The sequence below is a fragment of the Ornithinicoccus sp. genome (assembly GCF_057176825.1).
Genome location: NZ_CM169976.1, coordinates 2,871,559 through 2,928,001 on the forward strand (window position 1 = coordinate 2,871,559; position 56,443 = coordinate 2,928,001).

The following is a 56,443-nucleotide window of genomic DNA, read 5'->3' on the forward strand; positions in this document are numbered from 1 at the left end:
CGCCCATGTCGGCGAGCAGCTCGACCTTCAGGCCGGTGACCGTGCCGTCCTTGCGGGCGGCCAGCGTCAGCTTCTGCCACTGGTCGCGACCGTGGTGGGCCGCCAGGAGCGACTCGCTGCGGGTCTCGGTCCACTTGCAGGGCTTGCCGGTGTGCCGGGCTGCCAGGAAGGTCAGGATCTCCTCGGGGGTCACCTGCAACTTGCCGCCGAACCCGCCGCCCACGTCCGGGGCAATGACCCGGACCTTGGACTCGGGGACGCCGAGCGTCAGGGCCAGCATCAGCCGCAGGATGTGCGGCACCTGGGTGGCCGACCACATGACGAACTGCTCGCCGGTGGGGTCCACCACGGTGGAGCGCGGCTCCATGAACGCGGGGATGAGTCGCTGCTGGCGGTACTCCCGCTCGATGAGGACCTCGGCGTCGCGGATGGCCTCCTCGACGTCGCCGCCGGTCCCGGCCTCGGCCGAGTCGAAGGTCCAGGTGGCGCTGAGGTTCGTGCCCAGGTCGGGGTGTGCCAGGGTCTCGTCGGCGGCGGCAGCCTTCAGCTCCAGCGCGGCGGGAAGATCCTCGTAGTCCACGTCGACCAGCTCGGCGGCGTCCCGGGCGGCGGCGGCGCTGCGGGCGATGACGACCGCCACCACCTCGCCGGCGAAGGCAACCCGGTCGACGGCCATGGCCGGGTGCGGGGGCGCCTTCTGGTCCTCGGTGATCGGCCAGGCGCAGGGTAGCGACCCCTGGAGGTCCTTGACGTCCTGGCCGGTGAGCACCGCGACCACGTTCGGGGCGGCTGCCGCCTCCGAGGTGTCGATGGCGGTGATGGTGGCGTGGGCGAACGGGCTGCGCACCATGCTCAGGTGCAGCATGCCGGGCAGTTGGGTGTTGTCGGTCCACCGTGTCCGGCCGGTGATGAGCCGCTCGTCCTCCTTGCGCCGGCGGGACTTGCCGACCTCCAGCTCGGGGCCGGCCGTCGTCGGCTCCTCGGTGATCGTCATGACGACACCGCCTCGGACTGACCGGACGCCTGTTGCACGGCCTTGACGATGTTGTGGTAGCCCGTGCACCGGCACAGGTTCCCCTCCATCCCGACCCGGATCTCCTCCTCGGAGGGCTGGGCGTTCTCCTGCAGCAGGCTGGTGGCCTGCATGATCATGCCCGGCGTGCAGAACCCGCACTGCAGCGCGTGACACTCGCGGAACGCCTCCTGGACCGGATGCAGCTGACCGTCCCCGGCCAGTCCCTCGATGGTGGTCACCTCGCGCCCGTCCGCCTGGACGGCGAGCACGTTGCAGGACTTGACGCTCTGGCCGTCCAGGTGGACGGTGCAGGCCCCGCAGTTGCTGGTGTCGCACCCGATGACGGTGCCGGTCTTGCCGAGGGTCTCGCGCAGATACTGCACCAGGAGCGTGCGCGGTTCGACGTCGTCGGAATAGGTCGTGCCGTCGACCTTGACGGTGATACGGGCCATAGAAGTCACTCCATCGTGTGGGGACAGTGAACCTGCCACGGGACGTGCTTCTGATCCTGTCCAAGGAACCGGGCCGTGACAAGGGTCACACTCGGATCGTCGGCCCACGCCACAGCTCATACCGCAGGTGCGGACATACCCATGCTGATGGAACACGCACTCGCGGGTCAGGTGAGGCTTTCCTCACTCGGCGCGGCGACGGGGTCGTGGTGGTGGATCGGGCCCACGGCGTGGGTGAGTCGCTCCCCCGCGCCGCCCCACCGCAGCGCGATGACCTCCGCCGCGATGCTCACCGCCGTCTCCTCTGGCGTGCGTGCTCCCAGGTCCAGCCCGATCGGGCTGGAGAGCCTGGCCAGGTGGGACTCGTCCACGCCGGAAGCGCGCAACCGGGAGAGTCGGTCCTCGTGGGTGCGCCGGGAACCCATCGCCCCGATGTAGGCCACGGGCGGGCCGGCGAGCGCGGCCTCCAGCAGTGGGACGTCGAACTTCGGGTCGTGGGTCAGCACGCAGATCACCGTGCGCTCGTCGATCCGGTCGGCGGCGACCTCCTCGGCCAGGTAGCGGTGCGGCCAGGTCACGACGACCTCGTCCGCATCCGGAAACCGGGAGCGGGTCGCGAAGACGGGACGGGCATCGCAGACCGTGACGTGGTAGCCGAGGAAGGACCCGATCCGGGCGACGGCGGCGGCGAAGTCGATGGCACCGAAGACCAGCATCCTCGGCTTCGGGGCGTAACTGGCGACGAAGACCCGCATCCCCTCCCCCCGCCGCTCCCCATCCGGGCCGTAGACCAGCGTTGCGGTGCGACCGTTGGCCAGCAGGCCGCGGGCGTCATCCCGGACGGCGGCGTCGGCCCGGTCACTGCCCAGGGTGCCGGGGTCGGCCCCCTCGGTCGCGCCCTCGGGGCGCACCACCAGGCGGCGCCCCAGCCACGTCTCGTCGGGGTGGGCGACCACGGTGGCGACCGCCACGGGCCGGCCCTCCTCGATGTCGCCCGCAACGGCGCCGAGCTGGGGGAAGGTCTCGCGGGACACCTCCTCCACGAAGACGTCGAGGATCCCCCCGCAGGTCAGGCCCACCGCGAACGCGTCGTCGTCGCTGACGCCGTACCGCTGCAGGATCGGACCCCGGCCCTCGAGCACCTCCTGGGACAGCTCGTAGACCGCACCCTCCACGCACCCTCCGGACACCGACCCGACGGCCTCCCCTCCCGGGCCCACCAGCATCGAGGCGCCCGGCGGGCGGGGCGCCGAGCGCCACGTCCCGACCACCGTGCCCATGCCGACGCGCTCGCCAGCCTCCCACCAGTCCACCAGTTCGTGCAGCACCTCACGCACGCCCGACCACCTCCACCAGCTCCTCGAACGCAGCCATCGAGTGACCGGCCACGAAGTCGTCACAGTGCGGCAACGCCGCCACGATCCCCTGCTGCACCGGCGCGTAGCCGGGCCGACCGCGGTGCGGGTTGGCCCAGACGACCCGGTGCGCCAGGGCGTGCAGCCGCCTCATCTGCTCGGCCAACAGCTCGGTCCCGTCCCGTTCCCAGCCGTCGGAGAGGACGACGACGACCGCGCGCCGGGCCATCCCACGGCGTCCCCACCGGTCCAGGAACGCCGCGAGGGCCTCGCCGAGCCTGGTGCCGCCGGACCAGTCCGGCACCGTCTCCCCGGCCCGCAGCAGCGCCCGGTCCGGGTCCCGCTCCCGCAGGGCGTGGGTGACCCGGGTTAGCCGGGTGCCCATCGTGAACACCTCGGTGGCGCGCGGGGCGGCCTGCACCACGGCGTGTGCCAGCCGCAGCAGCGAGTCGGCGTAGGCGGACATCGACCCGGACACGTCGACGAGCAGCACCACCTGGCGCGGCCGGGTGTCCCTCCTGCGGTAGCGCACCGGTCCCGGCTCCCCCATCCGTCGGAGCTGGGCGCGCAGGGTGGCCGGTCCGTCGATCTGGCCGCGGTGGGAGCGGGTATGCCGTCGGGCGGGCCTGGTGGGAGGGTCCGGCCGCAGGGTGGCGAACAGTCGGCGCAGCTCGGCCCGGTCCTCCGGTGACAACCCCGCGACGTCCCGGTGGCGCAGCACCTCCGTGGGGCTGGCGACGGCGCGCACGACGTCCTCCCCGTCCCTGGCACCGCCGTTGCCCCCGTCACCCAGGTCCGCCCGTACGGTCTGCAGGCGGGGGACCTCCTGCTGGGTGACGGCGTTCATGGACGTGCCACCGAACCAGCCGGTGAAGACCCTGTCGAACGGTTCGACATCAGCCGGCGAGGCAGTGAGCGTGGCCCTGCCGGCCCAGTAGAGTGCCGCGCGGTCGGCGATGCCCACCTCGGCTCCTGCCCTCAGGAAGGTGCGTTCCCGGTCGGCGGTGACCGGCAGCCCGGCGGCGCGCAGCGCCCGGGCGAACCCGAGCAGGATCTCCTCGCCGCTCCAGCTCATCAGCGGGTCAGCATCCGGTCCAGCGCGCGCCGGACCCGGTCGGTGTCCTCGCGGTACTTCACGGCCGTGCCCAGGGTCGTCGCGGCCACCTCAGGGTCCAGGGTGCTCGCGCCGAGCGCCTGCAACGCCCGTGCCCAGTCGAGTGTCTCGGCGACACCGGGTGGCTTGATCAGGTCCTCCTCGTGGCGCAACCGCTGCACCAGCGCCACGACCTCCCCGGCCAGGTCCTCGGCGACCTCCGGCGCCCGTGTCCGCACGATCTCCAGCTCCCGCTCCAGGCCGGGGTGGTCGATCCAGTGGTAGAGGCAGCGGCGCTTGAGCGCGTCATGTAGCTCCCTGGTGCGGTTGGACGTCAACACCACCAGGGGCGGGGTCTGCGCGGTGACGGTGCCGACCTCGGGGATGGTCACCTGCCAGGTGGACAGCACCTCCAGCAGGAACGCCTCGAACTCGTCGTCGGCCCGGTCGATCTCGTCCACCAGCAGCACGCAGGGGCTCTCCCGCAGCGCCCGCAGCACGGGGCGTGCCAGCAGGAACCGCTCGTCGAACAGCTCGGCCTCGAGCTCGGCCGTGTCCCGCGAGGGGCCTCCCGAGGCGGCCAGTGCTTCGACGGTGCGCAGGTGCAGAATCTGCCGCGGGAAGTCCCAGTCGTAGAGGGCCTGCGTGGCATCGATCCCCTCGTAGCACTGCAGCCGGATCAACGGCACCGTCAGCACCTCGGCGAGCGCCTCGGCCAGTGCGGTCTTGCCGGTCCCCGGCTCCCCCTCCAGGAGCACGGGCCGGGACAGTTGATGGGCCAGGAACGTCACCGTGCTCAGGCCGTCGTCGGCCAGGTAGCCCGTGCTGCCCAGGGCCTTGCGCACGCTGGCGGCGTCGCTGAACATCTCCGCGGCTCGCATGGCCCGAGCATGCCCGAGGTCCGCCGGGGTGTCGACATCGGCACCGGTCGCCAGCGCGCCGACCTCCACCACCGTGGGTCGGTGTGCCCGCAGGTAGTCGCGGGCTCCGCGGTCGCCGTCCGCCGCCTCTAGGACACCCGCCCAGTGCTGCCTGCCCAGCACCACCGGGTGGCCGGGGACACCGTCGTATGCCGCACGGACCAGGGCGGTCTCGGGGCGCGGTGCGACGGTGGTCGCGGCGAGGATCCGGCGCACCACCTCGGGTCCGACGTCGGGCAGGTCGACGAGGTGCACGAGTGCCGCCGAAACCCCGGTGCCCCCCGGGTCGTCCTCCCCGAGCCGGGTCAGGCCGGCCCGGAGGGAGGACCCCATGCCCTGCTCCCACTCCGGGCACAGGACGGTCCTCACCCCGGGCAGCCCGGCCGCGTCCAATCGGGCCTGCACCTCCTCCCCCTGGGCCCCGACCACGACGAGCACCTCGGTGCACCCTCCGGCGAGGAGCGACCGGCAGGCCGCCTCGGCATAACTCGTCCCGTCCGCCCCCTCGAGGAGGGCCTTGGGCGTGCCCATCCGTCTCCCGGCGCCCGCCGCCAGGACGAGCCCCTGCACCTGCGCGCGCGACGGCATACCCATCGGCCCATTCTCGCCCACCGGGCTGACACCCGGGGTGTCCCCGCGTTAGCGTGCTGCGATGAGACGCCGGCCCCACGAGAACGTCGCCACCGTGCTGGTGGCTCCGGCGGCGCTGCTCGACCTCGAGCTGGACCTCATGGCCGTCGACCTGCGCCTGTGGCCGATCGAGTCGGCCCCGATCTGTGTCGACGGACCGCGCACCGCGTTCCAGGTCCGGCACCGGCTGCTGGAGAAGCACCGTGGCGAGTGGGACTGTGCCGCGGACTGGACCCCCGTGTGGATCGGGTTCGGGGACAGCTGGCGCGACGGGGACGAGCCGCTCCCGTGGGCCGCGCACGTCGCCCTGTGGCACGTGCTGGACTCCCGCGCCGACGCGGTGCGCTTCCACCGTCGCCTGGAGGGGGTCGCCACGATGCCCCGGCCGGAGGAGTCGTTCCCGGCTCCCGGGCAGTCCACCCGGCGCAGCCGGTGAGCCCGGTCGCGGAGGTCTTGCTCAGTAGGCCTTGCTGACCGTGGACATCCGGAAGTCGGGAATCCGCAGCGCCGGGGCGTAGGAGCAGGTGAACCAGTCGTTCCACTCCCGACACAGCGTGTGCTCGGACCGGCCCGCCTCACTGGCCCTGCCCAACAGGCTGATCGGCGACTCGTTGAAGCGGAAGTTGTTCACCGCAGCGGTGACCCGCCCTTCCTCGATGAGGTAGACGCCGTCCCGGGTGAGTCCGGTCAGCAGCAGCGTCTGGGGGTCGACCTCGCGGATGTACCACAGGCAGGTCAGCAGCAGCCCGCGTTCGGTGCCGGCGATCAGCGCGTCCAGGTCCGCGGTGCCACCGGCGTCGATCACCAGGTTCTCGGTCGGGAACGGCAGACCGCCCTCGCCGCCGGAGCGGGCCAGTCCGGCGCGGGTGCGCACCAGGTTGGTGAGCACGCCGTCGCGCAGCCAGTCGACCCGGCCCACCGGGACCCCGTTGTCGAACACCGAGGCGAGACCGGGAGCAGAGCTGGGCAGGGCGGCGAACGGTGCCTGCTGGAACTGGGAGTGCTCGGGGTCGGAGTACATCGTCACGGGCAGGCTGCTGAGCCGCTCCCCGATCCGGGTGCTGCCCCGCTCCGCGCCGGCGAAGACGTTCTGCCCCTGCTCGGCGTCCCGGGCCCCCATCGACCAGTAGGCATAGACCAGCAGGTCCACGACCGCACCCGGCGGCAGGATGGTCTCGTACTCCCCCGCGGGCAGGTCCACGCGGGTGCTGCCCCAGCCCAGGCGCCGTTCCAGCTCGTCGTGCATCGCGGCCACGTCGACGTCGGTGAAGTCCGTGGTCTGGGCGCCCACCCAGGCGGAGTTCACCAGGTCCGGTGCCTTGGCGTTGATCTCCAGGCGACCCATCGGCTCCACGGCCCGCCGGCGCAGGCCGGCGCTGTTGGCGAGCCAGGTCGTGGTGCGCCGGTACTCGGCGAACCCGAACAGCAGGTGGCCGCCCTGCTCGGCACGCTCGAAGGCGGCGCCGAGGTCCCGGGCCAGTGCCGCGAAGTCCTCCGGGCCGATCCGGTATGCCGCATGGTCGAAGTCGGCGTCGACGACACCGTCGGCGAGGGGTTGGGCCTCCTCGTCGGCGGGCGCCCCGGGGGCGGCCGCGTCGGCCTGGCGGACCAGCGCGATGAGGTCCTCGACGTCCCCCAGCGGACCGCCGACCGAGGCGGCGGAGATGCCGTCGGCGACGTCCGCGGTGCTGATCACGGTGGCCGTGCGCTGGGTCATCGACCCGTTGGTGGTGAGCGCGTTGGCGGCCCATCGGAGATTCACCTCGTGCGACTCCCGCACCAGGACGGTGCAGTCCCGGGCGGTCGAGGTGGCCAGGGCCTGCTCGATCCAGGTGCTGACGGTGGCCTCGCTCATCAGTGGTCACCCTCCGTGGTGTTGAGCACGTTGACGTCCCGGAACCGGGCTGCGGGGCACCCGTGACTCACCGGGGCGCCCTGACCGGGCTGGCCCTTGCCGCAGTTCAGCGACCCGGCCAGCAGGTAGGTCTCGGGACCGCCCACGGCGTCCATCGATCCCCAGAAATCCGTCGTGGTGGCCTGGTAGGCGACGTCCTTGACCTGCCCCGCGAGACGGCCGTCCCTGATCCGGAAGAACCGCTGCCCGGTGAACTGGAAGTTGTAGCGCTGCATGTCGATCGACCACGACTTGTTGCCGACGATGTAGATCCCGTCGTCGACCCCGGCGATCAACCCGTCCACGTCGGGCCCCTGCGGGTCCGCGGCCAGCGACACGTTCGGCATACGTTGCAGCGGGATGTGCCCGGCAGAGTCCGCGTACGCGCAGCCGTTGGACCGGCCGAAGCCCTTCTCCTGGGCCATCTGCCGGTTGAGCTGGTAGCCGACCAGCACCCCGTCCTTGATGATGTCGAACGTCTGGGCCGCGACCCCCTCGTCGTCGAACCCGACCGTCGCCAGCCCGTGCTCGGTGACCCGGTCTCCGGTGACGTTCATGTGCGCCGAGCCGTACTGCAGGGTGCCGAGCTGGTCGAAGGTGGCGAACGAGGTGCCGGCGTACGCAGCCTCGTAGCCGAGTGCCCGGTCCAGTTCCGTGCCGTGCGCGACCGACTCGTGGATGGTGAGCCAGAGGTTGGTCGGCTCGATCACCAGGTCGTAGCGGCCGGCCTCGATCGAGGGTGCCTTCGCGTGCTCGGCGAGCAGCTCGGGCAGCTGGGCGATCTCCCCGTCGAAGTCCCAGCCGGTGCCGGTGAGGTACTCCCAGCCCCGACCCGCGGGCGGGGCGACGGTGTTCATCGTGGAGAACCCCCCGTCGCCGATGTGGGCCGCCTGGAAGTCGGGATCGATCCGCACCCGTTGCTGGGTGGTGGAGGTGCCGGTGAGGTCGGCGTAGAAGGTGTTCTCCTTGACCGCCAGCAACCGCGCGGTCGCGTGGTGGACCGCGTCGGCGGCCAGCAGCCGCTCGGACAGTTCGACCAGCCGGGCGAACCGCTCGGCCTCGGGCACCTCGAACGGGTCGACCTCGTAGGACGGACACCCAGGTCTGGTCGGCATGCACCGGCTCGGGCGCGAGGGCCACGGGGCTGCTGACCAGCGGCCGGGCGACCGCGGCCATCGCGACCGCCTGCTCGGCCAGCCGGGCCGCCTCCTCCGTCGTCAGGGCCACGCCGGCCGCGAAGCCCCAGGACCCCTCGTGGATGACCCGGACGCTGAGCCCCAGCTCGGCGGAGTCTGAACTCGCCTCCAGCCGGGCATCGCGCAGCATGCGGTGCAGCCGCTGGGTGCGCACGACGCGCAGGTCGGCATGGCTGGCGCCGAGGGCACCTGCCCTGCCCAACGCCGCGTCGGCGAGCTCCCGGAGTGGGAGCGCGGTGAAGATCGGGTCGATGTCAGGCACGCACCGAGCCTACGTGGCCCCGACGGCGCGCCTGCTCTGCCCACGCCCGACGCCCCACAGGATCGCGCCGACGATGGCCAGGATGCCCCCGAGGAAGGCGCCGGCCACGGCTAGGCCGAAGCCCAGGAAACCACCGATCGCCCCCTGCACGTCGAAGGCGGCGCCGACGAGGGTCGGCCCGCCCTCGCAGCGCACCTCGTGCTCCCCGTCCTGCTGCGCCGTGAAGGTGGCCACGGCGGAGTACATCGATCCCTCGTGCTCCCCGCGCAGTTGGCGGCCCTCGGTGAGGGTCAGTTCCGCACCGTCGGGCCCGACGACGGAGCAGGCGGCCTCATCGGCACCGGCCACCTGGTAGATAGTGCGCCGGTCGTCGGCCTCCAGGGTGATGGTGGTGTCTCCGGTGAAACTGTCGGCACCATCCAGGACGCCCCGCACCGCCTGGAACGAGCTCGACCAGGTGAAGACGGCGATAACCGTCGAGACCGCCAGGATGACCGCGCCGATCCAGAACGTGATCGCCCCAGCCCTGCGCTTGCCGCTTCCCGGGAAGCGGCGTGGGGTAGGGCGTCATGCGGGCAGCACGTAGAAGTACATCAGGAGGTAGTGCAGCGCTGCCGCCAGGACCACCAGCGCGTGCCACACCTCGTGGAAGCCGAACACCCCGGGACGCGGGTTGGGCCTCTCGAGGACGAAGATGACGAACCCGATGCTGTAGACGATGCCGCCCGCAGCCGTCAGCGCGAGGGCCCCCACGGGCAACGCGCCGTCCGCCCCGATCAGCAGCACCGTCATCCACCCCAGCGTGATGTAGAGCGTGTTGGTGACCCACTTGGGCAGCGCGCGGAAGACGGACCGCAGCACCATTCCGACGATCGCGATGGCCCAGACCGCACCGAACACGGTCCAGCCGTAGGTGTTGCGGAAGACCACCAGCACCAACGGGGTGACGGTCCCGGCGATCAGCAGGAACACCGAGGTGTAGTCCAGGGTGCGCAACACCTCGTTGAACGCTGGGCCACGGTCCAGCCCGTGGTGCAGCGCGCTGGCCACGAACAGGGTGATGAGCGACAGGCCGTAGATGCTGAAACCGACGATCTTCCACGGGTCGCCCTGCTCAGCGGCCTGGGAGATCAGCAGGGCCGACCCGACCAGGGCAAAACAGGCCCCGAACATGTGGGAGATCGTGTTGAACCGTTCGTCGGTCACATGGACGCTGCCGTCCTTGCTGAGTGTGGTGTGCTCCACCAGGCTCCTCTCCCGGGATGAGGCCCCCAGCGTACCGGCGGGTAGGTCCCCGACCGGTCACCAGACCTGCCGGAGCACCCCGATCGCCTGGTCCAGGTCCAGCCCCTTGGCACGCGCGACCTTGACGTATGCCGACGCCGCCGCCGAGACCTCGCCGGCACCCGTGGCGTCGACCGGCTCCCGCAGGACGGTGCCGTGCCGCCCGCGGGTCTCGACGTGCCCCTCCGACTCCAGCTGGCGGTAGGCCTTGGCGACCGTGTTGGCCGCGATCCCGAGGTCCCCGGCCAGGGTGCGGACGGGAGGGAGCCTAGTGCCGGCTACCAGGTCGCCGGCAGCGACGCCCGACACGACCTGGTCCACGATCTGCTGGAACACGGGCGTGCTCGCCGTGCTGTCGATCCGGATCTGGTGAGGCATCCCCCGATTGTGCCCGCCCCGACGAAATGCCGTTGCCCAGGGCGCCGACCGGCCCCTAGCATCGCCGTGATCGCTGTCCCATACCCGCGAGGTTCCCGTGCTCCTCTGAGGTCGTCCCTCACCCTTCCTGCGCCGCCCCGCGATCGCCGCGACGGTGCGCGCGCCCCGACGACCTCCGGAGGCACTCATGTGTCCGACCACCTCCCACTCCTCGGCCCGTGCGGCCTCCATCGCCGTCACCGGCCTGAGCTTCGCCTGGCCCCGCGGCGACATCGTCTTCGACGAGCTCGACCTGGTCGTGCCTCCCGGACGCTCCGGGCTGATCGGCACCAACGGCTCCGGCAAGTCGACCCTACTGCGGCTGATCGCGGGCGAGCTGCCCGCGCAGGGCGGGCACGTCACCACCTCCGGTGACGTGGGCTACCTGCCGCAGGACATGACGCTGCGGGTCGCCCAACCGGTCACCGAGTTCCTCGGCATCGACCGGACCCTGAAGGCCATCGCGGCAGTGACCGGTGGCGATGCGTCCGCGGCACACTTCGAGACGATCGGCGAGGACTGGGACGTCGAGGAACGCGCCGCCGCACAGCTGGCCCAGCTCGGGCTGCCGGACGACGTGCTGCACCGCCGGCTCGGCGACCTGTCGGGCGGTGAGACCGTGCAGCTCGCCCTGGCGCGGCTGCTGCTGAGGCAGCCGGGCGTCCTGCTCCTCGACGAGCCCACCAACAACCTGGACCGCCGGGCGCGGGAGCGGCTCTACCAGGCCGTCGCCGGGTACCGGGGTGCGCTGCTCGTCGTGAGCCACGACCGGGAGCTCCTGGAGCACGTCGATCAGATCGGCGACCTCCGGGACGGATCCGTGACCTGGTACGGCGGCGGCTTCACCGCCTACACCAGGCAGGTGGACGCCGAGCAGGAGGCCGCGGCCCAGGCGGTGCGCACCGCCAGGGCCGACGTGCGACGGCAGCAGCGGGAGCTGGTCGCGTCACAGACCACGCTGGACCGGCGCAAGCGGTATGCCGCGAAGATGTATGAGAACACCCGGGAGCCACGGGCCGTGATGAAGCTGCGCAAGCGGACGGCCCAGGTGTCGGCGGCGCGCCTGACCGAGCAGCACCAGGGTGACGTCGCACGCGCCCGGGAGCACCTGGAGCAGGCCGAGGCGCGGGTGCGTGAGGATGCCCAGATCCGGGTCGATCTGCCGGACTCGGCGCTGCCGGCCGGTCGCGACGTGCTCCTGCTCACCGGTGTCGTGCTGCGCCACGGCCTCCGTGTCCCCGACCTACACCTGCGCGGACCGGAGCGGGTGTCCCTCACCGGGCCCAACGGCTCCGGCAAGACGACCCTCCTCCAGACGGTCACCGGCGCCCTGGATCCCCGGGAGGGGACGGTCGACCTGCGGGTCCCCGCGCGGATGCTGCCGCAACGGCTCGACGTGCTGGACGACGGTATGTCGCTGGTGGCCAACCTGGGTCGGTTCGCACCCCGCGCCGATCCCAACACGCTGCGCGCCGCCCTGGCCCGGTTCCGGATCAGGGGCGGCGACGCGGACCGCGCGGTCGGCACCCTGTCCGGCGGCGAACGGTTCCGGGCCACGCTGGCCGCGCTCCTGCTGGCCGAGCCCACCCCGCAGTTGCTGATCCTCGACGAGCCGACCAACAACCTGGACCTGCTCAGCGTGGACCAACTCGTCTCGGCACTTTCCGCCTACCGGGGGGCGCTGCTGGTGGCCAGCCACGACGAGCGGTTCCTCGCCGAGATCGGGATCAGCCGGACCCTCGACCTCGGCGAGGAGCCACCCTCGTGACCCTCCGGGGTCACTCCCCGATCAGGCCACCGTCCCGGCGGTAGGCGACCGCGATGCCGGGCCGGGGGATCGAGGAGCCGCCGTCGGGCCAGTGCGACCCGGGGTTGTCGAACGAGGCGCCGTCGACCTCACCGGGGTGCTGCACCGCGACCAGCACCAGCCGGTCCTGCACGATCGGCCCGCAGGTCTCCCCGCCCCGGGGCACCGCGAGGAACTGGCGCACCCAGCCCCGGTGCTCGCCGGCGACGGGCACGCCATACAGCGCGTCGTTGGTGCCGAGCGTGCCGGGCTGGCCGTCGGTGCTGATCCAGAGGTTGCCGTGCTGGTCGAAGGCCACGTTGTCGGGGCAGGAGATCGCCGACACCTGGCTCTTGTCGAACCCGGCGAAGTAGGTGCTCGGGTCCTCCGGGTCACCGCACAGCAGCAGCACCTTCCAGGTGAACGCGGTGGCCGCCGCGTCGTCGCCCGCCTCGGAGAGCTCCATGACGTGGCCGTGCTTGTTGTTGCCCCGCGGGTTCGCCTCGTCTGCCTGCTCGTTGGTGCGGGCCGTGTTGTTGGTCAGCGCCATGTAGACCTTGCCGGTCACCGGGCTCGGCTCGACGTCCTCGGGCCGGTCCATCTTGGTGGCCCCGACGAGGTCCCCGGCCTGCCGGGTGAAGAGCAGCACCTCCTGCGCCGACATCCCGGGGACGAACGAGCGGGGGCCGCTGACGCAGCTTGATCCACTCCCCGGTCCCGTCGAACTCACCGTCCGAGGGCAGCGTGCCCGTCCCGTCGATCTCCTCCGGCGGGGAGTCCCCGGTGAACCGTGCGACATACAGCGTCGCCGTTGTCCAGCAGGGTGGAGTTGTGCGCGGCGTCGCCCTCCCGGTACCGGTCCCGCGAGACGTACTTGTAGAGATAGTCGAAGCGCTCGTCGTCGCCCATGTAGGCCACCGCGTGCCCGTCGGCGCTGATCGCGATGGTGGCGGCCTCGTGCTTGAACCTGCCGAGCGCGGTCCGCTTCTTCGGCGTCGACGTGGGGTCGAAGGGGTCGACCTCCACGATCCAGCCGAACCGGTTCACCTCGTTCGGCTCCTGGCCCAGGTCGAACCGCGGGTCGTGCCGCTCCCACTTGCGCTCGGTGGCACCGCCGGGCAGGCCGTAGCGGGCCAGTCGCTCGCGGGCCACCGGGTCGGTCACCTGGTCGGCGTTGGCGAAGTACTGGTTGAAGTTCTCCTCCGCGGTGAGCCAGGTGCCCCACGGCGTGATGCCCCCCGCGCAGTTGTTCAGGGTGCCCAGGACGGTCCTGCCCCTGGGGTCGGCGCTGGTCTGGACGTGCCGGGACCCGGCCACCGGGCCGGTGAGCTGGAACTCGCTGTGCGCGTGGAAGCGCCGGTTCAGGCCGTGGTCCAGGACCGGCTCCAACCCGACGTCGTGGCCACCGCGGCGGCCGCTCGGGCGCACCGCCACCACGGTCAGGCCGTGCGCCGCCCACCCGATCTCCACCTGCTCCAGGGTCGGGTTGTCGGGGTCGTAGTCCGGCAGCATCATCGGCTCGGTGGTGTATTCGTGGTTCACCACGAGCACGGTGACGTCCTGCCCGGCGTGCCGACCCACGAGGATCCCGGTGTGGTCGTTGTTGAAGCCGAACTGGCGCTGCTGGGCCGCGGCACTCTGGTTGTGGGGGTCAAACGCGGGGGCGTCGGACCACAACGGGTCGCCCCAGGCGATGACCACCTCACTGAGGTACCCCTCGGGGACGGTGATCGCGTCGTTGGTCTGCTGCGCGATCGGCGCGAAACGCAGGCCGACCGGGCCGGCGCCCCGCGGCGGGACCCGTCCCCCGGCACCCGCCAGGGGAGCAGCGGCAGCGGGCTGACGCCCACCCCCGAGCACGCCACTCCCGGCGACCAGGGCGACGACCGCGCCGGCCTTCAGCAGGGAGCGCCGGCTGAACGCCTCCTGCGCGATGTCACCGAAGTAGGGGTTCCCGGACCTGTTGGGGACGTCGTGGAAGCACGCGTCTCCGCAGCGGTAGCGGCACGTCATCCGGGATCGGCCGGTGCCGTGACCACCGACGGGGGTCAGTGGCAATCGGGCGCGGTTCGCGGGCGGCACAGACATGGGGGATCTCCTTCGGGAAGCGGTGGCTGCCGCCACGCTAGGGAGCGTCCGTTTCCCTCGGCACCAATCCTGCGTGAACATCCGGGCTCACTCAGGTGGCGATCCGTTGGCCCAAATCTCTGCGGGAATCCAAGTGTGCTGGTGGCGATTTAGCGACCGTCAGCATGTCCCTATTCCGCCCGTGACCGGTGACCCTCCCCGCGCTCAGATGACCCCGAGCGCGAGCATCGCGTCGGCCACCCGGATGAAGGCGGCGGCATTGGCACCGAGGACGTAGTCCCCGGGAGCGCCGTACTCGTCCGCGGTCTCGGCGCACCGCTCGTGGATCCCCCGCATGATCTCCGACAACCGCGCCTCGGTGTGCTCGAAGGTCCAGGAGTCCCGGGAGGCGTTCTGCTGCATCTCCAGCGCGGAGGTGGCCACGCCGCCGGCGTTGACCGCCTTCCCGGGGCCGAACAGCACACCGGCCTCCTGGAACACCCCGACTGCTCCCGGGGTCGCGGGCATATTGGCCCCCTCGCCCACCGCGAGGCAGCCGCCGGCGACCAGGGACCGGGCCCCCTGCTCGTCCAGCTCGTTCTGCGTCGCGCAGGGCAGCGCCACCTGGCAGGGCACGTCCCAGATGGAGCCGTCGGACACGTGGACCGCCCCGCGCTCCTCCGCGTAGTCGCTGATCCGGCCGCGCCGCACCTCCTTGATCTCCTTGACCAGCTCGACGTCGATACCCTGCTCCTCGACGACGTAGCCGCCGGAGTCCGAACAGGCCACGACCGTCCCGCCCAGCTCGTGCACCTTCTCCATCGCGTAGATCGCGACGTTGCCCGAGCCGGACACCACGACCTTCTTGCCGTCGAAGGACCCGTTCACGGTGCTCAGCATCTCGTCGACGAAGTACACCGTGCCGTAGCCGGTGGCCTCCTTGCGGACCATCGACCCGCCCCATCCGAGCCCCTTCCCGGTCAGCACCGCCGACTCGTAGCGGTTGGTGATCCGCTTGTACTGCCCGAAGAGGTACCCCAACTCACGGGCGCCGACGCCGGTGTCACCGGCCGGGACGTCGGTGTACTCACCGATGTGCCGGTACAGCTCGGTCATGAATGACTGACAGAACCGCATCACCTCCTGATCCGAGCGCCCCTTGGGGTCGAAGTCCGAGCCGCCCTTGCCGCCGCCGATGGGCAGGCCGGTCAGGGCGTTCTTGAAAATCTGCTCGAAGCCGAGGAACTTCACGGTGCCCAGCAGCACGCTGGGGTGGAACCGTAGACCCCCCTTGTAGGGCCCGAGCACGGAGTTGAACTCGACCCGGAACCCCCGGTTGATCTGCACCTGGCCCGCGTCGTCGACCCACGGCACCCGGAAGATCACCTGGCGCTCCGGCTCGCAGATCCGCTCGATCACCCGGGCATCGCGGTATGCCGGGTGCTTGGCGACGACCGGCCCGAGACTGCCCAGCACCTCCAGGACGGCCTGGTGGAACTCTTCCTCGGCGGGGTTGCGCTGGAGCACCTGGTCATAGATGGCCTCCAGGCCGGGGTCGATTCGGGGCATGCGAGGTCCTCCCGTGGCGGTGGCGGAAGGACAAGAGTATCCGGCCTAACGCATGGCTATGCAGCCAGCCCGCCGCGGTCCCCGGGTCCTCCCCCGCCCCGGACGGGGACGGCAGGTCCTCCGCGGGGACCGGTTCGTCCGGCTCGACCCGCGGGGCGCTCCCGTATGCCGAGGCGGGCGAGGGGTGGTAGGTGTAACTCCCGCGCGGCTCCCCCGCGGCATGCTCCTGCTGAGTCATCGATGGCCTCTCTCGACGGCGCGACCGGATCGCGCGGTTGGGTTGCGTTCCCTCACAGGAGAACCAACCGGCCACCGTGATACCTCACCGCACCGAATCACCCGGGCCGTAGGCGTCGACCCACACGTTCACCGCGGCGAGCGCCCCGTTGTCCCCGGTGTCCCAGGTGGCGTCGGAGCCGTCGACCACGATGACCGACCGCTCGCCCACGACGCTGGCTCCGGCACGGTCCACGCGGAGCGCGGTGAGCTCGCTGATGCCGAGAGCCCTGTCGTCGGGGTGGGCGGCGGCGGCCCCGTAGAGCCGTCCCCACCGGTAGTCGTAGGTCAGGACGGGCTCCAGGCTGACGCCCTCCAGCACGCCCAGACCCTCGACCACGTCGTTGCCGTCGGCCCGGAACGCCGCGATCGCATCGGCCTCGTAGTCCGCGCCCGGGTCCGGGTTGGCCACGTAGTGCTCGCCCAGGACGGCCGTGGCGGCCCCGTCGGTGAGGACGGGCACCGGGCCCCAGGACCGCCTTGCGCACGGCGTCCCGGTAGGAGGGGTCGGAGACGGACGCCGCCATCAGCGACTGGTCCCCGCCAACGAAGACGACCCCGGCGGCCCGCGCCAGCGTATGCGCGGGCAGCGGGTCCTCCCCCTGGACCAGCACCAGCACCGGGCCGTCCCAGCCTGCCGTGGTCAGCCGGTCGCCGTAGCCGTGAGCCGCGGAGCGAGCGGCTTCACTGTCGGCATAGCCGGCGGCCACGACCACGACTGGCGCCGTGGCGGCGACGGGACGGAGTGGGACGGTTCACCGAAGACCTCCTGGGACGGGCCCGGTGAATCTAACGCCGCCACCCTCCCCACGCAACGGCAGGAGCGGCCGGCAGCGGCTCACCACCCGGGCGCGACCCCGTGCCGCTCGTTGAAGCGGACCGCCCCGCGGTAGGCGTCGACCAGGCCGAACACCCAGACAGCGAAGACCAGCGGCAGCAGGAAGACCCAGAACGTGAGGACCACCAGCACCCCAACCACACTCACGCTCAGCAGGTGGGCGAACAGGATCAGGATGCCCTTGACCGTCTGGCCGTTCACGATGGTCCCCAACCCGGGGACGAAGAAGGAGCACAGCACCGACAGCACCGGGTTGCGCGGCGTCACCACCCTGTCGAACCCTTGGTGCTGCTGCTCCCACGGTGGCGGTGGAGGGAGCGGAGACGCATAAGGGCCAGCCGGCTGTGGCTGCGGGCGCGGCTGCCAGGCCCGGCCCAGGTCGGCCGCCGTGACCGAGGGTCCGTAGGAGCCGGGCGCGATGTGCTTGCCGACGTACTCCCCGGGCTCCGGCGGCTGGCTGCTCATGTGCCCAAGGTACTCCGGCAGCGTCTCAGGCCGACTCCCGGACAACCAGGTGCGTGGGCAGCACCTCCGGCTCGACCTGCTCCCCCCGCATCGCCCGCAGCAGCAGGTCCACGGCCCGGGCGGCCATGCCCTGGATCGGGTTCACCACCGTGGTCAGCGCCGGGCGGCTCAACGTCGCCGCCGGAGAGTCGTCGTACCCCACGACCGCCACATCGTCGGGGACACTGCGCCCGGAGGCCAGCAGCTCCCCGATGGCCGGGACCGCCATCAGGTCCGAGGCGACGAAGACGCCGTCCACGGCCGGCTCCCGGTCCAGCAGGCGCCGCATCGCCGCGGCGCCCCCCTCCGCGGTGAACTCCCCGGACTCGACCAGGTCGGCGGGCAGCCCGGCGTCCCGGAGCACCTCCTGCCACCCGATCAACCGGTCCCGCCCGGCGCTCATGTCCTGCGGCCCGCAGATGGTGCCGAGGGTGCGGGCACCGCGGGCGACCAGGTGCTCGGCCGCCAACCGCGCGCCCGCAGCGTTGTCCACGTCCACGTACGGCATGGTGGCGGCCTCGGCATACGGACGGCCCAGGAAGACGGACGGCAACTGGGTCTGCTCCAGCACCCGCCACAGGTTGTCGTCCTGGTGGTGGCTGACCACGATCGCGCCGTCGGTGTGGCCACCGCGCAGGTAGCGCTCCATCCGGCCGTCGTCGTCGGCCACCTCCCCCATCACCAGGACAACCTGCAGCGGGGTGCTGGCCAGGGCCTGTGTCACCCCGCGCAGGGTCCCGGAGAAGAACGGGTCGGAGAAGACCCGCTCGTCGGCCTCGGGGACCACGACGGCGATGGAGTCGGCTGCCCGCTTCACCAGCGACCGGGCCGCCCGGTTGGGTCGGTAGCCGAGCGCGTCCACGGCGGCGTGCACCGCCACCCGCGCGGCCTGTCGCACCCGGGGGTCGGCGTTGATCACCCGCGAGGCGGTCGCCCGCGACACTCCGGCCCGCGTGGCCACGTCCTCCAACGTCGGGGCACTCTTGGCACCCATCCCGGTCTCCCTTCGCCCGGCGCCCTCACGGCAGCCGGTTTGATCCTGCCACCCCGGCGTACCACCGGGCACTCGCCTTCGGGGTCCGCTGCAGGGTGTCGTAGTCCACCCGCACGATCCCGAACCGCTTGTCGTAGCCGTAGGCCCACTCGAAGTTGTCCAGCAGCGACCACACGAAGTAGCCCCGCACGTCGGCGCCGCGGCCCACGGCCTCGTGCACCGCGGCCAGGTGTTCCTGCAGGTAGGCGAGGCGCTCGGTGTCCTCGACGAAGCCCTCGTCGTCCGGCACGTCGTCGTAGGCGGCGCCGTTCTCGGTGACGTAGAGCCGCACCCCGGCGGGGCCGGTGTAGTCGCGGTGCAGCCGGAGCAACAGATCCCGTATGCCGTGGGGCCGGACCTCCCAGCCCATCGCCGTGTGCGGCACGTCCTGCGGCACGAACTCCACGTGCTCGGACCCGACGTGCTCGGTCGGGGTGCCGGTCGCCCGCGCCGCCGCCGCGGCCTCGGGCGCCTCCTCCGGCGGCACCCCGCTGACGGTGTTGCCGGAGTAGTAGTTCACGCCCAGCACGTCGATCGGGGTGCTGATCGATGTCGAGGTCCCCGGGTTGCACCAGGTCCTCCGGCCAGACGGCCTTCAGGTCCTCCATCACGTCGGCCGCGTAGGAGCCCCGCAGCAGCGGCTCCAGGAAGAACCGGTTGCTCATGCCGTCGATGCGCCGGGCGGCGTCCAGGTCGCCCCGGCTGGCCGGGTCCGCCGGGGTGACGTCGGCGAAGTTGAGGGTCAGACCCAGCTGCAACCCGAGATCGCGCTCGCGCAGCACCTGGGTGGCCAGCCCGTGGCCGAGCAGCAGGTGGTGGGCGGCGCGCAGCGCGTCGGGACCGTCGGTGCGGCCCGGGGCGTGCCGCCCGTTGGCGTAGCCGAGGAAGGCGCTGCACCACGGCTCGTTCAGCGTGGTCCAGTAAGTCGATCCGGTCCCCGAGCGCCTCGTGCACGGCGGCGGCGTAGTCGGCGAACCGGTAGGCCACGTCCCGGCTCGGGCCAGCCGCCCTCGTCCTCCAGCGCCTGCGGCAGGTCCCAGTGGTAGAGCGTCAGCCACGGCACGATGCCCTGGGACAGGAGCTCGTCGGTGAGGCGGGAGTAGAAGTCCAGGCCGGCACGGTTCACCGTGCGGCCGTCGGGCATCACCCGCGCCCACGAGGTGGAGAACCGGTAGGACTGCAGGTTGAGCTCCCGCATCAGGGACGACGTCCTCGGCATACCGGTGGTAGTGGTCGGTCGGCGACCGCCCCGGTGTGCCCCTCGTGGACCTTGCCGGGGGTGCGGCAGTAGGTGCCCCAGATGCACCGGCCCCGTCCGTCCTCCCGGGCGGCGCCCTCGATCTGGTACGACGGCGGTGGCCGAACCCCAGAGGAAGCCCTCCGGGAACAGTGTGGGTGTGCTCATTGCTTGACGGCTCCTTGCATGATGCCGGACACCAGTTGGCGGCCGGCGACGACGAACAGGATCAGCAGCGGGACGGTGGCCAGGAGGGCTCCGGCCAGCACCAGGGAGTAGTCCACGAAGTGGGCGGCCTGCAGCTGCTGCAGTGCGACGGGCAGCGTCGGGTCCTGGGGCCCGAGCACGATGAACGGCCAGAAGAAGTTGGTCCAGGTCGCCACGAAGGTGAACAGCCCCAGCATGGCGGCGGCCGGCCGCGCGGCCACCAGGCCGACGTGCCAGAACGTGCGCAGCATGCTGCAGCCGTCGACCCGGGCGGCCTCGATCAGTTCGTCCGGGACCGCCTGGCTCAGGTACTGCGTCATCCAGAACACCCCGAAGGCGGTGACCAGGCCGGGGACGATGACGGCCACCAGGTCGCCGGTCCAGCCCAGCCGGGCCATCACCTGGTACAGCGGGACCACGCCCAGCTGGGTCGGCACCGCCATCGTGGCGATCACGAACACCAGCAGCGGGCGCGAGCCGCGGAAGCGGAGCTTGGCGAACGCGTAGCCGGCCAGCGTCGCGAAGAACACCACGGAGGCCGACACCACGGTCGAGACCACGATGGAGTTCCAGGTGGCACGCCAGAACGGCACCGTGTTGACCACGGTGGCGGCGTTGCTCAGGAAGTTGCCACCGGGCACCAGGGGGAAGCTCTCCCGGGCCAGCACCGTCGAGTCGTGGCTGGCGATCAGGAACGACCACCACAGCGGGAACATCGAGCCGAGGACGACCGCGGCCAGCAACCCGTAGACCAGCTTCCCGGGGCGACCGAGCGCAGCTCATCGCTTCGTCTCCGGGGTCGCGATCCGGCGGGTGATCCAGAAGTTGAGCAGCCCGATCAGCACGATGATGCCGAAGAGCAGCACGGCCACCGCGGAGGCCCGCCCGAAGTTGGACCGGGTCCAGCCGAGCTCGTAGAGGTAGATGGTCAACGTCTGCCACTGGCCGTCGGCTCCGCCCCGGCCGTACTGGTCGTACATCCGGGCCTCGTCGAAGATCTGCAGGCCGCCGATCGTGGAGGTGATGACCACGAAGATGATCGTGGGGCGCAGCATCGGGACGGTGACGGCGAAGAACTGCCGGATCCGTCCGGCGCCGTCGATGGCGGCCTGCTCGTAGAGGTCCCGCGGCACCGCCTGCATGGCGGCCAGGAAGATCAGGGCGTTGTAGCCGGTCCAGCGGAAGTTCACCATCGTGGCGATCGCGATGTGGCTCGGCAGCCGCTCGGCGTGCCAGGCGACCGGGTCCACGCCGACCAGGCCGAGCAGGCTGTTGATCAGCCCGAACCGGTCGGCGAACAGGTTGGAGAAGATGAGCGCCACGGCGACGGGGGCCACGACATACGGCAGCAGCACGCCCATCCGCCAGAACGTCTTGGCCTTCAGGTTGGTGTCCAGGGCCGCAGCGATCACGATCGCGGCGCACACCTGGGGCACCGAGGACAGCACGAAGATGCTGAACGTGTTGGTCAGCGCGTTCCAGAAGTCACGCCCCTGCAGCACGTCGGTGAAGTTCTTGGCGCCGACGAACTCCCCCTGGCCCATGATCAGGTCCCAGTCGTGGACCGCGACCCACCCGGTGTAGACGAGCGGGAAGAGGCCGGTGACGAAGAACAGGATGAAGAAGGGTGAGATGTAGAGGTAGGGCGAGAGCTTGACGTCCCACCGGCTGAGCCGGCTCCCGAGGCCGATGCGCCGTGGTGGCCTCGGGAGTCGGTCAGCGTGCTCCGTGCCGGGACGGAGCGGAGTCTGGGTGACCACGGATCAGCCCAGCGCCTCCACGTCGGCGACGAACTTGTCCCAGGAGCTCTGGGCGTCGTCGGTGCCGTCGACGTCCACCCGGGTGAGGGCGTCCTGCAGGGCGGTGTTGATCGAGAAGTAGTCCGGTCCCTTGTAGGGCTGGAAGGTGATCGCCTTGGCCCGCTCGGCGAAGATCTCACCGGTGGGCGCGTCGTTGAAGAAGGCGTTGGTCGAGCTCAGCAGCGTCTCGGACTCCAGCGCCTCGACCTGGCTCGGGAAGGTGCCCTTGGCCTCGAACGCCTTGATCTGCTGCTCCGGGGCCGTCAGCCACTCGGCCAGCGCCTTGGCCTCCTCGACGTGGTCGCCCTGCGCCGGCACGGTCAGGTAGGAACCACCCCAGTTGCCGCCACCGCCGGGGAAGACGTTGGCGACGTCCCAGCCCTCGATGCCCGCGGCGTTGCCCTCGATGACGCCCGAGCATCCAGCCCGGGCACAGCATCGTGGCGAACGCCGTCCTGCTGGAAGCCGCTGTTCCAGTCCTGGCTCCACTGGCCCAGGCCGGCCGACAGTCCGTCGTCGACCGACGCGGTCAGCACCTGGTCGTAGAGGTCGCGGACCTCGGGGTTGGTGGTGGCGATGATCTCGCCGCTCTCGTCCTGGTAGGGGACCTCGACCTGGTTGATCATGCCCTGCCAGGTGGCGCCGGCCGAGTCGAACCAGGCGGCGTCGGAGTGCGGCGACGAACTCCTTGCCGACGTCGAAGTAGTGGTGCCCAGTCACCCTCGAGGAGCGCGGCGACCTCTTCCCGGTCGGCGGGCAGGCCGGCCTCCTCGAACAGGTCGGCGCGGTAGCAGATGGCCTCCGGGCCGTTGTCGGTGCCGTAGCCGATCAGGGTGCCGTCCTCGGTGGTGGCCGCGTCGGACTTTCCAGTCCTGCCACCGGCCCTCGCACCTCCGGGTCGCGAACAGGTCGGCGAACTTGTCGGGGTACTGCATGAACTCGACCAGCCAGTCGACCTCGACCGCCTCGATGTCTGCTGGCGCCGGAGTCGGCGCCCAGGCTGTTGCGCAGCGCGTCGCGGGCGTTGTCGGCGGTGTCGGCCTTGACGTGCTCGATGGTGACGTTGTCGTGGAGCTCCTCGTACTCCGCGAACAGGTCCTCGTAGCCGAACTCGTTGAACGTGGCCACGGAGAGCGTGACCGGCTCGGAGCCGACCTCGCCGTCCCCGGTCCCGCCCGCGTCAGTGTCGTCATCCGTCCCCTCTGCCCCGCCACCGCAGGCGGCGAGGCTGAGGGTGAGTGCGGCGATCCCTGTCGCCGCGGTCAGTGTGCGCCGGGTGCGTTGCACGAGTAACTCCCTTGTTACGTGGCGGCGCGGCCGCCGGGTCCGGTCTGGGCGAAATCGCTCTCACTGTGAGAGCGCTCTCAGGGATACTGTGGACCGGTCGGGAAGTGATGTCAAGGACCTCGCCGCGGATCCCGCGGCAATCGCTCGCGCTAGTCGAGCGCGACGTAGTAGGAGCCGTCGTGGTTCATGGTGAACAACTCCTCGACGAGCAGCACGCTGGTGTCAATGTCGTCGTTCGCCACGATGAAGCAGACCTGACCAGAGACGGTGTCTCCGGCGGAGGACGGCGGGGCCGCGATGAGGTCCTCCGTCCCCGCGTAGCAGAACTCGCCCTCGGTGTCGCTGGTCGGCATGCCGTCGGGCCCGAGCAGCTCGAACCAGAGATCCATGAAGGCCGAGCCGGTCTCCGCGCCGTGGTAGGTCGCGGTGACCGCTGAGCAGGGAGTATTGCGATCCGTCCGGCGGCTCGGGGTTACCAGCCTCCGGGGTGGAGAGGTCGGCCGAGGCGTCCGCCTCGAAGTCGTCGATCGTGACCGTCCAGTCGCCGACCTCCACCGTCGAGCCGAGCGGCAACGGGTCCTCGAGAGTGCCGTTCTCGCCGCTCGGCCTGACCGCCACCGGGTCCGCCGCTCGTGGTGGCGGCGTCGTCCTCGGCCCCGTCCTCGGTCTCCTCCTCGGTCGGATCGACGGGGGCGGGCTCCGCCGTGGTCGGGGCGGCGTCCTGCGTCGTGGGGTCGGCGTCCTCCGTAGTGGGAGCATCGGCCTCGGTGCTCGGAGCGGCGTCCTCCGGTGGTCGCGACCGGGGCGTCCACCACTTCACTGTCCGGCACGGAGCCGCACCCCGCCAGGGCGACGGTGAGGGCCGCCGGCGCGGCGCAGAGCCGGGCGGCGGTGCGGATGCGGTGCCTCGTCACGTCAGGGACCCCCTGGTCGGCATGCGGGTGCGGCGGTTGCGACGGATGCCGAGACTACCAGCGCTCGGACCGGCCGCCGGGCCCGTCCAGGCGCTCGCGACGGGGCCCCTGGCCCTGCCGGTCCCGACGCGGTCCCTGGCCCTGCCGGTCCCGGCCACCGCCCGGAGAGCGGTCCCTGGCGTCCACCGGAGTCTCCGTAGCCGCCACGGACCGCCGTAGCCGCCCCGCCCACCGCGGGCTCCGCCGCCGTGGCGCCGTCCGCCACCGTGGCCGTACTGACGGCGCGGCGGGCGCAGCAGGTCGTCCAGCCGGGACTGCGGCACCGGCGGGGCCTGCGGGAGCCGGCCGCCCGCGGTCACCAGGACCGCGTCGTCCTCCGGCGTGACGGCCTGCGGCGCGGTGTCGACGCCAGCGGTGGCCAGCAACTGCACCATCTTGCGCCGCTGGTGCGGCAGCGCGAGCGTGACGACCAGGCCGGCCTCCCCCGCGCGGGCGGTGCGGCCGGAGCGGTGCAGGTAGTCCTTGTGGTCGGCCGGCGGGTCGGCCTGGAGCACCAGCGACACCTCGTCGACGTGGATCCCGCGGGCGGCCACGTCGGTGGCGACCAGGACCGGGAGCTGGCCGGACTTGTATGCCTCCAGCACCCGGGTCCGGGCCGACTGGTTCAGGCCACCGTGCAGGGCCGCGGCGAACACCCCGGACTCGCGCAGCTGCTCGGCCACGCGGTCGGCACCCAGCTTGGTGCGCACGAAGACCAGGGTGCGGCCCGGCCGGTTGGCGATCATGGCGGTGAGGACGCGCTTGTGGTGCGGGTGCACCAGGAACACGTGGTGGTCCATCGTGGTAACGCTGGCCGTGCCGTCGTCGGTCGAGTGGGTCACCGGGTCGGTCAGGTAGGTCGCGGCCACCTGGTCGACCCCGTGGTCCAGCGTCGCCGAGAAGAGCAGCCGCTGGCCGTCGGCCGGGGTCAGGTCCAGGATCGCGGTGATGGCCTCGAGGAAGCCCATCTCGGACATGTGGTCCGCCTCGTCCAGCACGGTGACCTCGACCTCGGACAGGTCGGCGGCACCGCGCTCGATGAGGTCCATCAGGCGACCCGGGGTGGCGACGAGCACGTCGACGCCCTGCTCCAGCGAACGCAGCTGCGGGGTGTAGGACATGCCGCCGGCCACGAGCTGGAAGGTCAGGCCGACCGACCGCAGCAGCGGCCGCAGGGAGTCCACGATCTGCATCGCGAGCTCCCGCGTCGGGGTGAGGATCACGGCGCGCGGCCGGTGCGCGGCGGCCCGGCCGGACGAGGCCAGCCGGTGCAGCGTCGGCAGCCCGAAGGCCATGGTCTTGCCGGACCCGGTCTGGCCGCGGCCCGAGCACGTCCCGGCCCGCCAGCGCGTCGGGGATGGTGACGGCCTGGATCGGGAACGGGGCGGTGATGCCGAGGTCAGCCAGCGAGCGCACCAGGCGCGGGTCCAGGCCGAGGTCGGCGAAGCTGCCCTCCCCCAGGTTGACCGGGGCCTTGCGTGGCGCGGCGGCCTGAGCAGGAGCCGGGTCCTGCACAGGAGCCGGGGCCTGCCGGGGAGTCACTGGTCTCGTGCTGGGTGGACCCGCCCTCGTCGACGACTCCACCGTTGAACTGTGCGTGCACCTCGCGCCAGTCGCGCGCCGGGCGGTCGTCCCGCTCGTAGCGCGGCCGGTCGTAGCGCGGCTGTCCGTAGCGCGGGACGGTCATAGCCACGGCGCTCGTCCCGTAGCGCGGCCGGTCATAGCCACGGCTCTCGTCCCGACGCGGCCGGTCATAGCCACGGCCCTCCTCGCGGCGGGTGTGGTCGAGCCGCTCGGAGCGCTCCTCGACGCGGCGGGTCTTGGAGGGGCTACCTGCCGTGCCGGGACCGCCCGGCGGCCGCGCGCGCCTTGGCGGCGGCCTTCTTCTGCGCGGCAGTGTGGCGGGGCTTCTTCTTCTTGGACGGCGCGGAACCGCGCCCGATGGCCTTGGCCATGGCGTATCTACTCATCTCGGTTATCGGTGAGGTTGGCGCGCCTCACCGCTGCTTCCGAGCGGGACCGTCCTACCTCCAGGTGCGCGTAGCACCCGATGGGCCGCGAGGATCGTGTCGTCCTCCGGCAAGGCCCATTCGCAACTCTGGTCTCGGGCCGACTCACCATGCTACCGGATAGCGGGCTCCCGGCACGACCAGCTCACGGTGGATGGTGACGAACCTCACCGTCCCTGCCGGGCGGGTCCCAGCAGGTCATCCAGCGCGACGCCGAGGGTGGGATGGTCGAACTCGTACCCGGCCTCGGCGAGCACGGTGGACGTGCAGTGCCGGCCCGTCGTCGCCAGCGCCGGGTCGGTGCGCAGCGCGACGCTGCCCGCCCGCACCAGGGGAGCCGGGGTCGGCGGGCGCCCACGGGCGGCGCAGGTGTGCGCGCAGCGCCGCCATCATCTCGGCGTTGCGCACCGGGACGGGCGCGGCCGCCACGACCACACCGGCGGGCAGTTCCAGGTCCGTCGTGCAGCCCGAGGGAGGCCCGGGCGAGGGCGAGCCAGTCGTCCACGTGGATCCAGCTCACCCACTGCCGCCCGTCCCCGATCCGGCCGCCGAGCCCGGCCCGGGTCACCCCGACCAACCGGTCGAGGACCGGCGCGCCGCGGTCCAGCACCAGCGAGGTGCGCAGGACCACCCGGTGCGCGGCGTTGGCCCCCTCCGAGGCCGCCTCCCACGGGACGGCCACGCCCGTCATCTGCGGCAACCCGTCGGGCGGCACGGGGGTCGCCTCGTCACAGTGCTGCTCCCCCGCATCACCGTAGATCGCGGTCGTGCTGGCCTGCAGCCAGTGGGCCAACGGCGCGGGAAGGTCCTGACTCGCCCGCACCAGGGCATGGGTGGCGTCGACCCTGCTGGTGCGGAGCGCGGCAACATTGGTCGGGGTGGGGCGCACGTCGACCAGCTTCCCGGCCAGGTTGACCAGGCTGGTGCGCGTCGGGTCGGACAACGTCCGGGCCCAGGATCCGACGGTGCGGCCGTCCCAGGGGACCTGCCGGAACGGGAGGTGCCGCTGGACCGCCCGGGTCAGGACGACGACGGCGACCCCACGGCATACCAGGTCCGCCGCGAGCCGGCGCCCCAGCGTGCCGCTGCCACCGGCGATCACCACCGTGTCGGCCTCGGGCCCCGGGCGCCCACCCGCGAGGCCGAACAGGCGGACCGCGTTCAGCGCGGGCTCGCCGGCCAGCGCACGCTGCACGAAGGGCGCGAACCCGCTCGACAACGGCCCCCGCACCTCCAGGGACTGAACGAACCGGGTGCGGCCCGGCCCGTCGGGCAATAGTTCCCAGCAGATCCGCAACGACCCGCGTGGCTGGGGCTGCTCCAGCACCAGCCTGCGACCCTGGACCACTTCGGTGACCCGGAAGGGCGGCGCCGTCCGCCGGTGGACCGCACCGACCACGGGCAGGGCCAGCTCCATCGCGCCGGTCTGCCCCACCTCGAGGGGCCCGTCCAGCCGGGCACCGCCGACGCCGGGGCACCACGCGGACCATCTGGACAGGTCCGCCAGGACCGGCCACAGAGCCGCGGCATCGACGGCGAGGACGGCCCGGTCGGTCTGCTCCCACATGCGGCCGAGCGTACGTCCGGCCGGGGCGCGGCCCGCGAACGGGCTACCCGCTGAGGTCGTCGGTGTCCTTGATCCGGGTCGGCTTGGCGTAGAGCGCGCGGTTCAGGAACCAGGTGATCACCCACAGGACGAGGCCGATGGCCAGCAGTCCGCCGGCGATCTCGTACTGGATCCAGTCGGCGCGATCGCGGGCCCACGGTCCGATCAGGAAGAGGCAGGTGATCGCCCCGACCACCGGGATCGCCGACGGCGTCCGGAAGGCGCCCTCCGGCGTGGGCTCCCGGCGCAGCACCAGGACCGTCACGTTGACGACCGCGAAGACGCACAGGAGGAGCAGTGCGGTGGTGCCACCGAGGGCCGCCACGATGCTGTCCTGGCCGCTCTGGTTCACGTAGACGATGAGCCCGATGCGCCAGGACGGTGGTGAACAGGATGGCCATCCACGGCGAGCGCCGCCCCGGCAGCACCGCACCGAGAGCGCGGGGCAGCACGCCCTGGCTTGGCCATGCCGTAGACCAGGCGGCTGGCCATCAGCATGTTGATCAGGGCGGTGTTGGCGACCGCGAAGACGGTGAGGAAGGGGAAGATCGTGTCGACCGGGATGCCGGGGGCGCCCAGCCGGACCACGTCGAGCAGGATGCCGGCGTCCGGGTTCTCGGGGTTGGTGATGTCACCCGGCGGGATGACCATGACGACGGTGACCGCGACGAGCATGTAGATGCAGCACCGCAGATCCCCAGGCCGGTCAGCATGATCCGGGGGAAGATCCCGCTTCGGGTCGTTGCGTCTCCTCGACCATGTTGACCGAGTCCTCGAACCCGACCATGGCGAAGAAGGCGATCGCGGTCGCCATGGTGACCGCGGCGAAGAGCCCCGTCGCTCCGAATCCGTCTCGAAGACCACGATCCGGCCCAGGTCGCCGTCTGCCCGCTGATCGCTGCCCAGAATCCGATGGCGATGATGATGGCCAGGGCGCCGATGGTCGACCAGGGTCAGCACGACGTTGAACTTCACGCTCTCGCCGACGCCGCGCAGGTTGATCAGCGCCAGCACGATGATGAATGCCGAGTGCCATCAGCATCGAGGCCGTGGACCCCGGTGGGGACCCCGTCGACGAACTCCCCGATGCCGATCAGCAGGTTGCGTCCGACACCAGGGTCGAGGACGTGGAGGCGCTGGTGATCCCCGAGCACGACCACCGCGAAGGCCACGATGAACGTCACGAAGTGGATGCCGAACGCCTTGTGGACGTAGAGGGCGGCGCCCGCGGCCTGGGGGTACTTGGTCACCAGCTCCAGGTAGGAGAAGGCGGTGAGGGTGGCGATCGCGAAGGCGAGCAGGAACGGCAGCCAGGCCATACCGCCGACCTGTCCGGCCACGCGGCCGGTGATCGCGAAGATGCCGGCGCCGATGATGTCACCGACGATCAGGAGCAGGAGGAGCTTGGGGCCGATGACCCGTTTCAGCTCGCCCGTGGGCTCAGTCGTCTCGTCCACTCGCGTGTCGCTCATCTCACCCTCCAGATGCCTGCCCCGCGATGCCACCGGGCATTTTCGATTCGCCAACTGTGGCGCAGGTCATACCGACTGGCAAGAGACACACGCAAAGTGTCACCGGATGAGGCTCGCCTCAGGCGTCGATGCGTTCCCGGTCCAGCTGGTGGGCGGAGTCGACGATGAAGTCCTTGCGCGGGCGCGACGTCCGAGCCCATCAGCAGGTCGAAGATCTCCTCGGCGCGGGCGGCGTCGGCCAGGGTCACCCGCCGCAGGGTGCGGTGGCGCGGGTCCATCGTGGTCTCCGCGAGCTGGTCGGCGTCCATCTCCCCGAGCCCCTTGTAGCGCTGGATGGGCTGCTTGATGCTGGCGGCCCCGCTTGTTCAGGTTCGCCACCGTCTTGCGCATCTCGGCCTCGGTGTAGGTGTAGAGGTACTCCTTGGGCGAGCGCCCCGAGGCGCTCACCTCGATGCGGTGCAGCGGAGGCATCGCGGCGAACACCTTGCCGGCCTCGACCAGGGGGCGCATGTAGCGGAAGAACAGGGTGAGCAGGAGGGTCCGGATGTGGGCGCCGTCGACATCGGCGTCGGTCATGATGATGATCTTGCCGTAGCGCGTCATGTCCAGGTCGAAGGAACGGCCGGAGCCGGCCCCGATCACCTGGATGATGGCGGCGCACTCGGCGTTGTGCAGCATGTCCGACACCGAGGCCTTCTGCACGTTCAGGATCTTGCCCCGCAACGGCAGCAGCGCCTGGTAGTCGGACGTGCGGGCGAGCTTGGCGGTGCCCAGGGCGCTGTCCCCCTCCACCAGGAACAGCTCGGTCTTCTCGGTGTCGTTGGACCGGCAGTCGGCCAGCTTGGCCGGCAGCGAGGAGGACTCGAGGGCGTTCTTGCGGCGCTGGGTCTCCTTGTGCAGCCGCGCCGAGATCCGCGACTTCATCTCGGCGACGACCTTCTCCAGCAGCAGCGAGGCCTGGGCCTTGTCGCCCCGCTTGGTCGAGGTCAACCGTGCCGTGAGCTCGGACTCGACCACCTTGCTGACGATGGAGCGGACCGCCGAGGTGCCCAGCACCTCCTTGGTCTGGCCCTCGAACTGTGGCTCGGCCAGGCGGACCGTGACCACGGTGGTGAGGCCGGCCAGGATGTCGTCCTTGTCCACCTTGTCGTTGCCGACCTTGAGGCGGCGGGCGTTGACCTCCAACTGCTTGCGGAAGACCTTGAGCAGCGAGGCCTCGAACCCCGCCACGTGCGTCCCACCCTTGGGGGTGGCGATCACGTTGACGAAGGAGCTCGTGGTGGTCTCATACCCCTGCCCCCACCGCAGCGGCGATGTCAACCTCGCAGGTGCGCTCCATCTCCTTGGACACCATCTGTCCGGTCGCGTCGAGCACGGGCACCGTCTCGGTGAAGGTGCCCGAGCCCTGCAGCCGCCAGGTGTCGGTGACCGCGGCGTCGGGCGCCAGGAACTCCACGAACTCGGTGATCCCGCCGTCGTAGTTGAACGACTCCTGGGAGTGCTCGGCCTCCCGCTCGTCGCGGATCAGGATCGTCAGCCCCGGGACCAGGAAGGCGGTCTGGCGTGCCCGGGCGACGAGCTCGTCGTAGGCGAACCGTGCCGACTTCAGGAAGATCTGGGGGTCGGCCCAGTAGCGCACGGTCGTGCCGCTGGCCCCGCGCTTGGCCTTGCCCGTCACCCGGAGCTCGGACTTCTTCTCGAAGGCGGAGAAGGGCGACTCGGGCGACCGGTCGGCAGAGTCGTCGAAGACACCCGGCTCCCCGCGGCGGAAGCTCATCGAGTGCACCTTGCCGGCGCGGGTCACCGCGACGTCGAGCCGTCCCGACAGGGCGTTCACGACGGAGGCGCCCACCCCGTGCAGGCCGCCGGATGCGGCATACGAACCGCCCCCGAACTTGCCGCCGGCGTGCAGCTTGGTGAAGACGACCTCGACCCCGGACAGGCCGGTGCGCGGCTCGGTGTCCACCGGGATGCCCCGCCCGTTGTCGGTGACCTCCACGGACCCGTCGGGCAACAGGGTGACCTCGATCCGGTCCGCGTGCCCGCCGAGCGCCTCGTCCACCGCGTTGTCGATGATCTCCCACAGGCAGTGCATGAGGCCCCGGGCATCGGTGGATCCGACATACATTCCCGGCCGCTTGCGCACGGCCTCCAGGCCCTCCAGGACCTGCAGGTGTCTGGCCGAGTAGTCCTGCGCCACGGATCGGTCTCCTTCGGTTCGGGGGTCGCGAGCAGGGTAACGCGACGCGGCGACGGTCCCGTTCAGGCGCGCACAGGCCCCCGCCATCGACCCTGCCGGATTCGGCCCACAGCGAAACACGCGCAACCAGGACCCCCGTAGAGACGTCCCAGGAACAGGTAGCCGTGCTTGACTGTTGGTCAGGTGGACGGCATCCGGTCCACCGACCGGTCCGACGAGCAGAGGGAGACTGACGTGAACGGCACACTGGCACCAGAACTGACGGTCGCCGACCGCTGCGACCGTTGCGGCGCGCAGGCATTCGTGCGCGCCCGGCTCGCCGGCGGCTTCGAGCTCCTGTTCTGCGCCCACCACGGGCGCGAGCACATCGAGAAGTTGCGTGACCTGGACGACATCGAGATCACCGACGAGTCCCACCGGCTGCACGCCGAGACGGAGAACGAGTCGGTCTGACCGATGACGGTGATCACCGTGGTCGCCGGCCTGGTCATGCTGGTCGGCCTCATCGGCATCGTGATCCCGGTCCTGCCAGGACTCCTCCTGGTCTGGGCCGGGATCCTGCTGTGGACCCTGGAGACCCAGGAGGGCGCCTGGTGGGTCTTCGCGATCGCCACCGTGCTGGCCGCCGCCTGTCTGCTGCTGGAATACACCATCCCCGGCAAGCGAATGCGCCGCGCCGGCGTGCGCACCTCGACGCTGCTGGCGGGCCTCGGTGTGGCCATCGTCGGGTTCTTCGTCATCCCCGGCGTGGGGGCACTCCTCGGCTTCCCGCTCGGCATCTACCTGGTGGAGCGGGTCCAGCGCGGGGGTCACGCCCAGGCGTGGACCGCCACCAAACACGCTCTGAAGGCGGTCGGTCTCAACATCCTGATCGAGCTGGTGACCGGGCTCCTCATCGTCGCCGTCTGGCTCGCCGCGCTGATCTGGTTCCTCTGACGCACGGCGCCGTGCCCCGCGGACGTCCCTGACGGCTCAGACGACGGCGACGCCCTGGACCTCGACGAGGGCCTCCGCGTCCCACAACCGGGAGACGCCGATGCCGGCCGTCGCCGGGTACTGCCGCCCCATCAGCTCCTTCCACACGGCTCCGAGCTCCCTGCCGTGGGCCTTGTAGTCCTCCATGTCGACGATGTAGATCGTCAGCGAGGCCAGGTGCTCCGGGCCGCCGCCGGCCGCGCGCAGTGCCGCCAGCAGGTTGCCCAGGGCCTGGCGGAACTGCTCGACCACCGTCTCCCCCACGATCTGCCCGCTCGGGTCCAGGGCCGTCTGGCCGGCGAGATGGACGGTGCGTCCCGTGGCGGCCACCGCGTGCGAGAAGCCGCTGGGCCGACCCAGCTCCGGCGGGTTGATGAACTCGAGCTCGCTCATGACTGGTGGGCCCCTCCGTCGACGTTGATCCCCTGGCCGGTGATGCCCCCGGTCGTGACGCACAGCCAGGTGGCGTCGGCCACCTCGTCGGGGGCGATGAGGCGCCCGATCGGCTGCTTGCGCTCCAGGAGGCCGCGTGCCTCCTGCGCCTCCCGGCCCGTCTTCGCCGTGATGCCCTCCACGGTCTGATCGGTCATCGGGGTGTCCACGTAGCCGGGACACACCGCGTTGACCGTCACCCCGGTCCGGGCCAGCTCGACCGCGGCCGAGCGCACCAGGCCGAGCACGCCGTGCTTGGAGGCGGTGTAGGCGCTGATATAGGGCTCCCCGAGCTTGGCGGCGACCGACGCGACGACCACGACCCTGCCGTACCCGGCGTCGACCATGCCCGGCAGCGCCCGGCGCAGGCACCGGAAGGGCGCGGTCAGGTTGAGGTCGAGCATCTGCTGCCACTGCTCGTCGGTCGTCTTGGCCAGCGACGCCGAGGTCCCGGCCCCGGCGTTGGCCACCAGCACGTGGACGGTCCCCCACTCCTGCTCGACGGCCTCGAACAGCCCCTCCACGGCGGCGGGCACCGTGATGTCGGCCGGCAGCACGAGCGTCGGGCCCGGGCACACGGCGGCCGTCTCCTCGAGCTGGTCCCGGTGCCGTGCGGTCAGCGCGACCCGGAGCCCCTCCCGGCTGAGCCGCTGGGCGATGGCACGCCCGATGCCGCGCCCGGCACCGGTCACGAGGGCGGTCCTGGTCTCTGGTGTCGTGTCTGACGGTGGCGAGGTGGTGGGCACACGCCGACCCTACGACACGAAACAGCCACAATCATGTCGATCTCTGGACGCTGGACACAAAAACGACATAAAGTCGCTTCCGTCACCAGGCACGGACGCCGATGCCACTGAACCGGAGGGACCCGACATGACCGCCCGACGCTCCATCAGCCGCCGACTCACCGCAGCCGCCACCGTCTCGGGTGGCGCCCTCCTGCTCGCCGCGTGCGGTGGCGGGGGCAGCCTCGGGGGTGACGACGAGGTCGGTGACGGCCCGGTCAAGATCGGCCTGCTGGTCCCCCAGTCCGGGGTCTACAAGGCACTCGGGGACGACATGAAGGCGGGGTTCGAGGTCTACCTCGAGCAGCATGACAACATGCTGGGCGGGCGCGAGGTGCAGGTCGTGCTGGCGGACGAGGGGGAAACCGGCGACAGCGGCAAGGCGGCCGCCGACAAGCTGGTCAAGCAGGACGGCGTGCTCGCGGTCACCGGCGTGGTGAACTCCGCGGTGCTCAACGGGATCGTCGACCTCTTCGAGTCCGAGGGCGTGCCGCTCGTGGGCTCCAACGCCTCCCCCACCACGCTGGAGGACGTCGAGTACATCTGGCGCACCTCCTACGTCAACGACGAGCCGGGCAAGGCCCTCGGCGGATACGCCGCCGAGACCGAGGACGGCCCGGTCTACCTGTTGGCCGCCGACTACCAGGCCGGCCTGGACGAGGTCACCGGCTTCAAGGAGACCTTCGAGCCCGCGGGCGGCGAGGTCGCCGACGAGGTCTACACCCCGTTCCCGGACACCTCCAACTTCCAGCCGTTCCTGTCCAACCTGCAGAGCTCGGGCGCCGAGGCGGTCTTCACCTTCTACGCCGGCGGCGCGGCCGTGGAGTTCGTCAAGCAGTACGACCAGTTCGGGCTCGCCGGCAACATCACCCACTACTCCGCGGGATTCCTCACCGAGGGCAGCGTGCTCGACGGCCAGGGCGACTCGGCACTGGGCACCTTCACGGCGATGAACTACTCAGCCGACCTGGACAACGAGATCAACCAGACGTTCGTCGAGGACTACGAGGAGAAGACCGGGATGCTGCCGACCACCTACGCGACGGCGTCCTACGACGCTGCGGCGGTGCTCGACAAGGCCATCGAGGCCGCCGGCGACGACCTGTCCTCCGAGTCGTTGAACGCCGCCATCGGCGAGGTCGGCACCATCGACAGCCCGCGCGGCAGCTGGGAGTTCAACGACAACGGCACCCCGGTCCAGATGTGGTACCTGCGGGAGGTCCAGGAGGTGGACGGCGAGCTGCGCAACGTCGTCATTCAGGACCTGGGCGTCCTCGGGGACGACTGATCCGACACCTCCCCCGCCACCACACTCCTGACCCGACGACGACGAGGACCCTGACCCCGTGCTGAGCTGGTTCGACGCCAACGTCATCAGCATGGTGGACGGCGTGGCCTACGGGCTGTTGCTGTTCACCCTGGCCGTCGGCCTGTCCCTCGTCTTCGGGATGATGGACGTGCTCAACCTGGCCCACGGCACGCTCTACCTGCTGGGCGCCTACACGGCATACACCCTGTCCGACGGCACCCTGCTGGGCCTGCTCCTGGCCGTCCTCGCCGGCATCGTGGTGGGGGTGCTCGGCGGGTTCGTCCTCGCCGGGCTGAGCCAGCCGCTGGCCGCGCGCGGCCACCTGGACCAGGCGGTGCTCACCCTGGGCGTCTCATTCATCGTCGCCGAGTTGCTGTTCGCCGCGTTCGGGTCCCAGGTCCTGCCGACCCGGCCGCCGGACGCGCTGGCCGGGACCCTGACGCTGCTGGGCCACTCCTACCCGCTCTACCGACTGGTCTTCATCGGGATCGCCGGTCTGCTCGCCGTGCTCTGCTACGTGGTGTTCGAACGCAGCTCGCTCGGCGCCCTGGTGCGGGCCACGGTGGCCGACCGCGACATGGTGCGGGCGATGGGCGTCGACACCCGCAAGGTCCTCTTCGGGGTGTTCGGCTTCGGAGCGGCGCTCGCCGCGGTGGGCGGGGTGCTCGGGGCGCCGATCATCGCCCCCGGCCCGGGCGTGGACGAGAACGTCCTCGTCCTCTCGCTCGTCGTCGTCGTGATCGGGGGCCTCGGCTCGGTGCGCGGCGCCCTGATCGGGGCCCTGGTCATCGGTCAGGTGCAGACCCTCGGCGTGGCGGTCATGCCGACCTACTCGGCCTTCCTGCTGTTCGGGGCGATGCTCGTCGTCCTCGTCTGGAAGCCCGAGGGCCTGGGCCGCAAGGCGGTGGCACAGTGAACGCCGCCGCCTCGACCCCGCGGGTGCTCACCGGCGAGCGCACCCGCCTGATCCCGTATGCCGTGGGGCTGGCCGTGCTCGTCGTGCTCCTCGCCCTCCCGTGGTACCTCAGCGCCTACACGATCTCCACGGTGTCCCGGATCCTGGTCTTCGGGTTGCTGGCGATGAGCGTGAACCTGCTCACCGGCATCACCGGTCTGCCCACGCTGGGGCAGGCCGCCTACTTCGGGGTCGGCGCCTACACGGGAGCGATTGTCTCGACCCAGCTGACCGCGGTGGGGCCGGTCCAACTGCTGCTGTGCGCGCTGGCCGGTGCGGTCGCCGCGGCGGTCACCGGCCCGGTCGCGGTGCGTGCCCGGGGTGTGCCGTTCCTGATGATCACCCTGGCCATCGGCGAGATCGCCTACAGCGCCGCCGGCCGGATGGACGGCATCACCAACGGCACCGACGGGTTTCGTGGCATCCCACCGGTCGTCCCGCTGCCGGGTCTGGAGCCCCTGACGAACGACGGCCTCGTCTACTACTACGTGCTGGGCTGCTTCCTGGTCCTCTACGGCCTCGTGGCCCTGCTGCTGCGCTCCCCGTTCGGTCTCGCGCTGCGCGGGCTGCGGGACAACGAGGCGCGGCTGCGGGCGGTCGGCTACCCCACCCGCCGGTATGCCCTGGCCGCCTACATCATCGCCGGCACCCTCGCAGGGGCCGCCGGGTCGCTCTGGACCTCGGTGCAGCGCTTCGTCTCCCCCGGCGACATGGGCTTCGGCGTGGCGGCCCTGGCCCTGCTCGCGGTCATCATCGGCGGAGTCGGCTCCATGTGGGGCGCGGTGCTCGGCGCGGGTCTGTGTATCTGGGTGCGCGACTACCTGGGCGGCATGGTCGCCGGCCACGGCGAGCTGCTCCTGGGCATCCTGTTCGTGCTCGCCGTCTACGCCCTGCCGCGCGGGGTCGCAGGCTTCCAGCTGCCCCGCCGGGGTGGCCCGACCGAGGGTGCCGAGGGCGCCGAACCCGCCGGCATCGCACCGAAGGCAACGGACGCATGAACGCCACCCACATCCCGGCACTGGAGCTCGAGGGAGTCTCCCAGCACTTCGGCCACCTCAAGGCGGTCGACGAGGTGAGCCTCCAGGTCTCCCCGGGCAGCCGCCACGCGATCATCGGACCCAACGGCGCCGGAAAGTCGACGCTGTTCGCGCTCATCGCCGGCACGCGGCGGGCCACCGCGGGGCGGGTGGTCCTCGCCGGCCGCGACGTGACCGGGCTGCGGGAGCACGAGCGTGTGCGGGAGGGACTGGTGCGCACCTTCCAGCACTCCTCGCTGTTCCTGCGGGGCACCGTGCTGGAGAACATCGTGCTCGCCGCGCAGCGGCGGGCCGGCACGTCCTGGGGCATGTTCCGACCCGTCTCCCGCCGCCCCGAGCTGCTCGAGGAGGCGCACGGCCTGCTGCGCCAGGTGGGGTTGGATGACCGGCACCGCGCCACGGCGGGCTCCCTGTCGCACGGGGAGCGGCGCCAGTTGGAGGTCGCCGTCGCGCTGGCCTGTCACCCCAGCGTGGTGATGCTCGACGAGCCCGCGGCTGGCATGTCACCGGCCGAGACCCACCGGCTGACCGAGCTGATCCTCGGGCTCCCCGACACCGTCACGGTGCTGCTGGTCGAGCACGACCTCGACCTCGTCTTCGGACTGGCCGACCGGGTCAGCGTGCTGCACCTGGGCAGGCACCTGATGACCGGCGACCCGGCCGAGGTCCGGGCGAGCGACGCCGTGCAGGAGGCCTACCTGGGCAATGCCGACACCGACGAGCTGTTCCCCGAGGACCTGCAGAGCGACCTGACGAGCGGCCAGCAGGCCGACCAGCCCACCGAAGGACCCGGCGGTGACCGATGAGTGAACGAGCATTCCTGGAGGTAGCCGGGCTGCGGTCCGGCTACGCCGGCTCGACCGTGCTGCACGGGGTGGACCTGGCGGTGCCGGCCGGTCAGGTGGTGGCCCTGCTCGGCCGCAACGGGGTCGGCAAGTCCACCCTCATCAGCACCATCATGGGCCTGGTCAAGCCGTATGCCGGGTCGGTCCACCTCGACGGGGTGGACGTCGCGGGCGACCGGGTGGATGCCATCGCCCGGGCGGGGGTCGGGTTGGTCCCTCAGGGGCGGCGGATGTTTGCCCCGCTCACCGTGGCCGAGCACCTGCGCCTCGCCGAGGACCAGGGGCGCCGGATCACGGCGCGGCGCCCTGCGGGGACTGCCGCGGCCGAGCGGCCGTGGACCCGCGACCGGATCCTGGAGCTGCTCCCCCGGCTCGGGGAGCGGCTGCGCAACCGGGGCGACCAGCTCTCCGGCGGCGAGCAGCAGATGTTGGCGATCGCGCGGGCCCTGCTCACCAATCCCCGCATGCTGCTGCTCGACGAACCCTCCGACGGGCTCGCCCCCTCCGTGGTGCGCCAGGTCGGCGAGGTCGTCCAGGACCTGCTCTCGGAGGGTCTGTCGATCCTGCTGGTCGAGCAGGACCTGCACCTGGCGTTCTCGGTGGCCGACCGGGTGGCCGTCATGGACAAGGGCCGCATCGTGCTGGACACCACGGTGACGGACTTCCGCTCCGACGGTGCCCGGGCCCGCGCCCTGCTCGGCGTCGGCTAGCAATCCCGCTACGAAAGTGCGGGTACGCGCTGCAATCTCGCTACGAAACTAGGTGAGGGAGGCGACGAACCGCTGTGCCGGCTCCTGGAGGCGGGCATGCAGGCGCAGGAACGTCTCGGCGGCCCGCGCCCCCGTCCAGTCCTCAGGCAGCAGCTCGGGCGCCAGGCCGGGGTCCAGGAACGGCAGGCGCCGCCAGGTCGTGACGAGCGGCACGTGGTCGGCGAACGCCTGGCCCTCGTCGTCGGGGCCCTGGGTCGACTCCCACCGGGCCAGGACCGGGGCGAAGGTGTCGTTGAACTCCCGGTAGAGCACGTCCAGCCCGTCCAGGTCCCACCAGGTCGCGGCCTCCCCCGCGATGTCGCGGAACCCCAGGTAGTCGGCATGGAACAGGTCGACGTACTCCGCCAGGTCCAGTCGTTCCAGCACCGCCTGGGTCTCCTCGGCGAGGTGCCCCGGCGCGATCCACACCCCCGGCCCGACGGTCCCGTAGCCCAGCCAGGCCAACCGCGAGCGCAGCGTGTGCCGCTTCTGCCGCTCGGATTCCGGCACGCTGAAGACCGCCATCACCCACCCGTCGCCCAACGTGGCCCGGGTCCGGCCGAAGATCCGCCGGTCCCCCTCGTCGAGCACCTCCCGGGCGAGCGCGGACAGGGCATAGCCGGCGACGTTCTCCCGGCGCTGCGCCTCCAGCAGGCCCCGGCGCTTGAGCCGGGAGATCGAGGAGCGGACGGCCGGTTCGTCGACCCCCAGCTGGCCCATCATCCGGATCAGCGAGCTGACCGACAGCCACCCGCCGGCGTCCCGGGCGAACAGCCCGTAGATCGTGACGATGTGGGCCCGGGGGCGGACCGACGTGGGCGCACCACCGTCGTCGATGAGGTCCGACACGGGCCGCTCCTATCGCGAACTCTTGACTGTCGTAATGAGGGAAGCATACTAGGAGGAGTCCCGGTCACCGACCCGAAGAGGCCACGCGATGCAGTTGTCCCGCTCCGCTCACGTCGACACCTTCTGCCGGGACAACCTCCCACCGCAAGAGCAGTGGCCGGAATTCCTCTTCGAGATCCCGGGCGTGCAGTACCCCGAGCGCCTCAACTGCGGGGTCGAGCTGTTGGACAAGGTGATCGAGGAGCACGGCGGCGACCGCACCTGCCTCCTCACCCCGGAGGGCGAGCGCTGGACCTACCAGGAGCTGCTCGACTCGGCGAACCGGATCGCCAACCACCTGGTCGACGACCTCGGCATCGTCCCGGGCAACCGCGTCATGCTGCGCGGTCCCAACAACCCCTGGCTCGTGGCGTGCTGGTTCGCGGTGCTGCGGGCCGGCGCCGTGGTCATCCCCACGATGCCGCTGCTGCGCCCACGCGAGCTCCAGGTGATGGGCGAGATCGGCCGGTTCGACCTGGCGCTGTGCGACCACCGCTTCGTGGACGACCTCCGGTCCGCCGGCATCCCGGGCCTGCGGATCGTGGAGTATGCCGGGGAGGGCGAGGCGGATCTGGCCGCCCGGGTGGCGGACCAGTCTGCGTCGTTCCAGCCCGTGGACACGGCGGCCGACGATGTGTGCACCCTCGCCTTCACCTCGGGGACCACGGGGCGACCCAAGGCCACGATGCACTTCCATCGGGACATCCTGGCCAACGCCGACACCTTCTCCGCCGAGGTGCTCAAGCCGGTCGCCGAGGACGTGTTCACCGGCACCCCGCCGCTCGCCTTCACCTTCGGCCTCGGCGGCCTGGTCGTCTTCCCCATGCGGGTCGGCGCCGCCAGCCTGCTCATCGAGAAGACCACGCCCGCCGGCCTCGCGGACCTGATCCAGGAGCACGGGGTCACGGTCTGCTTCACCGCCCCGACGGCATACCGGGCCATGCTGGCCTCGGACAAGGCGCCTGCCCTGCGCGGCCTGCGCCGCGCGGTCTCTGCCGGCGAGCACCTGCCCGCCAGCACCTGGGAGGCGTTCCGGGCGCAGACCGGCCTATCCATCATCGACGGGATCGGGTCGACCGAGATGCTGCACATCTTCATCTCCGCGGCCGACGCCGACATCCGGCCGGGAGCCACCGGGCAGGCCCGTCCCCGGCTATCGCGCGATGATCCTGGACCCGCTGGGGCAACCCGCACCCGACGGCACCCCCGGCCGGCTCGCCGTGAAGGGACCGACCGGGTGCCGCTACCTGGCCGACGACCGGCAGGGCGTCTACGTCCAGGACGGCTGGAACGTCACCGGCGACACCTTCGTGCGCGATGCGGACGGCTACTTCTGGTACCAGGCCCGCAGCGACGACATGATCATCTCCTCGGGCTACAACATCGCCGCACCCGAGGTCGAGGAGGCCCTGATGGGTCACCCGTCGGTGCTCGAGGTCGCGGTCGTCGGAATGCCGGATGAGAGCCGGGGCTCGGTCGTGACGGCGTACGTGGTGCTGACCGAGGACGCCGCCGCGGCGGCAGCTCGGGACCCCGACGCCCTGCGCACGGAGCTGCAGGACCACGCGAAGCAGCAGATTGCCCCCTACAAGTACCCCCGTCGGGTGGAGTTCGTCGACCGAGCTCCCCCGGACCTCCACGGGCAAGGTGCAGCGCTACCGGCTGCGGCAACCCGACAGCCCGCGTCGATGACACGGGCCCCCTCGGTCCGCATCGGGCGCCCGGTCGACTGGATCGACACGGACGCGGCAGGCCACTACCACCACTCCAGCCTGATCCGCTGGGTCGAGGCCGCCGAGGCCGAGTTGCTGGACCAACTCGGCGTCCCCGACCTGGTGCCGACCGTGCCGCGGGTGCGCTACGAGGTCGACTACCTGGACCGGCTCTACTTCCGGGACCGGGTCACCGTCAACCTGTGGGTCGACCGGGTCGGCGGCAGCTCGCTGCGGTACGGCTTCGAGGTGACCCGTGACGGACACGGCCCGGCCGCACGTGGCGCGATGACCTGCGTCAACGTCGATCCCGCCACGGGCTCGGCCAGTCCGTGGCCCGCAGACCTCGCCCGCGCCCTCCGCGGAGACCCGCCGCCCTGACGCCTCACGTGCGTCGCCGCACCACGGCATACATGTCGCCCTGTTGACGGTCGTCGCAACCTCGCCATACTCTGAGACCGACCCCGAGCCCCCTGGAGGAAACCCGTGCGGATGGCAGTCATCGGTGGTGGGCCCGGCGGCCTGTACTTCGCCGCGCTGGCCAAGCAGCTCGACCCGACCCATGAGATCACGGTGTGGGAGCGCAACGCCGACGACGATACCTTCGGCTTCGGCGTCGTCTTCTCCGACGAGACGCTGGGTGGGATCGAGCTGGCGGACCCCGAGATCTACCGTCAGATGGAGCGCGAGTTCGCCCGGTGGGACGACATCGACGTGCACTACCGGGACCACGTCTTCACCTCGGGGGGCAACGGATTCGCCGCCATGAGCCGCAAGCGCCTACTGCAGATCCTGCAGGCCCGGTGCCGCGAACTCGGGGTGACCCTGCACTTCCGCACCGAGGCACCCGAGGTCGCCGAGCTCGCGGCGACGCACGACCTGGTGCTGGCCGCGGATGGCTTGAACTCCGCGGTCCGCCGCCGGTTCGCCGACACCTTCCGCCCCACGATGGATGAGCGCGCCTGCAAGTACATGTGGCTGGGCACCGACAAGGTCTTCGACGCCTTCAAGTTCTTCGTCCGCGAGACGCCGTTCGGCGTGATGCAGATCCACGGGTACCCCTTCGACGCCCACGGCAGCACCTTCATCGTGGAGATGCACGAGGACGTATGGCGAGCGGCCGGGTTCGACGTTTCGGCGGACCGGGACTGGGCCCCCGGGGAGTCCGACGAGCCGGCGATCGAGCGGGTCAGGGAGCTCTTCGCCGACGTGCTCGAGGGCCACGAGGTGATGGCCAACAACTCGCGCTGGATCGGGTTCACCACGATCCGCAACGAGACCTGGCGCCACGACAACGTCGTGATCCTGGGCGACGCCGCGCACACCGCCCACTTCTCCATCGGCTCGGGCACCAAGCTCGCCATGGAGGACTCCCTCGCCCTGGCCGCCTGCCTGCACGAGCACCCCGACCTGGACAGCGCGCTGGCCGCCTACGAGGAGGAGCGCAAGCCGGTCGTGGAGTCGACGCAGCGCGCGGCCCAGGCCAGCCTGGAGTGGTTTGAGAACCTGGGGCAGTACACCCACCAGGCCCCGGAGCAGTTCGCATTCAACATCATGACCCGCAGCCGGCGGGTGACCCATGACAACCTGCGGGTCCGCGACCCGGAGTTCGTCGGCCGAGGTCGAGGACTGGTTCACCGAGCGGGTCTCCGCCGACCTCGGGGTGCCCGTGGAGCGCGGCACCCCGCCGATGTTCACCCCCTACCGACTGGGCCCGTTGGAGCTGGTCAACCGGGTCGTCGTCTCGGCGATGGACATGTATGTGGCGACGGACGGCATACCCGATGACTTCCACCTCTCCCACCTCGGCGGCAAGGCGATGGGCGGGGCGGGCCTGGTGATGACCGAGATGGTCTGCGTCTCCCCCAACGGGCGGATCACGCCGGGGTGCACCGGCCTGTGGAACGAGGAGCAGGTGGCGGCCTGGCGCCGGGTCACCGACTTCGTGCACGCCCAGTCCCCCGCCCGGATCGGTGCCCAGCTGGGCCACTCCGGCCGCAAGGGCTCCACCAAGCTGATGTGGGAGGGCATTGACGAGCCGCTGCCCGAGGGGAACTGGCCCGTCGTGGCACCCTCCCCGCTGCCCTACCGCGAGGGGGTGAACCAGGTGCCGGCCGAGCTCACCGTCGCGCAGATGGCCGAGATCCGTGAGGAGTTCGTGACCGCGGCGCGGCACGCCGACGAGGCCGGCTTCGACCTGGTGGAGCTGCACTGCGCGCACGGCTACCTGCTGTCCAGCTTCATCTCCCCGGTGACCAACCACCGCTCCGACGAGTACGGCGGCGACCTGGCCGCGCGGCTGCGCTACCCGCTCGAGGTGTTCGCCGCGGTCCGCGAGGTCTGGCCGGAGTCCAAGCCGATGACCGTGCGGATCTCGGCCACCGACTGGGTCGAGGGGGGAATCGACACCGAGGACGCCGTACAGATCGCGCAGGCCTTCGCCGACGCGGGCGCCGCTGCCGTCGACGTCTCGTCCGGCCAGGTCACCCCCGAGGAGCGCCCGGCCTTCGGGCGGTCCTACCAGACGCCGTTCTCCGACGCGATCCGCAACCGCACGGGGATCCCGACCATCGCGGTCGGAGTCATCTCCTCCTGGGACGACGTGAACTCGTTGGTCCTCGCGGGTCGGGCCGACCTCTGCGCGCTCGGCCGGGTGCACCTCTATGACCCGAACTGGACGCTGCACGCGGCGGCCGAGCAGGACTATGCGGGGCCGGGCGTCACCTGGCCGCTGCCCTGGCAGGCGGGTCGGCGCCGTCCGCAGACCGGGCGCACCGACGGCCCCAAGCCGCGTCTGGACCTGGTCCGGGAGGGGACACCCACGACCCGGCACGACCGTTGGCGACCGCATGCCAGTGACGCCACGGCGGAGGCGGCGCGATGACCCGCTCGGCGCGGGAGACCGCGACGCTCAGCGAGGACGAGGTCCGGTTCGTCGAGGAGGTCGACGCGGTCGCGGCCCGGTTGGTGGCCGAGCGCGCCGATGCCGCGGCCGGGGCGGTGGACCCGCCCGCCGAGGGACGGGTGGACCGTGCCCTCGTCGCCGGCCTGGGGCGGGCCGGGCTGCTGCGCAAACTGTTCGGCGGCGAGGCCGAGGCCGTTCCCTCCGGTGCCGTTCCCTCCGGTGCCATTCCCTCCGACGCCGCTGCCCTGCAGCTGTGCCTGCTCCGCGAGTCCCTGGCGCGGGTAGACACCGCCGCCGAGACCGCTCTGGCGCTGCAAGGGCTGGGCAGCTACCCGATCCTGCAGTCCGCATCACCGGAGCAGGTGGAACGCTGGATCCCCGGGGTGGTCTCCGGCGACGTCGTCGCCGCCTTCGCGCTGTCCGAGCCTGGCGCAGGCTCCGACGCCGCGGCCCTCTTCCTGGAGGCACGACCCGATGGGGACGGGTGGACCCTGCACGGCACGAAGACGTGGATCTCCAACGCGCCCGACGCCGACGTCTACACGGTCTTCGCCCGCACGGGTCCCGACACCGGCGCCAAGGGGGTCACGGCATACGTGGTCGACGGTGCCGCCGCGGGACTGTCCGGCGAGCCGCTCGACATGCTCTCCCCCCACGCGATCGGGCGGCTCGACTTCGATGGGGTGCGGGTTGGCCCCGGCGACGTGCTCGGTGAGGTGGGCGGCGGGTTTGCCGTCGCGATGCGGACGCTGGACCTGTTCCGGCCGAGCGTGGGCGCGTTCGCGGTCGGTATGTCGCATGCGGCTCTGGACCAGGCGCTCACCTGGGCGACCGGTCGGCAGATCTATGGCGCCACGCTCAGTGACCAACAGTCCGTCCAGCACGTGCTGGCCGAGATGGCGACGCGCACCGACGCGGCCCGGCTGCTGGTCCACCGGGCCGCGCGGGCCTACGACGACGGCCTGCCCCCGCGGGAGGTATCGGCGATGGCCGCCATGGCCAAACTCTTCGCGACCGAGAACGCCCAATGGGTCGTGGACCAGGCGGTCCAACTGCACGGTGCCCGGGCCCTCCAGCGGGGCCATCTGCTCGAGCACCTCTACCGCGATGTCCGCGCGCCCCGGATCTACGAGGGCGCCTCCGAGGTCCAACGTACGATCATCGCCCGTCACCTCATCAAGAACCACGACCGAGGGAGCACATCGTGACCACGAGGTACCGGTCTTCGGCAGCCCTGACCGAGCAGTGGGACAACTTCGACTTCTCGGTGGCCGATGGCGTGGCGACCGTCACCCTGAACCGGCCGGAGAAGCTGAACCCGCTCACCTTCGAGAGCTACGCCGACCTGCGCGACCTGCTCCACGAGATCCCGCACCGGGAAGACATCAAGGTGCTGGTGCTGCGCGGTGAGGGCAAGGCGTTCTGCGCCGGGGGCGACGTCAACGAGATCATCGGCGAGCTGATCCAGATGGATCCCAAGGACCTGATCGGCTTCACCAGGATGACCGGCGAGGTGATCCGCGCGATGCGGGAGTGTCCTGTGCCGATCATCGCCGCCATCCAGGGCATCGCCGCGGGCGCCGGGTCGGTCCTGGCCCTCGCGTCCGACTTCCGCGTCGTGACCGAGACGGGACGGTTCGCCTTCCTGTTCACCAAGGTGGGCCTGTCGGGTGGCGACATGGGCGCGGCCTACCTGCTCCCCCGTGCGGTTGGCTACGGCCGGGCCACCGAGCTGTTGATGCTCGGCGACACTATCGATGCGCAGACTGCCGACCGCTACGGGCTAGTGAGCAAGCTGGTCTCCAACGAGGATCTCGATGCGGAGGTGGGGGCGCTCGCGCAGCGGCTGGCGACCGGGCCGACGCTGGCCTACGCCCAGACCAAGTCCCTCATCACGCGGGAGCTCGACATGCCGATCGGCTCTGCCATGGAGCTCGACGCCATGACCCAGGCCCTGCTGATGACCTCCGCCGACCACGCGGAGTTCCACGCGGCGTTCAACGAGGGGCGCAAACCGGACTGGCAGGGTCGCTGACGCTGGTGCCCTTGCGGGCGGGATCAGAACGGCGGCTCTTCGACGTCCGGGGTCACGACCTCCCCGGACGACACACCGGGCTCGTCGTGGACGACGCCGAGGATGTCCTCGGGGGTGGGCTGGTCCGGCGCGGGGCCGCGGCGCCGCTGCCCCCGCCGGCTGTGGTGCCGCAGACGGATCGGCGCTTGCCGGTGCAGCCACGCTCCGCCGATCTCTCGGTCCTCCGGGTCGGGACTGTCATCAAGGTCGGCCAGGCGCCCACTCCGGTCCCGGTGCGCCAGAGCCGCATAGATCAGCCGATCCTGCAGGTCGGCGTCCCCCGCGACGGCCTGCTCCCACCGCTCCTCCGCCTCACGGTCAGGACCTGATGGGCCTCCTCCAGTTGCGGTCGAGGGGTGGGTCTGCGGCCCTGGCTGAGCCTCCGCGTGAGTCCCTGGCCTGGTCTGCGTCCAGGGATGGGTCAGGGTCCGGTAGTCGAAGGCTCGCGTGACGTAGCACCGCCCGAACAGCGTCGTCCACGTCATTCGCCGTGTCGCATCCAGCGCGCTCTGCCAGACACCCCACGTCTTGAGCTGGTGGTGCGGCTTGTGCTTGGCACTGCCGTTCGCGACGCTCGTCTCCCCACCCTCGGAGTGGGCCACTTCGTGGTCGAACTCGCAGTCCTTCGCGGGGACGTTGCATCCCGGAGCCCGGCAGCGCCGGTCCGCGGCGACCACGTGGGCCCACATGTCCGGGTCGGGGCGGTACGCGGTCTTGGACCGCTCGATCAACCGCCCGTCCAACGGGTCGGTGACCAGCCGGTGCAGCACGCCACCGGAGGCGACGGCTAGGGCCCTGACATGCTCCGCGGACAGGTACCCGTGGCCAGGGATCATCCCGACGCCGACCGAGTCGGCGTTGAGCAGGACGTCGAGCGGGACGATCACCTCGAGGTTCACCCGCGGCTTCCCCTCGAGCACTCGCACCAGATCCTCATCGAGCCCGCCGACGAGTCCGTCGCCTGGAGGCGCCCCAGGCGACTCACCCTCATTGCTGTCGTCGTCACTCGCTGCGCATCCGCCCGAGTCGGTGCATCCGGGGCCGGTGCCTGCATCCTCGCCAGCGATGTCCTCAGCAGCGGGAGTCTCGTCGGCGGCGTCTTCACCTGCTGCTTCGTCACCTGCGACGTCCGTACCTGTGGCTCCCTTAGCGGAGTCGGCGGCCGCGTCCGGCTGGCTGTCGAGGTCCTGCTCGGGCGCTACCTCCAAGGACTTCCCATCTCCGGCGGCGGGGTCGGTCGTGCCGTGGACCAACAGCGCCAGGGCAAGGTCGGCCCGCAGCTGCGACAGGGTACGGGGGTCGCCCGCAGCCCGCAGGGCCCGGGCCGCACGGTCGATACGGTCCATCGCCGCAACGATCGAGCTGGTCCGACCGGTGATCGTCAGGCAACCCGTCCCGTCGTCGTCGACCTCGGCCCATGCACCTCGGCGGGCTACGGCGGCCTGCCGTCGCTGCCGAGCCTCCTTGGGGTCCTCACCGAGCAGCGCTGCGACCAGGCGGGCCAGCGTGTCCTTGGTCTCACCGAACCCGGCCCTCGCCATATCGTCGGGATCGACCGTGCCACGGCGTGCGGAGCGAGCACGGTCGCTGTCCGGCCCGAAAGTGCGTGCCGCAACCTGGGCAGCCACTTCGACCGGCATCTCGCGACAGCTCGACCACCATGCCCGGACCTGGTTCCACTGGACTTCCCCGGCAGCCCATGCCTTCCACGGCACGGTGGTGGCCAGGCGCGGCCCCAGGGCGAAGCCCACGCGGTCGTGACAGTCCTGGATGCCCCACCCCGTGGCGATCTGCAACTCGTGCGCGACGATGGACTTCGTCTTGGCGCGCCACCTCTGGCGTTTGGTCATGGAGAGCTCTTCGGGGCTGCTGTGCGAGTCGCGAGCAAGCAACTCCTCGCCAGTCGCGGCAGCGACGTCGGCGACAACGCCGCCGAGCATCGCATCAGCCCACCGCTGGACGACGACGAGCGCCTCGACGGCATCCACGAGTTCGTCGTCCGTGGCCCGGCTGACTGCCGGCTCGGCGGAGGCCGCGTGGGCACCCGCGGTGTTGGAGGTCTCCGCGGTGTCGTGGAACTCCGCGGATTCGTCGTCACCCATGGCCGGCGCCCTTGGGGCGCTAGGCCGACCCCCTGCGGGGCACTCCGCCGCAGCTCCGCCGGCCAGCACCGGCACCAGCGCCACGAGGTGCTCCACCACGTGCTCGGGGAAGCGGCAGTCGGTGAGTGCCTCGACCAGACGGTCGACGGCGTCATCCGCCTCCATCGGCGCGGGCGCCTCCATCGGCGCGGGAGCCGCTCCGGGACTGACGTCGCCCCGGTCCACCGCCTGCTCGCTGCTGGCGGGCGGGCTCTCGTCGAGGAGCACCAGCACTGCCCGGGCGGCAGCATGCGCGACGGCCACGTGCTGTTCGTCAGGCGGCGACCAGGCCCGCACTCCGCGATTCAGCGCCTCGAACCGTTGGGCGGCCGACTGCACCGCGGACAGCGACAAGGGCTCGGCGGGGGCCGGCCTGACCGACGCCAGGTGCTCGGCCCCCGCCGCCACATCCAGGACGGTTCCATCGGGATCGGTGAGAGTCGACCAGTCCCAGCCGGGCCGGTAGCCCCCACGCCGGTACCCCCACTGGCTCTCGTCCTGGACGACAGTCACCTCGCACACCCCCTCTCGGCATACTCCGACCCTCCCCTCCACCTGCTGGGACGATCGATCAACTCGATACACCCACTATAGAACACACGTCTGACATACACCAGTGCTATCCACACCCGCGCACAAGCTAGGACGTCCAGGCGCGCCAGAGCGCGGCATACTCCCCATCGGCGGCGATCAACTCGTCGTGGCTCCCGAGCTCGGCCACCCGACCATCGATCACGACGGCAATGCGGTCGGCGTCGTGGGCCGTGTGCAGCCGGTGCGCAATCGCCACGACAGTCCGGCCCGTCAGCAGCGCGCTCATCGAACCCTCAAGATGCCGCGCCGTCCGCGGGTCGATCAGAGACGTCGCCTCGTCCAGGACGAGCGTGTGCGGGTCCGCCAGGATCAACCGCGCCAGGGCGATCTGCTGGGCCTGCGCGGGGGTGAGCGCCAGGTTGCCGGAGCCCAGTTCGGTGTCCAGGCCTTCGGGGAGCGCCGAGACCCAGTCCCACGCATCGACCGTCCGCAGGGCACGTGCCACGGCCTCATCGGGCGATCCGTCCCGGGCCAGCACCACGTTGTCCCGGACGCTGCCGCGGAATACGTGGTGCTCCTGGGTGACCAGAGCCACCTCGGCGCGCAGCGCCTGGAGCGGCAGCTTCGTCAGCTCGACCCCGCCGACCTGCACCGACCCGGTGCGCGGCGCGTGGATGCCGCCGAGGAGTCGGCCCAACGTCGACTTCCCGGATCCGGAGGGCCCGACGATCGCCAGCCGCTCCCCGGACCGGAGTTCCAGGTCGATGCCGTGCAGCACGTCATGGTCCTCGCGGTAGGCATAGCGCAGGTCCCGACCGCGCAGGTCGCGCCCGGCGGGCAGCGCCTCCCCCGGCGTCCGGTCGGCCGGGACCTCGGCGATGCCCAGCAGACGCGTGGTGGAGGCCACACCGACCTGGAGCTCGTCGATGGTGCCCACCAGCCGGTCGAACGGTGCGTAGAACTGCTCGACGTAGAGCATCGCGGCGGTGATCTGCCCCAGCGACAGCCACCCCTGGCTGTAGCCCCAGGCACCCAGCACGAGGGTGACGACCCGGGGCAGGCTGAAGGCCGTGTCCATCACGCCGAAGAGCAGGTTCCGCAGGGCCAGTCCATAGCGCTCGGCCTGCGAGGAGACCTCGATGTCGTCGGCGGCGGCCTGCCGGCGGACCGGCTCCAGACCCAGCGCCTCCACGGTGCGGGCACCCTCGACGGTCTCGGTCAGCGTGGTGTTGATCCGCGAGTACGTCGCACCCTCGGTGAGGTAGCCGGCCGGCGCCTCCCGCAGGTAGCGCCGGATCTGGATGACCGACAAGGACACCAGCATCAGCACCGGCAGGGTCAGGAACCAGCTGTTCACAAACATGGCGACCAGCGTCAACAGGACGGTGACCGTGCCGATGATGAACTCCGGCAACGCGAAACGCACGCTCCGGCTCATCGCGCCGACGTCGCGGGTCACCCGGGTCACCAGGTCGCCCGTGCTGGCGCTCTCCACCCGCCCCAGCGGCAGGCGCAGCACCGCGCGGATCACGTGTTCGCGAGCCTCCGCGAGCACCCCCTGGCCGAGCACCGCACCGCTCCAGCGGGCAAGGAACATCATCGCCGCCTGGGTGAGCAGCACGGCGGTGACCAGCACCACGAGCCAGTTGGCGGTGTCCATGAGGTCGGCGCCGCCCTCGGCGGTGGCGTCCACCAGCCTGCCGAGCAGCATCGGCACGAGGAGTCCGGCGACGGCGGTGAGCGCGTTGGCCAGGACGACCAGGGCGACCAGGAGCCCGCGTCGGCGAAGCAGCCCTCCGAGGTAGCCCAGGACCGTGCCCCGCCGGGCCACCGGGAGGCCGCGCTCGGGGTCGAACGCCTGGGCCATGTGTGCCTGGGCACGCTCCCGCCGTATGCCGTGCCGTTGCCAGAGCGCGCGGTTCCGCTCCCGTAGTCCGGCACCAACCGGCGGGCGCAGCGCGTCGGGGATGGCCGGCTCGCGGTCACCGCCCTCCAGCCAGGTGTCGGCCGAGTCCCGCAGACCGGTCTGCCCGGGCTCCGTCGAAGTGCTCACGAGTGCCTCCTCTCCACCATGTCTGCCAGTTCGATGCCGGGCTTCTCCCGGCCGTCCCTCTCCTCGTCCGCCGGGGTGTCACCCGGGTCCTCCGGATGGGAGCGTGCCGACTGCTCGGCCCCGGCGGGGACCCACGGCTCGGCCTCGCCACCGCGCAGCACCACACGCCGGTATGCCGTGCTCCGGCGGACCAACTCCGCGTGCGTCCCGACCTCGGTCGCCACGCCGTCCTCCAGCAGGACCACCTCGTCGGCGTGATGCAGCAGCAACGGCGAGGCGGTCATCACGACGGTCGTCCGCCCGGACCGGGCGTCGGGCAGCCGCTCGGCGATCATCGCCTCGGTGTGGGCGTCCACGGCCGAGGTCGGCTCGACGAGGACCAGGATGGTGGCGTCGGTCGCCAGCGCGCGGGCGAGCACCAGACGCTGCCGCTGCCCCCCGGACAGCCCCCTCCCACGCTCCTCAAGCACTCCCTGCCACCCACCGGGCAGCACGTCGTAGACGTCCTCGGCGGCGGCCGCGTGCAGGGCCCGCTCCGCGTCCTGCCGGGCCAGCCTGCCGTGCGGGTCGATCGCCTGTTGCAGGGTGCCGGCGAAGACCTGCGCGCCGGTGTCGCTGACCATGATGGTGCGGCGCACCTCGCCGATCGGCACCTCGGCCAGGTCGACACCGCCGAGGCTGACGCCCCAGCGCTGGCGGGCCGTGGCCAGGTCGCGTTCCTGCACGTCCCGTCGCTGCTGCTCAGCCCGGGCCATCGCCCGGCGGGACACCCGGCCCCCACCGATCTCCTCGCCGCCATCCAGCGGCACCGGGTCGGTGTCGCCGGGCAGGTACCGGCCCAGCCGGTCGGCGAGCGCGGCGCTGTCGTCGGGCCGGCCGCTGACCACCATGGTCAGCCTTCCGGGACGGACCCGGAGCCCTGACACCTCGTCATACAGCTCGGCCTCGGGAGTGCGCGGCAGCGCACCCTCCCGCCCGTCAGCACCCTGAGCACCCTCCCGGCCCGAGTGGCTCTCCGGCCAGGGAGCGGGCTGACCGAGCACACCGACCGCCTTGCGCGCCGAGACGCGGGTGCGGGTGTACTTCTGCGCGAACTCGAAGAACGTGCGGATGGGCTGCACCAGGAACAGCGCGTAGCCCAGGAAGGTCACCAGCTCACCCACCCTCAGGTCGCCGGCCTGCACCTGCCGCACGCCGAGCCACATCAGCGACACGACGAACAGGCCGGACAGCAGCACCCCGACGGCCTCGACGACCGCCGTCCACGCGCCGGCCTGCACCCCGGCGACGCGGACCCGCTGGGAGGACGCGGCATACCCGTCCCCGAAGATCCGCTCGCCGCCGATGCCGCGCAGGATCCGGAGCCCGCCGACGATGTCGGTCGCCCGCGAGGTGAGCGTCGAGTCGCGGGAGCGCTCCCGCATCTGGGCGTTGCTCAGCGGCCGCAGCAGCGGGGCGCTGACCAGCACCAGCAGCGGGGCGACGAGGAGCACGACCAGACCCAGCTCAAGGTTGATCTGCAGCACGATGGCCGCCACCAGCAGGTAGGCGACGAGGTTGGCGGCCGCCCGGGAGAAGATCTCCAGGAACCCGCCGAACTGGTCGCCGTCGCTGCCGGAGACGCTGAGCACCTCACCCGTGGGGCTGCGCCGGGTCAGCACGTGCCCGAGTTGGACCGCCTTGTTCCCGACCAGACGGGTGGTGCCGTAGCCGGCGATCAACCAGGACCGCACGATCACGGTGTGCGACACGACACCGGCCCCGGCCCCCAGCAGGGTGACCGCCAGTAGCGCCAGGGCGTACACGGCGACCGTGCCCGGGCTGCCCGCGAGGATGCCGTCGTCGATGACCCGACCGAAGATCCAGGGCGTCAGCGCGGTGGGCAGCACCCAGAACAGCATTGTCACCGAGGCGGCCAGCACCAGGTCGCCCTGCTGCCGGATCAGCCACCACAGGAAGCGGTTGGGGGATCGCGTGTCAGGACGCTGGCGGGACGCCTCGGTGTAGGCCGAGATGTCGGGTGGGAAATCGTGCATAGCCTCACCAGGTTAGACGGCGCCACCGACGCCGATAAACCGGTTTTGGCTACCTCCAGCGCAGCGGCAGACGCTTGATCCCCCGCTGGAACGAGGAGCGCAGGAGCGCCGGCTCCCCGGCGGGCTCCAGCCACGTAGTGCGGGCCAGCAACTGGCCGAACATCGTGCGCATCTGCACCCGCGCCAGGTGGGCGCCCAGGCAGAAGTGCGGCCCGTGGCCGAAGACCAGGTGGTCCCGCGCCGCGCGCGTCACGTCGAAGTGCTCCGGGTCCTCGAATACCCGCGGGTCACGGTTGGCGGACAGGAAGCTCACCACGACCTTGTCGCCGGCCGCGACCGGCTGCTCCCCCACCGACGCGTCCCGGGTCGCCGTGCGCCGGAACACCATGACCGGGGTCCACCAGCGCAGCATCTCCTCGACGGCAGCCGGTATGCGGTCCGGTTCCGCCCGCAGGAGCCGTTGGGTGTCCGGGTGGGTCAGCAGGGCGTGCATGCCGCCGGGCAGGCCGTTGCGCAGGGTCTCGTTGCCCGCGACGGCGAACAGCCAGAACGTGTTCTCGAACTCCTCGACGCTGATCGCGTCGGCCTGGCCGAGCATGATCGACATGACGTCCTCACCCGGATCCTCCCGCTTCCGCTCCCCCAGCAGGTGCGCGTACCGGTAGAGGTCGGGCATCCCCTCCCGGGACCGTGGGTCGGGCATCCGGCCGTCGGCGTCGGGCTCGGGCCGCAGCGCGATCGCCTCGCGCGCCAGGTCGGTGCCCGTCGCAGGGTCGAATGCGGCACTCGTGGCGTAGTCGGGGTCCTGGAAGCCGATCACCCGGTTGGACCAGTCGAAGAGCAACATCCGGTCCTGCGGCGGCACCCCCAGGACGTCGGCCAGGGTGAGCAGCGGCAGGTCGGCGGCGATGTCCTTGGCAAAGTCCAGCACCTGCCCCGGCTCGGTCAGCGCCCGGTCCAGGATCGCGCTCACGTGCCCGGCGATCTGCTCCTCGAGCCGCGTGACGGCCCGGGCGCTGAACGATCGCTGGAGCGGGCGCCGCAGCCGGGTGTGCTCCGGCGGGTCCTGGTTGAGCATCATCCGCTGCACGTACGCCAGGTCGCCCGGGGTGGCAGGGTCGCGCACCTGGGTGGCGCCCGCGTGGGAGGAGAACGTCGCCGGGTCCTTGAGCACCGACTGCACGTCCGTATGCCGCAGCACCAGCCAGTAGCCCGGCCCACCGGCGAACCCGGGGCCGGGCGGCTCGGCCACCCACACGACACCAGGGTCCGCCTCCCGCAACCGGGACAGCACCTGCAGCGGCGCCCCCTCGACATACGTCTGGGGGTCGTGCACGACCGCGGTCCCCTCCGCGGGGACCCGGTCGGCGGCGGGCAGCCTCACGTGCCGGTCAGGTCACTTCTCGGCCAGGAACGACTCGATCGCGGTCGCCAGCGCGACCGGGACCTCGTGCATGGCGTAGTGGCCGCAGGCAGGCAGCTCAACCAGTTCGACGCCGGAGTACTGCTGCTGCCACGTCTGCCGCATCGCCTCGGCCGACAGCGCGGGGTCGTGCTCCCCGACGATGACCGCGATCGGTGTGGAGGGGCTGCCGATGCCGTCGGTGTAGTCGTCGTTCACCCAGGACTGGACGGCGCCGGCGAAGGCCGCGACGTCGGAGGTGCTGGTGGAGAAGTCGCGCATCGAGTCGAGCCAGGCCCCGGAGTTGCGGTTGCCGGTGGTGAAGTCGATGATCGCGCGGCGCTTCTCCGGGTCGTCCGGCGCACCGAAGAACAGGCCCTGGCCGTCCTCGTCCAAGGGCATGGCGGCGGGCGAGACGGGGCTGATGCCGACCAGGGCGCGCACCCGGTCGCCGGCCTGCTGGAGTAGGGACGCCGCGGCCTTGCCGCCCATGGAGTGGCCGACCACGGAGAAGGCCTGCAGGCCCAGCTCGTCGGCGGCCGCGAGGGCGTCCGAGGCGTACTCGGCCATGGTGAACTCCCCGGTCTCCCCCTGTCGCGCACCATAACCGCGCATCTCGGGGAAGTAGTAGGTGTAGGTGGCGCCGTCGACCACCTCGGGCAGGTAGCCCCACCCGTCGGCCGACCCGAACCATCCGTGCAGGCAGAGCACCGCGTGCTCCCCCGTGCCGACCCGCTTGACCTCACCCATGCTGGCGTCCTCCTCGTCGAGACTGTGTGGCCAGTATGCAGTGTGCTCGCCGATCAGGCGCGGCTGCGCCCCTTCTTCCGGTCGGCCAGGAACCGCCGGTCCTCGGGGATCTGGAGGTCGTCGCACAGCGCGGTCCAGACGGTGCGCACGGGGACGCCGTCGTCGATGGCCGCTACGACCGTGCGGTCCCCGAGCGCGTGCAGGGCGTGCCCGGACGCGAGGGTCCGGGCGTAGGCGGGGCCGAACTCCTGGTCCATCAACTGCCAGAACTCGCTCACCCGCATAGCCACCTGCCGCCCTTCATAGGGCAACGGTACGCGTCGCTCGGCCGAGGCTCAGCCACATGGCGTCGATGCTCCGGGCATGACCGTCAGTGCGACGGCTGTCAGCAGGGTTCCCTCCCGTCCGCCCGCCGTCACGTAACTGAGTTCCGCCCCAGGAGCGGTCCCCTCGGCGCTCAGCGCCTCGGCCTCGAGTTGGAGGCCGAGCACCAGGTGACGGGTTTCCCCCGGTCCCATCGCTCCGTCGGCCCACTGACCGGACACTGGTTCCCAGCCCAGCGCGGCTCCCGTCGTCTCGGTGCCCGCGGCCTCCAGAGTCCACCTGCCGACCGAGAGACCCTGCGGATCGACGAGCCTGACATCAGTCACGGTCACCTCCTCGCCACCGGTGTTCGTGACGAAGTCCGCGCCCACGGTGGCCCGCCCCTCCGCATCCGCCGGAGTGCAGACTGCGGCCTCCTCCCCCTCGGGGAGCGCGAGGACCTCGGAGGTGGAAGGTGCGCACCCGGCGAGGACGACGACGGCACCCACCGCCGACAATCGGCGCAGCGCCCAGTGCGTCCTGATGCGTGGCTTCACGTCCACCTCCCCGGGTCGCCAACCGGGCAAGGCGTCAGCCCAGTAGCCAGACGGTACCCAACATCGCGGGCATCGCCAGCACGGTCGTCAGGAAGACGCCGTCGCGCGCGATCCCGACGGCGCGACCGTAGGTGATGGCCAGGACGAAGACGTTCTGGGCGGTCGGCAGCGCGGCGATGACCGTGGCCGCCATCAACTCGGTGTGGTTCAGCCCCAGCAGATAGTGGCCGACGAGCGCGGTGAACAACGGCATCAGAGCCAGTTTGGACGCCACGACCAGGGCCAGCTCGGGCCCGGTCCCTCCCGCGCCCGGGCGGGGTGAGAGCCGCAGCGAGATGCCGAAAGCCAACAGCATGCTCGGGATCGCGATGCCCGAGATCAGCTCGATCGGGTCCAGCACAAAGCCGGGCAGCCGGATGTCGGCCAGGCCGACCACCAGGCCCAGCACCGATCCCACGGTGAGCGGATTGGCCAACGGGCGGATCAGCATACGGACGAGGGACTCGCGGGAACCCCCGGAGAGGTCCAGCGCCGCCAACCAGAACGGCTGCAGCACCAGGAGTTGGAAGAGCAGGATCGGTGCGGCGAGCGAGGCGTCGCCGAGGACGTAGGCGGCGATCGGTAGGCCGAGATTGTTGGC

The 56,443-nt window shown here is 71.3% G+C and carries 48 protein-coding genes and 7 pseudogenes (2 of these 55 running past the window's edge); 15 read left to right on the top strand and 40 right to left on the bottom strand.

Annotated features, from left to right (window positions below):
• The 6 genes and pseudogenes from AC1QRC_RS14305 to AC1QRC_RS14330 form a co-directional block, all read right to left on the bottom strand.
• On the bottom strand, window positions 1-994 hold the 5' end (the start) of the coding sequence (locus tag AC1QRC_RS14305; protein WP_484203952.1) for a xanthine dehydrogenase family protein molybdopterin-binding subunit. The gene continues 1,505 nt to the left of window position 1, outside the view; only the first 994 of its 2,499 coding nucleotides appear in the window; it begins with the start codon at window positions 992-994; its stop codon lies beyond the left edge, outside the window.
• Window positions 991-1,467 (bottom strand): (2Fe-2S)-binding protein, encoded by a 477-nt coding sequence (locus tag AC1QRC_RS14310; RefSeq protein ID WP_484203953.1) that lies wholly within the window; start codon window positions 1,465-1,467, stop codon window positions 991-993. The genes AC1QRC_RS14305 and AC1QRC_RS14310 overlap by 4 nt, the downstream gene beginning before the upstream one ends.
• Before the next feature lie 167 nt (window positions 1,468-1,634).
• Complete coding sequence (locus tag AC1QRC_RS14315; RefSeq protein ID WP_484203954.1) at window positions 1,635-2,804, bottom strand: XdhC family protein; 1,170 nt, start codon at window positions 2,802-2,804, stop codon at window positions 1,635-1,637.
• On the bottom strand, window positions 2,797-3,897 hold the full coding sequence (locus tag AC1QRC_RS14320; RefSeq protein WP_484203955.1) for a vWA domain-containing protein: 1,101 nt from the start codon (window positions 3,895-3,897) through the stop codon (window positions 2,797-2,799). The genes AC1QRC_RS14315 and AC1QRC_RS14320 overlap by 8 nt, the downstream gene beginning before the upstream one ends.
• Window positions 3,897-4,796 carry an AAA family ATPase gene (locus AC1QRC_RS14325; protein WP_484206653.1) on the bottom strand — a complete coding sequence of 300 codons (900 nt, stop codon included), beginning with the start codon at window positions 4,794-4,796 and terminating at the stop codon, window positions 3,897-3,899. Before AC1QRC_RS14325 ends, AC1QRC_RS14320 begins: the two co-directional genes overlap by 1 nt.
• Before the next feature lie 90 nt (window positions 4,797-4,886).
• A pseudogene (locus AC1QRC_RS14330) lies at window positions 4,887-5,429 on the bottom strand (nucleotidyltransferase family protein); the annotation flags it as partial.
• A gap of 58 nt (window positions 5,430-5,487) precedes the next feature.
• Between AC1QRC_RS14330 and AC1QRC_RS14335 the strand changes: the two are divergent.
• Window positions 5,488-5,901 (top strand): hypothetical protein, encoded by a 414-nt coding sequence (locus AC1QRC_RS14335; RefSeq protein WP_484203956.1) that lies wholly within the window; start codon window positions 5,488-5,490, stop codon window positions 5,899-5,901.
• Between the two features lie 21 nt (window positions 5,902-5,922).
• On the opposite strand, the gene AC1QRC_RS14340 is transcribed toward AC1QRC_RS14335, so the two are convergent.
• From AC1QRC_RS14340 to AC1QRC_RS14365, 6 genes and pseudogenes are all read right to left on the bottom strand, one after another.
• Window positions 5,923-7,320: a metallopeptidase TldD-related protein gene (locus AC1QRC_RS14340; protein ID WP_484203957.1), complete on the bottom strand. Its 1,398-nt coding sequence runs from the start codon at window positions 7,318-7,320 to the stop codon at window positions 5,923-5,925.
• Window positions 7,320-8,474, bottom strand: a complete 1,155-nt coding sequence (locus AC1QRC_RS14345) for a TldD/PmbA family protein (RefSeq protein WP_484203958.1) — start codon at window positions 8,472-8,474, stop codon at window positions 7,320-7,322. The genes AC1QRC_RS14340 and AC1QRC_RS14345 overlap by 1 nt, the downstream gene beginning before the upstream one ends.
• A gap of 67 nt (window positions 8,475-8,541) precedes the next feature.
• Window positions 8,542-8,817 (bottom strand): annotated as a pseudogene (locus AC1QRC_RS14350) (PmbA/TldA family metallopeptidase); the annotation flags it as partial.
• Window positions 8,818-8,826: 9 nt separating this feature from the next.
• Entirely contained in the window at window positions 8,827-9,252 is a 426-nt protein-coding gene (locus AC1QRC_RS14355; RefSeq protein ID WP_484203959.1) for a hypothetical protein, read from the bottom strand.
• 132 nt (window positions 9,253-9,384) lie between these two features.
• Window positions 9,385-10,062, bottom strand: coding sequence for a PAQR family membrane homeostasis protein TrhA (gene trhA / locus AC1QRC_RS14360; protein WP_484203960.1), 678 nt, complete (start codon window positions 10,060-10,062; stop codon window positions 9,385-9,387).
• Window positions 10,063-10,119: 57 nt separating this feature from the next.
• The gene (locus AC1QRC_RS14365; RefSeq protein WP_484203961.1) at window positions 10,120-10,479 is read right to left on the bottom strand and encodes a GntR family transcriptional regulator; all 360 of its coding nucleotides are present in this window, start codon (window positions 10,477-10,479) and stop codon (window positions 10,120-10,122) included.
• Between the two features lie 187 nt (window positions 10,480-10,666).
• Between AC1QRC_RS14365 and AC1QRC_RS14370 the strand changes: the two genes are divergently transcribed.
• The gene (locus AC1QRC_RS14370) at window positions 10,667-12,286 is read left to right on the top strand and encodes an ABC-F family ATP-binding cassette domain-containing protein (RefSeq protein WP_484203962.1); all 1,620 of its coding nucleotides are present in this window, start codon (window positions 10,667-10,669) and stop codon (window positions 12,284-12,286) included.
• 10 nt (window positions 12,287-12,296) lie between these two features.
• Here AC1QRC_RS14370 and AC1QRC_RS14375 read toward each other — a convergent pair.
• The 17 genes and pseudogenes from AC1QRC_RS14375 to AC1QRC_RS14455 all read right to left on the bottom strand — a co-directional run bounded on the left by AC1QRC_RS14375 (window position 12,297) and on the right by AC1QRC_RS14455 (window position 31,361).
• A pseudogene (locus AC1QRC_RS14375) lies at window positions 12,297-14,392 on the bottom strand (PhoX family protein).
• A 204-nt stretch (window positions 14,393-14,596) separates the two neighbouring features.
• Window positions 14,597-15,940: an NADP-specific glutamate dehydrogenase gene (gene gdhA / locus AC1QRC_RS14380; protein ID WP_484203963.1), complete on the bottom strand. Its 1,344-nt coding sequence runs from the start codon at window positions 15,938-15,940 to the stop codon at window positions 14,597-14,599.
• A 322-nt stretch (window positions 15,941-16,262) separates the two neighbouring features.
• On the bottom strand, window positions 16,263-16,679 hold the full coding sequence (locus AC1QRC_RS14385; protein WP_484203964.1) for a hypothetical protein: 417 nt from the start codon (window positions 16,677-16,679) through the stop codon (window positions 16,263-16,265).
• 375 nt (window positions 16,680-17,054) lie between these two features.
• Window positions 17,055-17,519: a hypothetical protein gene (locus tag AC1QRC_RS14390; protein WP_484203965.1), complete on the bottom strand. Its 465-nt coding sequence runs from the start codon at window positions 17,517-17,519 to the stop codon at window positions 17,055-17,057.
• A 25-nt stretch (window positions 17,520-17,544) separates the two neighbouring features.
• Window positions 17,545-18,552 (bottom strand): LacI family DNA-binding transcriptional regulator, encoded by a 1,008-nt coding sequence (locus AC1QRC_RS14395; protein ID WP_484203966.1) that lies wholly within the window; start codon window positions 18,550-18,552, stop codon window positions 17,545-17,547.
• A gap of 25 nt (window positions 18,553-18,577) precedes the next feature.
• A pseudogene (locus tag AC1QRC_RS14400) lies at window positions 18,578-19,996 on the bottom strand (GH1 family beta-glucosidase).
• Window positions 19,993-20,802: pseudogene (locus AC1QRC_RS14405) on the bottom strand (carbohydrate ABC transporter permease); the annotation flags it as partial. The pseudogenes AC1QRC_RS14405 and AC1QRC_RS14400, both read right to left, overlap by 4 nt.
• 12 nt (window positions 20,803-20,814) lie before the next feature.
• On the bottom strand, window positions 20,815-21,795 hold the full coding sequence (locus AC1QRC_RS14410; protein WP_484203967.1) for a carbohydrate ABC transporter permease: 981 nt from the start codon (window positions 21,793-21,795) through the stop codon (window positions 20,815-20,817).
• A 3-nt stretch (window positions 21,796-21,798) separates the two neighbouring features.
• A pseudogene (locus AC1QRC_RS14415) lies at window positions 21,799-23,121 on the bottom strand (ABC transporter substrate-binding protein).
• 149 nt (window positions 23,122-23,270) lie between these two features.
• On the bottom strand, window positions 23,271-23,510 hold the full coding sequence (locus AC1QRC_RS14420; protein ID WP_484203968.1) for a hypothetical protein: 240 nt from the start codon (window positions 23,508-23,510) through the stop codon (window positions 23,271-23,273).
• 521 nt (window positions 23,511-24,031) lie between these two features.
• Window positions 24,032-25,369 (bottom strand): DEAD/DEAH box helicase, encoded by a 1,338-nt coding sequence (locus AC1QRC_RS14425; protein WP_484203969.1) that lies wholly within the window; start codon window positions 25,367-25,369, stop codon window positions 24,032-24,034.
• 534 nt (window positions 25,370-25,903) lie between these two features.
• On the bottom strand, window positions 25,904-26,044 hold the full coding sequence (locus tag AC1QRC_RS14430; protein WP_484203970.1) for a hypothetical protein: 141 nt from the start codon (window positions 26,042-26,044) through the stop codon (window positions 25,904-25,906).
• Window positions 26,045-26,228: 184 nt separating this feature from the next.
• Complete coding sequence (locus tag AC1QRC_RS14435) at window positions 26,229-27,650, bottom strand: NAD-dependent epimerase/dehydratase family protein (protein ID WP_484203971.1); 1,422 nt, start codon at window positions 27,648-27,650, stop codon at window positions 26,229-26,231.
• A gap of 43 nt (window positions 27,651-27,693) precedes the next feature.
• A complete protein-coding gene (locus AC1QRC_RS14440) occupies window positions 27,694-28,041 on the bottom strand; it encodes a hypothetical protein (protein WP_484203972.1) in 348 nt (115 codons plus the stop codon).
• A complete protein-coding gene (locus AC1QRC_RS14445; protein ID WP_484203973.1) occupies window positions 28,038-28,364 on the bottom strand; it encodes a hypothetical protein in 327 nt (108 codons plus the stop codon). Before AC1QRC_RS14445 ends, AC1QRC_RS14440 begins: the two co-directional genes overlap by 4 nt.
• A 326-nt stretch (window positions 28,365-28,690) precedes the next feature.
• Window positions 28,691-29,161, bottom strand: a complete 471-nt coding sequence (locus AC1QRC_RS14450) for an APC family permease (RefSeq protein ID WP_484203974.1) — start codon at window positions 29,159-29,161, stop codon at window positions 28,691-28,693.
• Between the two features lie 118 nt (window positions 29,162-29,279).
• A pseudogene (locus AC1QRC_RS14455) lies at window positions 29,280-31,361 on the bottom strand (DNA gyrase/topoisomerase IV subunit B).
• Between the two features lie 234 nt (window positions 31,362-31,595).
• Here AC1QRC_RS14455 and AC1QRC_RS14460 point away from each other — a divergent pair.
• On the top strand, window positions 31,596-31,814 hold the full coding sequence (locus AC1QRC_RS14460) for a DUF7455 domain-containing protein (RefSeq protein WP_484203975.1): 219 nt from the start codon (window positions 31,596-31,598) through the stop codon (window positions 31,812-31,814).
• Window positions 31,815-31,817: 3 nt separating this feature from the next.
• Window positions 31,818-32,297: a DUF456 domain-containing protein gene (locus tag AC1QRC_RS14465; RefSeq protein ID WP_484203976.1), complete on the top strand. Its 480-nt coding sequence runs from the start codon at window positions 31,818-31,820 to the stop codon at window positions 32,295-32,297.
• A 36-nt stretch (window positions 32,298-32,333) separates the two neighbouring features.
• On the opposite strand, the gene AC1QRC_RS14470 is transcribed toward AC1QRC_RS14465, so the two are convergent.
• Together AC1QRC_RS14470 and AC1QRC_RS14475 are read right to left on the bottom strand one after the other, a co-directional pair.
• A complete protein-coding gene (locus AC1QRC_RS14470; protein ID WP_484203977.1) occupies window positions 32,334-32,729 on the bottom strand; it encodes a RidA family protein in 396 nt (131 codons plus the stop codon).
• Window positions 32,726-33,514 (bottom strand): SDR family NAD(P)-dependent oxidoreductase, encoded by a 789-nt coding sequence (locus AC1QRC_RS14475; RefSeq protein WP_484203978.1) that lies wholly within the window; start codon window positions 33,512-33,514, stop codon window positions 32,726-32,728. Before AC1QRC_RS14475 ends, AC1QRC_RS14470 begins: the two co-directional genes overlap by 4 nt.
• A 127-nt stretch (window positions 33,515-33,641) precedes the next feature.
• Here AC1QRC_RS14475 and AC1QRC_RS14480 point away from each other — a divergent pair, with 127 nt between their 5' ends.
• The 5 genes from AC1QRC_RS14480 to AC1QRC_RS14500 are packed head-to-tail and all read left to right on the top strand — an operon-like array spanning window position 33,642 to window position 38,409.
• On the top strand, window positions 33,642-34,841 hold the full coding sequence (locus AC1QRC_RS14480; protein WP_484203979.1) for an ABC transporter substrate-binding protein: 1,200 nt from the start codon (window positions 33,642-33,644) through the stop codon (window positions 34,839-34,841).
• Window positions 34,842-34,899: 58 nt separating this feature from the next.
• Entirely contained in the window at window positions 34,900-35,778 is an 879-nt protein-coding gene (locus AC1QRC_RS14485; RefSeq protein WP_484203980.1) for a branched-chain amino acid ABC transporter permease, read from the top strand.
• Window positions 35,775-36,815 carry a branched-chain amino acid ABC transporter permease gene (locus AC1QRC_RS14490; protein ID WP_484203981.1) on the top strand — a complete coding sequence of 347 codons (1,041 nt, stop codon included), beginning with the start codon at window positions 35,775-35,777 and terminating at the stop codon, window positions 36,813-36,815. The genes AC1QRC_RS14485 and AC1QRC_RS14490 overlap by 4 nt, the downstream gene beginning before the upstream one ends.
• Window positions 36,812-37,660, top strand: a complete 849-nt coding sequence (locus tag AC1QRC_RS14495; RefSeq protein WP_484203982.1) for an ABC transporter ATP-binding protein — start codon at window positions 36,812-36,814, stop codon at window positions 37,658-37,660. The genes AC1QRC_RS14490 and AC1QRC_RS14495 overlap by 4 nt, the downstream gene beginning before the upstream one ends.
• Window positions 37,657-38,409 carry an ABC transporter ATP-binding protein gene (locus tag AC1QRC_RS14500; RefSeq protein ID WP_484203983.1) on the top strand — a complete coding sequence of 251 codons (753 nt, stop codon included), beginning with the start codon at window positions 37,657-37,659 and terminating at the stop codon, window positions 38,407-38,409. Before AC1QRC_RS14495 ends, AC1QRC_RS14500 begins: the two co-directional genes overlap by 4 nt.
• 48 nt (window positions 38,410-38,457) lie before the next feature.
• Here AC1QRC_RS14500 and AC1QRC_RS14505 read toward each other — a convergent pair whose 3' ends face one another.
• Window positions 38,458-39,297: a PaaX family transcriptional regulator gene (locus AC1QRC_RS14505; RefSeq protein ID WP_484203984.1), complete on the bottom strand. Its 840-nt coding sequence runs from the start codon at window positions 39,295-39,297 to the stop codon at window positions 38,458-38,460.
• An 88-nt stretch (window positions 39,298-39,385) separates the two neighbouring features.
• Here AC1QRC_RS14505 and AC1QRC_RS14510 point away from each other — a divergent pair, with 88 nt between their 5' ends.
• From AC1QRC_RS14510 to AC1QRC_RS14535, 6 genes are all read left to right on the top strand, one after another.
• Window positions 39,386-40,798, top strand: a complete 1,413-nt coding sequence (locus AC1QRC_RS14510; RefSeq protein ID WP_484203985.1) for an AMP-binding protein — start codon at window positions 39,386-39,388, stop codon at window positions 40,796-40,798.
• On the top strand, window positions 40,695-41,429 hold the full coding sequence (locus AC1QRC_RS14515; protein ID WP_484203986.1) for an acyl-CoA thioesterase: 735 nt from the start codon (window positions 40,695-40,697) through the stop codon (window positions 41,427-41,429). Before AC1QRC_RS14510 ends, AC1QRC_RS14515 begins: the two co-directional genes overlap by 104 nt.
• Window positions 41,430-41,540: 111 nt before the next feature.
• Window positions 41,541-42,836 (top strand): FAD-dependent monooxygenase, encoded by a 1,296-nt coding sequence (locus AC1QRC_RS14520; RefSeq protein ID WP_484203987.1) that lies wholly within the window; start codon window positions 41,541-41,543, stop codon window positions 42,834-42,836.
• Complete coding sequence (locus tag AC1QRC_RS14525) at window positions 42,799-43,932, top strand: oxidoreductase (protein WP_484206654.1); 1,134 nt, start codon at window positions 42,799-42,801, stop codon at window positions 43,930-43,932. The genes AC1QRC_RS14520 and AC1QRC_RS14525 overlap by 38 nt, the downstream gene beginning before the upstream one ends.
• Window positions 43,929-45,161, top strand: coding sequence for an acyl-CoA dehydrogenase family protein (locus AC1QRC_RS14530; RefSeq protein WP_484203988.1), 1,233 nt, complete (start codon window positions 43,929-43,931; stop codon window positions 45,159-45,161). Before AC1QRC_RS14525 ends, AC1QRC_RS14530 begins: the two co-directional genes overlap by 4 nt.
• On the top strand, window positions 45,158-45,988 hold the full coding sequence (locus AC1QRC_RS14535; protein WP_484203989.1) for an enoyl-CoA hydratase family protein: 831 nt from the start codon (window positions 45,158-45,160) through the stop codon (window positions 45,986-45,988). Before AC1QRC_RS14530 ends, AC1QRC_RS14535 begins: the two co-directional genes overlap by 4 nt.
• Before the next feature lie 23 nt (window positions 45,989-46,011).
• Here AC1QRC_RS14535 and AC1QRC_RS14540 read toward each other — a convergent pair whose 3' ends face one another.
• The 8 genes from AC1QRC_RS14540 to AC1QRC_RS14575 all read right to left on the bottom strand — a co-directional run.
• Entirely contained in the window at window positions 46,012-48,723 is a 2,712-nt protein-coding gene (locus AC1QRC_RS14540; RefSeq protein ID WP_484203990.1) for an HNH endonuclease signature motif containing protein, read from the bottom strand.
• Window positions 48,724-48,808: 85 nt separating this feature from the next.
• Window positions 48,809-50,569, bottom strand: a complete 1,761-nt coding sequence (locus AC1QRC_RS14545; RefSeq protein WP_484206655.1) for an ABC transporter ATP-binding protein — start codon at window positions 50,567-50,569, stop codon at window positions 48,809-48,811.
• Between the two features lie 182 nt (window positions 50,570-50,751).
• Complete coding sequence (locus AC1QRC_RS14550) at window positions 50,752-52,791, bottom strand: ABC transporter transmembrane domain-containing protein (protein WP_484203991.1); 2,040 nt, start codon at window positions 52,789-52,791, stop codon at window positions 50,752-50,754.
• A 49-nt stretch (window positions 52,792-52,840) separates the two neighbouring features.
• The gene (locus AC1QRC_RS14555) at window positions 52,841-54,175 is read right to left on the bottom strand and encodes a cytochrome P450 (protein WP_484203992.1); all 1,335 of its coding nucleotides are present in this window, start codon (window positions 54,173-54,175) and stop codon (window positions 52,841-52,843) included.
• A 12-nt stretch (window positions 54,176-54,187) separates the two neighbouring features.
• Entirely contained in the window at window positions 54,188-54,943 is a 756-nt protein-coding gene (locus AC1QRC_RS14560; RefSeq protein WP_484203993.1) for an alpha/beta fold hydrolase, read from the bottom strand.
• A 53-nt stretch (window positions 54,944-54,996) separates the two neighbouring features.
• Window positions 54,997-55,227, bottom strand: a complete 231-nt coding sequence (locus tag AC1QRC_RS14565; RefSeq protein ID WP_484206656.1) for a DUF3046 domain-containing protein — start codon at window positions 55,225-55,227, stop codon at window positions 54,997-54,999.
• A gap of 51 nt (window positions 55,228-55,278) precedes the next feature.
• The gene (locus AC1QRC_RS14570) at window positions 55,279-55,803 is read right to left on the bottom strand and encodes a hypothetical protein (RefSeq protein WP_484203994.1); all 525 of its coding nucleotides are present in this window, start codon (window positions 55,801-55,803) and stop codon (window positions 55,279-55,281) included.
• A gap of 34 nt (window positions 55,804-55,837) precedes the next feature.
• Window positions 55,838-56,443, bottom strand: the 3' portion of a protein-coding gene (locus AC1QRC_RS14575; RefSeq protein ID WP_484203995.1) for an AEC family transporter. Its footprint extends 315 nt past the window's final position; 606 of the gene's 921 nt are visible here — the last part of the coding sequence; its start codon lies off the right edge, out of view; the stop codon is at window positions 55,838-55,840.

What these genes read in the sequence shown, in the direction of transcription:
- AC1QRC_RS14310 (WP_484203953.1), bottom strand. Translation starts at nt 1,467, where the DNA reads ATGGCCCGTATCACCGTCAAGGTCGACGGCACGACCTATTCCGACGAC.
- AC1QRC_RS14320 (WP_484203955.1), bottom strand. Translation starts at nt 3,897, where the DNA reads ATGAGCTGGAGCGGCGAGGAGATCCTGCTCGGGTTCGCCCGGGCGCTG.
- AC1QRC_RS14325 (WP_484206653.1), bottom strand. Translation starts at nt 4,796, where the DNA reads ATGCGAGCCGCGGAGATGTTCAGCGACGCCGCCAGCGTGCGCAAGGCC.
- AC1QRC_RS14335 (WP_484203956.1), top strand. Translation starts at nt 5,488, where the DNA reads ATGAGACGCCGGCCCCACGAGAACGTCGCCACCGTGCTGGTGGCTCCG.
- AC1QRC_RS14340 (WP_484203957.1), bottom strand. Translation starts at nt 7,320, where the DNA reads ATGAGCGAGGCCACCGTCAGCACCTGGATCGAGCAGGCCCTGGCCACC.
- AC1QRC_RS14345 (WP_484203958.1), bottom strand. Translation starts at nt 8,474, where the DNA reads ATGCCGACCAGACCTGGGTGTCCGTCCTACGAGGTCGACCCGTTCGAG.
- AC1QRC_RS14365 (WP_484203961.1), bottom strand. Translation starts at nt 10,479, where the DNA reads ATGCCTCACCAGATCCGGATCGACAGCACGGCGAGCACGCCCGTGTTC.
- AC1QRC_RS14370 (WP_484203962.1), top strand. Translation starts at nt 10,667, where the DNA reads ATGTGTCCGACCACCTCCCACTCCTCGGCCCGTGCGGCCTCCATCGCC.
- gdhA (WP_484203963.1), bottom strand. Translation starts at nt 15,940, where the DNA reads ATGCCCCGAATCGACCCCGGCCTGGAGGCCATCTATGACCAGGTGCTC.
- AC1QRC_RS14390 (WP_484203965.1), bottom strand. Translation starts at nt 17,519, where the DNA reads ATGAGCAGCCAGCCGCCGGAGCCCGGGGAGTACGTCGGCAAGCACATC.
- AC1QRC_RS14395 (WP_484203966.1), bottom strand. Translation starts at nt 18,552, where the DNA reads ATGGGTGCCAAGAGTGCCCCGACGTTGGAGGACGTGGCCACGCGGGCC.
- AC1QRC_RS14420 (WP_484203968.1), bottom strand. Translation starts at nt 23,510, where the DNA reads ATGGATCTCTGGTTCGAGCTGCTCGGGCCCGACGGCATGCCGACCAGC.
- AC1QRC_RS14425 (WP_484203969.1), bottom strand. Translation starts at nt 25,369, where the DNA reads ATGGCCTTCGGGCTGCCGACGCTGCACCGGCTGGCCTCGTCCGGCCGG.
- AC1QRC_RS14430 (WP_484203970.1), bottom strand. Translation starts at nt 26,044, where the DNA reads ATGAGTAGATACGCCATGGCCAAGGCCATCGGGCGCGGTTCCGCGCCG.
- AC1QRC_RS14435 (WP_484203971.1), bottom strand. Translation starts at nt 27,650, where the DNA reads ATGTGGGAGCAGACCGACCGGGCCGTCCTCGCCGTCGATGCCGCGGCT.
- AC1QRC_RS14445 (WP_484203973.1), bottom strand. Translation starts at nt 28,364, where the DNA reads ATGCTCGTCGCGGTCACCGTCGTCATGGTCATCCCGCCGGGTGACATC.
- AC1QRC_RS14450 (WP_484203974.1), bottom strand. Translation starts at nt 29,161, where the DNA reads ATGAGCGACACGCGAGTGGACGAGACGACTGAGCCCACGGGCGAGCTG.
- AC1QRC_RS14465 (WP_484203976.1), top strand. Translation starts at nt 31,818, where the DNA reads ATGACGGTGATCACCGTGGTCGCCGGCCTGGTCATGCTGGTCGGCCTC.
- AC1QRC_RS14470 (WP_484203977.1), bottom strand. Translation starts at nt 32,729, where the DNA reads ATGAGCGAGCTCGAGTTCATCAACCCGCCGGAGCTGGGTCGGCCCAGC.
- AC1QRC_RS14480 (WP_484203979.1), top strand. Translation starts at nt 33,642, where the DNA reads ATGACCGCCCGACGCTCCATCAGCCGCCGACTCACCGCAGCCGCCACC.
- AC1QRC_RS14495 (WP_484203982.1), top strand. Translation starts at nt 36,812, where the DNA reads ATGAACGCCACCCACATCCCGGCACTGGAGCTCGAGGGAGTCTCCCAG.
- AC1QRC_RS14500 (WP_484203983.1), top strand. Translation starts at nt 37,657, where the DNA reads ATGAGTGAACGAGCATTCCTGGAGGTAGCCGGGCTGCGGTCCGGCTAC.
- AC1QRC_RS14510 (WP_484203985.1), top strand. Translation starts at nt 39,386, where the DNA reads ATGCAGTTGTCCCGCTCCGCTCACGTCGACACCTTCTGCCGGGACAAC.
- AC1QRC_RS14515 (WP_484203986.1), top strand. Translation starts at nt 40,695, where the DNA reads ATGATCATCTCCTCGGGCTACAACATCGCCGCACCCGAGGTCGAGGAG.
- AC1QRC_RS14520 (WP_484203987.1), top strand. Translation starts at nt 41,541, where the DNA reads ATGGCAGTCATCGGTGGTGGGCCCGGCGGCCTGTACTTCGCCGCGCTG.
- AC1QRC_RS14525 (WP_484206654.1), top strand. Translation starts at nt 42,799, where the DNA reads ATGGACATGTATGTGGCGACGGACGGCATACCCGATGACTTCCACCTC.
- AC1QRC_RS14530 (WP_484203988.1), top strand. Translation starts at nt 43,929, where the DNA reads ATGACCCGCTCGGCGCGGGAGACCGCGACGCTCAGCGAGGACGAGGTC.
- AC1QRC_RS14545 (WP_484206655.1), bottom strand. Translation starts at nt 50,569, where the DNA reads ATGGCCCAGGCGTTCGACCCCGAGCGCGGCCTCCCGGTGGCCCGGCGG.
- AC1QRC_RS14550 (WP_484203991.1), bottom strand. Translation starts at nt 52,791, where the DNA reads ATGCACGATTTCCCACCCGACATCTCGGCCTACACCGAGGCGTCCCGC.
- AC1QRC_RS14560 (WP_484203993.1), bottom strand. Translation starts at nt 54,943, where the DNA reads ATGGGTGAGGTCAAGCGGGTCGGCACGGGGGAGCACGCGGTGCTCTGC.
- AC1QRC_RS14565 (WP_484206656.1), bottom strand. Translation starts at nt 55,227, where the DNA reads ATGCGGGTGAGCGAGTTCTGGCAGTTGATGGACCAGGAGTTCGGCCCC.